Origin of the sequence: Pseudonocardia aurantiaca (genome assembly GCF_039526725.1) — a bacterium.
GTDB lineage: Bacteria > Actinomycetota > Actinomycetes > Mycobacteriales > Pseudonocardiaceae > Pseudonocardia > Pseudonocardia aurantiaca.
Map to the genome: position 1 here is coordinate 283738 of NZ_BAAAJG010000002.1, position 54873 is coordinate 338610.

The 54873-nt window shown below is 72.1% G+C and carries 61 protein-coding genes (2 of these 61 cut by a window edge); 39 read left to right on the top strand and 22 right to left on the bottom strand.

Annotation, left to right across the window (positions count from 1 at the left end):
• On the top strand, positions 1–636 hold the 3' portion of the coding sequence (locus ABD143_RS03280; protein ID WP_343970954.1) for an MFS transporter. The gene continues 543 nt to the left of window position 1, outside the view; only the last 636 of its 1179 coding nucleotides appear in the window; the start codon falls outside the window, past its left edge; its stop codon occupies positions 634–636.
• A gap of 51 nt (positions 637–687) precedes the next feature.
• On the opposite strand, the gene ABD143_RS03285 is transcribed toward ABD143_RS03280, so the two are convergent.
• Genes ABD143_RS03285 through ABD143_RS03295 form a run of 3 tightly spaced genes read right to left on the bottom strand, consistent with a single transcriptional unit; the run spans position 688 to position 2737 of the window.
• Positions 688–999, bottom strand: coding sequence for a type II toxin-antitoxin system prevent-host-death family antitoxin (locus ABD143_RS03285; protein ID WP_343970956.1), 312 nt, complete (start codon positions 997–999; stop codon positions 688–690).
• Positions 1000–1028: 29 nt separating this feature from the next.
• Positions 1029–1655, bottom strand: coding sequence for an MBL fold metallo-hydrolase (locus ABD143_RS03290; protein WP_343970960.1), 627 nt, complete (start codon positions 1653–1655; stop codon positions 1029–1031).
• Entirely contained in the window at positions 1652–2737 is a 1086-nt protein-coding gene (locus tag ABD143_RS03295) for an S-(hydroxymethyl)mycothiol dehydrogenase (RefSeq protein WP_343970963.1), read from the bottom strand. The genes ABD143_RS03290 and ABD143_RS03295 overlap by 4 nt, the downstream gene beginning before the upstream one ends.
• Before the next feature lie 79 nt (positions 2738–2816).
• Here ABD143_RS03295 and ABD143_RS03300 point away from each other — a divergent pair, with 79 nt between their 5' ends.
• Complete coding sequence (locus ABD143_RS03300) at positions 2817–3593, top strand: enoyl-CoA hydratase/isomerase family protein (RefSeq protein ID WP_343970967.1); 777 nt, start codon at positions 2817–2819, stop codon at positions 3591–3593.
• Positions 3594–3600: 7 nt separating this feature from the next.
• On the opposite strand, the gene ABD143_RS03305 is transcribed toward ABD143_RS03300, so the two are convergent.
• On the bottom strand, positions 3601–4173 hold the full coding sequence (locus ABD143_RS03305) for a TetR/AcrR family transcriptional regulator (RefSeq protein ID WP_343970970.1): 573 nt from the start codon (positions 4171–4173) through the stop codon (positions 3601–3603).
• A 53-nt stretch (positions 4174–4226) separates the two neighbouring features.
• Here ABD143_RS03305 and ABD143_RS03310 point away from each other — a divergent pair, with 53 nt between their 5' ends.
• The 4 genes from ABD143_RS03310 to ABD143_RS03325 all read left to right on the top strand — a co-directional run bounded on the left by ABD143_RS03310 (position 4227) and on the right by ABD143_RS03325 (position 7315).
• A complete protein-coding gene (locus tag ABD143_RS03310; protein WP_343970971.1) occupies positions 4227–5195 on the top strand; it encodes a DUF2867 domain-containing protein in 969 nt (322 codons plus the stop codon).
• A 66-nt stretch (positions 5196–5261) separates the two neighbouring features.
• Positions 5262–5867 carry a hypothetical protein gene (locus tag ABD143_RS03315; protein WP_343970973.1) on the top strand — a complete coding sequence of 202 codons (606 nt, stop codon included), beginning with the start codon at positions 5262–5264 and terminating at the stop codon, positions 5865–5867.
• Positions 5868–5940: 73 nt separating this feature from the next.
• Positions 5941–6336 carry a DUF3224 domain-containing protein gene (locus ABD143_RS03320; protein WP_343970976.1) on the top strand — a complete coding sequence of 132 codons (396 nt, stop codon included), beginning with the start codon at positions 5941–5943 and terminating at the stop codon, positions 6334–6336.
• Positions 6337–6379: 43 nt separating this feature from the next.
• Positions 6380–7315 carry a phosphotransferase gene (locus tag ABD143_RS03325; protein ID WP_343970979.1) on the top strand — a complete coding sequence of 312 codons (936 nt, stop codon included), beginning with the start codon at positions 6380–6382 and terminating at the stop codon, positions 7313–7315.
• Between the two features lie 21 nt (positions 7316–7336).
• On the opposite strand, the gene ABD143_RS03330 is transcribed toward ABD143_RS03325, so the two are convergent.
• The 4 genes from ABD143_RS03330 to ABD143_RS03345 form a co-directional block, all read right to left on the bottom strand.
• A complete protein-coding gene (locus tag ABD143_RS03330) occupies positions 7337–7870 on the bottom strand; it encodes a YbhB/YbcL family Raf kinase inhibitor-like protein (RefSeq protein WP_343970982.1) in 534 nt (177 codons plus the stop codon).
• Between the two features lie 184 nt (positions 7871–8054).
• Positions 8055–8474: an acyl-CoA thioesterase gene (locus ABD143_RS03335; RefSeq protein WP_343970985.1), complete on the bottom strand. Its 420-nt coding sequence runs from the start codon at positions 8472–8474 to the stop codon at positions 8055–8057.
• Positions 8471–8809 (bottom strand): cupin domain-containing protein, encoded by a 339-nt coding sequence (locus ABD143_RS03340; protein WP_343970988.1) that lies wholly within the window; start codon positions 8807–8809, stop codon positions 8471–8473. The genes ABD143_RS03335 and ABD143_RS03340 overlap by 4 nt, the downstream gene beginning before the upstream one ends.
• 21 nt (positions 8810–8830) lie before the next feature.
• Positions 8831–9052, bottom strand: a complete 222-nt coding sequence (locus ABD143_RS03345) for a WHG domain-containing protein (protein WP_343971640.1) — start codon at positions 9050–9052, stop codon at positions 8831–8833.
• A 75-nt stretch (positions 9053–9127) separates the two neighbouring features.
• On the opposite strand from ABD143_RS03345, the gene ABD143_RS03350 reads away from it, so the two are divergent.
• Positions 9128–9517 carry a Rossmann-fold NAD(P)-binding domain-containing protein gene (locus ABD143_RS03350; protein WP_343970991.1) on the top strand — a complete coding sequence of 130 codons (390 nt, stop codon included), beginning with the start codon at positions 9128–9130 and terminating at the stop codon, positions 9515–9517.
• On the opposite strand, the gene ABD143_RS03355 is transcribed toward ABD143_RS03350, so the two are convergent.
• Positions 9498–10226, bottom strand: a complete 729-nt coding sequence (locus tag ABD143_RS03355) for a MerR family transcriptional regulator (protein WP_343970994.1) — start codon at positions 10224–10226, stop codon at positions 9498–9500. The two genes, ABD143_RS03350 and ABD143_RS03355, sit on opposite strands and share 20 nt — an antisense overlap.
• 86 nt (positions 10227–10312) lie before the next feature.
• Here ABD143_RS03355 and ABD143_RS03360 point away from each other — a divergent pair, with 86 nt between their 5' ends.
• Positions 10313–11536, top strand: coding sequence for an acetyl-CoA C-acetyltransferase (locus tag ABD143_RS03360; protein ID WP_343970996.1), 1224 nt, complete (start codon positions 10313–10315; stop codon positions 11534–11536).
• A 17-nt stretch (positions 11537–11553) separates the two neighbouring features.
• Entirely contained in the window at positions 11554–13701 is a 2148-nt protein-coding gene (locus tag ABD143_RS03365; protein WP_343970998.1) for a 3-hydroxyacyl-CoA dehydrogenase NAD-binding domain-containing protein, read from the top strand.
• Positions 13702–13770: 69 nt separating this feature from the next.
• On the opposite strand, the gene ABD143_RS03370 is transcribed toward ABD143_RS03365, so the two are convergent.
• Entirely contained in the window at positions 13771–14853 is a 1083-nt protein-coding gene (locus ABD143_RS03370; RefSeq protein WP_343971643.1) for a glutamate--cysteine ligase, read from the bottom strand.
• Between the two features lie 233 nt (positions 14854–15086).
• Here ABD143_RS03370 and ABD143_RS03375 point away from each other — a divergent pair, with 233 nt between their 5' ends.
• The 5 genes from ABD143_RS03375 (at position 15087) to ABD143_RS03395 (ending at position 18499) form a co-directional block, all read left to right on the top strand.
• Positions 15087–15875, top strand: coding sequence for an ANTAR domain-containing protein (locus ABD143_RS03375; RefSeq protein ID WP_343971000.1), 789 nt, complete (start codon positions 15087–15089; stop codon positions 15873–15875).
• Positions 15876–15913: 38 nt separating this feature from the next.
• The gene (locus ABD143_RS03380; RefSeq protein ID WP_343971002.1) at positions 15914–16459 is read left to right on the top strand and encodes a hypothetical protein; all 546 of its coding nucleotides are present in this window, start codon (positions 15914–15916) and stop codon (positions 16457–16459) included.
• 80 nt (positions 16460–16539) lie between these two features.
• Complete coding sequence (locus ABD143_RS03385; protein ID WP_343971005.1) at positions 16540–16920, top strand: GntR family transcriptional regulator; 381 nt, start codon at positions 16540–16542, stop codon at positions 16918–16920.
• On the top strand, positions 16917–17804 hold the full coding sequence (locus ABD143_RS03390; RefSeq protein WP_343971008.1) for an ABC transporter ATP-binding protein: 888 nt from the start codon (positions 16917–16919) through the stop codon (positions 17802–17804). Before ABD143_RS03385 ends, ABD143_RS03390 begins: the two co-directional genes overlap by 4 nt.
• Positions 17801–18499, top strand: coding sequence for a hypothetical protein (locus ABD143_RS03395; RefSeq protein WP_343971011.1), 699 nt, complete (start codon positions 17801–17803; stop codon positions 18497–18499). The genes ABD143_RS03390 and ABD143_RS03395 overlap by 4 nt, the downstream gene beginning before the upstream one ends.
• 64 nt (positions 18500–18563) lie before the next feature.
• On the opposite strand, the gene ABD143_RS03400 is transcribed toward ABD143_RS03395, so the two are convergent.
• Both ABD143_RS03400 and ABD143_RS03405 read right to left on the bottom strand, forming a co-directional pair.
• The gene (locus tag ABD143_RS03400) at positions 18564–19268 is read right to left on the bottom strand and encodes a TIGR03943 family putative permease subunit (protein ID WP_343971014.1); all 705 of its coding nucleotides are present in this window, start codon (positions 19266–19268) and stop codon (positions 18564–18566) included.
• Entirely contained in the window at positions 19265–20242 is a 978-nt protein-coding gene (locus ABD143_RS03405; protein WP_343971016.1) for a permease, read from the bottom strand. Before ABD143_RS03405 ends, ABD143_RS03400 begins: the two co-directional genes overlap by 4 nt.
• Before the next feature lie 123 nt (positions 20243–20365).
• Here ABD143_RS03405 and ABD143_RS03410 point away from each other — a divergent pair, with 123 nt between their 5' ends.
• Positions 20366–21400, top strand: a complete 1035-nt coding sequence (locus tag ABD143_RS03410; protein ID WP_343971018.1) for a maleylacetate reductase — start codon at positions 20366–20368, stop codon at positions 21398–21400.
• 7 nt (positions 21401–21407) lie between these two features.
• Here the strand turns inward: ABD143_RS03410 and ABD143_RS03415 are convergent, their stop codons facing one another.
• On the bottom strand, positions 21408–22199 hold the full coding sequence (locus tag ABD143_RS03415) for an alpha/beta fold hydrolase (protein WP_343971021.1): 792 nt from the start codon (positions 22197–22199) through the stop codon (positions 21408–21410).
• Positions 22200–22290: 91 nt separating this feature from the next.
• Here ABD143_RS03415 and ABD143_RS03420 point away from each other — a divergent pair, with 91 nt between their 5' ends.
• Complete coding sequence (locus ABD143_RS03420) at positions 22291–23619, top strand: aminotransferase-like domain-containing protein (RefSeq protein WP_343971023.1); 1329 nt, start codon at positions 22291–22293, stop codon at positions 23617–23619.
• Between the two features lie 12 nt (positions 23620–23631).
• A complete protein-coding gene (locus ABD143_RS03425; RefSeq protein ID WP_343971025.1) occupies positions 23632–24243 on the top strand; it encodes a GNAT family N-acetyltransferase in 612 nt (203 codons plus the stop codon).
• Positions 24244–24304: 61 nt separating this feature from the next.
• On the opposite strand, the gene ABD143_RS03430 is transcribed toward ABD143_RS03425, so the two are convergent.
• The 3 genes from ABD143_RS03430 to ABD143_RS03440 all read right to left on the bottom strand — a co-directional run bounded on the left by ABD143_RS03430 (position 24305) and on the right by ABD143_RS03440 (position 27550).
• The gene (locus ABD143_RS03430; protein ID WP_343971028.1) at positions 24305–25618 is read right to left on the bottom strand and encodes an MFS transporter; all 1314 of its coding nucleotides are present in this window, start codon (positions 25616–25618) and stop codon (positions 24305–24307) included.
• 88 nt (positions 25619–25706) lie between these two features.
• Complete coding sequence (locus tag ABD143_RS03435; RefSeq protein ID WP_343971031.1) at positions 25707–26384, bottom strand: response regulator transcription factor; 678 nt, start codon at positions 26382–26384, stop codon at positions 25707–25709.
• Positions 26381–27550 (bottom strand): sensor histidine kinase, encoded by a 1170-nt coding sequence (locus ABD143_RS03440; protein ID WP_343971034.1) that lies wholly within the window; start codon positions 27548–27550, stop codon positions 26381–26383. Before ABD143_RS03440 ends, ABD143_RS03435 begins: the two co-directional genes overlap by 4 nt.
• Positions 27551–27676: 126 nt before the next feature.
• Between ABD143_RS03440 and ABD143_RS03445 the strand changes: the two genes are divergently transcribed.
• Positions 27677–28636: an asparaginase gene (locus ABD143_RS03445; RefSeq protein ID WP_343971037.1), complete on the top strand. Its 960-nt coding sequence runs from the start codon at positions 27677–27679 to the stop codon at positions 28634–28636.
• Between the two features lie 28 nt (positions 28637–28664).
• Here the strand turns inward: ABD143_RS03445 and ABD143_RS03450 are convergent, their stop codons facing one another.
• Positions 28665–28874 carry a hypothetical protein gene (locus ABD143_RS03450; RefSeq protein WP_343971040.1) on the bottom strand — a complete coding sequence of 70 codons (210 nt, stop codon included), beginning with the start codon at positions 28872–28874 and terminating at the stop codon, positions 28665–28667.
• A 147-nt stretch (positions 28875–29021) separates the two neighbouring features.
• Between ABD143_RS03450 and ABD143_RS03455 the strand changes: the two genes are divergently transcribed.
• From ABD143_RS03455 to ABD143_RS03515, 13 genes are all read left to right on the top strand, one after another.
• Positions 29022–30371, top strand: coding sequence for an SLC13 family permease (locus ABD143_RS03455; RefSeq protein ID WP_343971043.1), 1350 nt, complete (start codon positions 29022–29024; stop codon positions 30369–30371).
• A 2-nt stretch (positions 30372–30373) separates the two neighbouring features.
• Positions 30374–31570, top strand: a complete 1197-nt coding sequence (locus tag ABD143_RS03460; RefSeq protein WP_343971045.1) for a CaiB/BaiF CoA transferase family protein — start codon at positions 30374–30376, stop codon at positions 31568–31570.
• Positions 31567–32337, top strand: a complete 771-nt coding sequence (locus ABD143_RS03465; RefSeq protein WP_343971048.1) for an enoyl-CoA hydratase — start codon at positions 31567–31569, stop codon at positions 32335–32337. Before ABD143_RS03460 ends, ABD143_RS03465 begins: the two co-directional genes overlap by 4 nt.
• 142 nt (positions 32338–32479) lie before the next feature.
• On the top strand, positions 32480–33262 hold the full coding sequence (locus tag ABD143_RS03470) for an IclR family transcriptional regulator (protein WP_343971051.1): 783 nt from the start codon (positions 32480–32482) through the stop codon (positions 33260–33262).
• A gap of 84 nt (positions 33263–33346) precedes the next feature.
• Entirely contained in the window at positions 33347–33637 is a 291-nt protein-coding gene (locus tag ABD143_RS03475) for a hypothetical protein (protein WP_343971054.1), read from the top strand.
• Between the two features lie 185 nt (positions 33638–33822).
• Positions 33823–34845, top strand: coding sequence for a LacI family DNA-binding transcriptional regulator (locus ABD143_RS03480; protein ID WP_343971057.1), 1023 nt, complete (start codon positions 33823–33825; stop codon positions 34843–34845).
• Positions 34846–34937: 92 nt separating this feature from the next.
• A complete protein-coding gene (locus ABD143_RS03485) occupies positions 34938–36614 on the top strand; it encodes a glycoside hydrolase family 13 protein (RefSeq protein WP_343971060.1) in 1677 nt (558 codons plus the stop codon).
• A gap of 20 nt (positions 36615–36634) precedes the next feature.
• Positions 36635–38008, top strand: coding sequence for an ABC transporter substrate-binding protein (locus tag ABD143_RS03490; protein WP_343971063.1), 1374 nt, complete (start codon positions 36635–36637; stop codon positions 38006–38008).
• Positions 38009–38072: 64 nt separating this feature from the next.
• Positions 38073–38960, top strand: coding sequence for a carbohydrate ABC transporter permease (locus ABD143_RS03495; RefSeq protein WP_343971066.1), 888 nt, complete (start codon positions 38073–38075; stop codon positions 38958–38960).
• On the top strand, positions 38957–39952 hold the full coding sequence (locus tag ABD143_RS03500) for a carbohydrate ABC transporter permease (protein ID WP_343971069.1): 996 nt from the start codon (positions 38957–38959) through the stop codon (positions 39950–39952). Before ABD143_RS03495 ends, ABD143_RS03500 begins: the two co-directional genes overlap by 4 nt.
• A gap of 605 nt (positions 39953–40557) precedes the next feature.
• Complete coding sequence (locus tag ABD143_RS03505) at positions 40558–40797, top strand: DUF397 domain-containing protein (protein WP_343971072.1); 240 nt, start codon at positions 40558–40560, stop codon at positions 40795–40797.
• A gap of 232 nt (positions 40798–41029) precedes the next feature.
• The gene (locus ABD143_RS03510) at positions 41030–41851 is read left to right on the top strand and encodes a helix-turn-helix domain-containing protein (RefSeq protein WP_343971075.1); all 822 of its coding nucleotides are present in this window, start codon (positions 41030–41032) and stop codon (positions 41849–41851) included.
• 110 nt (positions 41852–41961) lie between these two features.
• The gene (locus ABD143_RS03515) at positions 41962–42264 is read left to right on the top strand and encodes a hypothetical protein (RefSeq protein ID WP_343971078.1); all 303 of its coding nucleotides are present in this window, start codon (positions 41962–41964) and stop codon (positions 42262–42264) included.
• A 16-nt stretch (positions 42265–42280) separates the two neighbouring features.
• Here ABD143_RS03515 and ABD143_RS03520 read toward each other — a convergent pair whose 3' ends face one another.
• Positions 42281–42469, bottom strand: a complete 189-nt coding sequence (locus tag ABD143_RS03520; protein ID WP_343971081.1) for a hypothetical protein — start codon at positions 42467–42469, stop codon at positions 42281–42283.
• A gap of 92 nt (positions 42470–42561) precedes the next feature.
• Between ABD143_RS03520 and ABD143_RS03525 the strand changes: the two genes are divergently transcribed.
• Positions 42562–43422, top strand: a complete 861-nt coding sequence (locus tag ABD143_RS03525) for a spermidine synthase (protein WP_343971084.1) — start codon at positions 42562–42564, stop codon at positions 43420–43422.
• Positions 43423–43627: 205 nt separating this feature from the next.
• Positions 43628–46792: an ATP-binding protein gene (locus tag ABD143_RS03530; RefSeq protein ID WP_343971087.1), complete on the top strand. Its 3165-nt coding sequence runs from the start codon at positions 43628–43630 to the stop codon at positions 46790–46792.
• A 10-nt stretch (positions 46793–46802) separates the two neighbouring features.
• Here the strand turns inward: ABD143_RS03530 and ABD143_RS03535 are convergent, their stop codons facing one another.
• Entirely contained in the window at positions 46803–47597 is a 795-nt protein-coding gene (locus ABD143_RS03535) for an ABC transporter permease (RefSeq protein ID WP_343971091.1), read from the bottom strand.
• Positions 47594–48553 carry an ATP-binding cassette domain-containing protein gene (locus tag ABD143_RS03540; RefSeq protein ID WP_343971094.1) on the bottom strand — a complete coding sequence of 320 codons (960 nt, stop codon included), beginning with the start codon at positions 48551–48553 and terminating at the stop codon, positions 47594–47596. Before ABD143_RS03540 ends, ABD143_RS03535 begins: the two co-directional genes overlap by 4 nt.
• 292 nt (positions 48554–48845) lie before the next feature.
• Here ABD143_RS03540 and ABD143_RS03545 point away from each other — a divergent pair, with 292 nt between their 5' ends.
• Complete coding sequence (locus tag ABD143_RS03545; RefSeq protein WP_343971097.1) at positions 48846–49358, top strand: hypothetical protein; 513 nt, start codon at positions 48846–48848, stop codon at positions 49356–49358.
• Here the strand turns inward: ABD143_RS03545 and ABD143_RS03550 are convergent.
• The gene (locus ABD143_RS03550; RefSeq protein WP_343971101.1) at positions 49345–50034 is read right to left on the bottom strand and encodes a MerR family DNA-binding transcriptional regulator; all 690 of its coding nucleotides are present in this window, start codon (positions 50032–50034) and stop codon (positions 49345–49347) included. The genes ABD143_RS03545 and ABD143_RS03550 overlap by 14 nt on opposite strands.
• 195 nt (positions 50035–50229) lie before the next feature.
• On the opposite strand from ABD143_RS03550, the gene ABD143_RS03555 reads away from it, so the two are divergent.
• The 5 genes from ABD143_RS03555 (at position 50230) to ABD143_RS03575 (ending at position 54674) form a co-directional block, all read left to right on the top strand.
• On the top strand, positions 50230–51057 hold the full coding sequence (locus ABD143_RS03555) for a mycofactocin-coupled SDR family oxidoreductase (protein WP_343971104.1): 828 nt from the start codon (positions 50230–50232) through the stop codon (positions 51055–51057).
• Between the two features lie 40 nt (positions 51058–51097).
• A complete protein-coding gene (locus ABD143_RS03560) occupies positions 51098–51934 on the top strand; it encodes a mycofactocin-coupled SDR family oxidoreductase (RefSeq protein ID WP_343971107.1) in 837 nt (278 codons plus the stop codon).
• An 18-nt stretch (positions 51935–51952) separates the two neighbouring features.
• Positions 51953–52762, top strand: a complete 810-nt coding sequence (locus tag ABD143_RS03565; RefSeq protein WP_343971110.1) for a mycofactocin-coupled SDR family oxidoreductase — start codon at positions 51953–51955, stop codon at positions 52760–52762.
• Positions 52759–53691 carry an AAA family ATPase gene (locus ABD143_RS03570; RefSeq protein ID WP_343971113.1) on the top strand — a complete coding sequence of 311 codons (933 nt, stop codon included), beginning with the start codon at positions 52759–52761 and terminating at the stop codon, positions 53689–53691. The genes ABD143_RS03565 and ABD143_RS03570 overlap by 4 nt, the downstream gene beginning before the upstream one ends.
• A 176-nt stretch (positions 53692–53867) precedes the next feature.
• Positions 53868–54674: a vWA domain-containing protein gene (locus ABD143_RS03575; protein WP_343971116.1), complete on the top strand. Its 807-nt coding sequence runs from the start codon at positions 53868–53870 to the stop codon at positions 54672–54674.
• Between the two features lie 60 nt (positions 54675–54734).
• Here ABD143_RS03575 and ABD143_RS03580 read toward each other — a convergent pair whose 3' ends face one another.
• On the bottom strand, positions 54735–54873 hold the 3' portion of the coding sequence (locus tag ABD143_RS03580) for an amidohydrolase family protein (RefSeq protein WP_343971119.1). It continues 125 nt past the right edge of the window; the window shows 139 of its 264 coding nt (coding positions 126–264); the start codon falls outside the window, past its right edge; it ends in the stop codon at positions 54735–54737.

Here is a 54873-nt window from a genome sequence, read left to right on the forward strand (position 1 = left end):
CCGGGCATCCGGGTGCCGGCGGGGCGTGCGCCGGACCCGCCTGCCGCTCGTGTGCCCGGCTCGCTCACCCGCTGGGCAGTGCCCCCGGTGGTCGCGATGCTCACCTGCTCGATCGCCCAGGGTGGACTGATCACCTTTCTGCCGCTGGCGGTCCCGGACGCCGGGCTGCTCGTCGCGCTCGCGCTGCTGGCCACGTCCGCGGGCGGGCTGCTCGGCCGGCTCGTGGCCGGTGAGCTGGTCGACCGGCGCGGCTGGGGCGGGCGGCTCCTCGCGCCCGGCATGCTCCTGGCCGCGATCGGGCTGGTGGTAGAGGTCGCCGCAATCGGCAGCGGCGGTGGTGTGCTGCTCGCCGTGGGTGCCGCCGCCGTCGGCGTCGGGTTCGGGGCCGTGCAGAACGACGCGCTGACCGCCCTGTTCACGGCGTTCGGCCGCGCCCGCTACGGGGCGGCGAGCGCGGCCTGGAACATCGCCTTCGACGCCGGTACCGGCCTCGGAGCGGTGGGGCTCGGCGCCGTCGCGGAGCCGTTCGGGTTCGGCGCCGCGTTCGCGACGGCGGCGGCGCTGCTGTGCGGTGGGGTACTGGCTGTCAGGCTGGGGCCGAGGTCGGGAGTCCATGGGCTCGCGCCGCCTCGCTGAGGCGACCGTCGTACGTGAGCACGGCGTCGACGTCCTCGCCGTCGGCGTAGATCAACACCGCTCCTCGTCGCGAGTCTCCTGGAGCACCTCGGAAGGCGTCCTCTCACCCGGCCGAGCCTCGAGCGGCTCAAGCGTGGCCGGCGTCTCCTTGAGGTTGCCCTTGGCGAGCCGCACCTGGCCTGCTGCCACCATGCGCTGGAAGTTGGTGGTCGGCTCGTGGGCCGGCACCAGGTAGGCCACCACTTCACCCCGGTCAGTGACCGCGATGCGGCGGCCCTTCTTCGCCATGGCGACATAGCGCGAGGCGTGCTGCTGCAGCTCGCTGATGCTGATGCTGATGCTGATGCTCGCCGGTTCGCTCACACGCAAAATGTGCCACAGGTGTGCGACGGCTAATGCCCCCGCGCGATCCACTCCTCCAGGTGCGGGAGCTCCGCGCCGATCGTCGTCGAGTCGCCGTGACCCGTGCGCACCGTGGTGTCGCCGGGCAGGGTCAGCAGCTTCTCGCGGATCGAGTCGATGATCGTGTCGAACGACGAGTAGGACCGCCCCGTGGCGCCGGGCCCGCCCTGGAAAAGGGTGTCGCCGGTGAAAACGGTGCCCAGCTCCGGTGCGTACAGGCAGGACGAGCCGGGGGAGTGGCCCGGCGTCTGCAGCACGCGCACCACCACCCCGCCCGCGGTGAGGGTGTCACCGTCGGCGAGCGGGCGGTCGGGTGTTCTGTCCGGGTGGGTCATCTCCCACAGCGGCGCCTCGGCCGGGTTCAGGAGCACGGGCGCGCTGAACCGGTCGGCCAGGGCCGGCGCCTGGTTGACGTGGTCGTCGTGGGCGTGGGTGCACACCACGGCGACGACCCGCCGGTCGCCGACCGCGTCCGCGATCGCGTCGGCGTCGTGCGCGGCGTCGATCACGAGCACCTCGCGGTCGTCGCCGACGATCCAGACGTTGTTGTCGACGTCCCAGGTGCCGCCGTCGAGGGAGAACGTGCCCGAGGTGACGACGTGGTCGACCGGGCTCACAGGACCACGACCGAGCGCAGGACCTCGCCGCGTTCCATCCGGTGGAAGGCCTCCTCCACCTGGTTCAGGGCGATGGTCTCGCTGACGAACTTCTCCAGCGGGAACCGGCCCTGCAGGTACAGGTCGATCAGCGCCGGGAAGTCGCGGCTGGGCAGGCAGTCGCCGTACCAGGACGACTTGGTCGCCCCGCCGCGGCCGAACACGTCGATCAGCGGCAGTTCGATGGTCATGTCCGGCGTCGGGACGCCTACCAGCACCGCGATGCCGGCCAGGTCGCGGGCGTAGAAGGCCTGCTTGAAGGTCTCCGGGCGGCCGACGGCGTCGACCACCACCCGCGCGCCGTTGCCGTCGGTGAGGGCCTGCACGCCCTCGACAGGGTCCTGCTCCCGGGAGTTGATGGTGTGGGTGGCGCCGAACTCCTTGGCCCACTCCAGCTTCCGGTTGTCGACGTCGATCGCGATGATCGTGGTCGCACCGGCCAGTGCGGCGCCCGCGATCGCCGCGTCGCCCACGCCGCCGCAGCCGATCACCGCCACCGAGTCACCCCGGCGCACCCCGCCGGTGTTGATCGCCGCGCCCGCGCCTGCCATGACGCCGCAGCCCAGCAGACCCGCCGCCTCCGGCTTGGCCGCCGGGTTGACCTTCGTGCACTGCCCGGCGTGCACCAGCGTCTTCTCGATGAACGCCCCGATCCCCAGCGCCGGGGTGAGCTCCTGGCCCGACTGCAGGGTCATCTTCTGCGAGGCGTTGTGAGTGGAGAAGCAGTACCAGGGTTCGCCCCGGCGGCAGGCGCGGCACGTGCCGTCGACCGCCCGCCAGTTCAGGATCACGAAGTCGCCGGGCGCGACGTCGGCGACCCCCTCGCCGACCGACTCGACGATGCCGGCGGCCTCGTGGCCCAGCAGGAACGGGAACTCGTCGTTGATCCCGCCCTCCCGGTAGTGCAGGTCGGTGTGGCAGACCCCGCAGGCCTGGACCTGCACGACTGCCTCGGCAGGCCCGGGATCGGGGACAGTGATCGTCTCCAGGGAGACCGGCTTCCCCTTGCTGTGCGCGACGACCCCGCGGACCTGTTGCGGCATGGCTTCCTCGCCTTCACTGCTGTCCTGAGCTCTCATGCGCAGCGTGCCATGCAATGGCCCGATAGGTACCGTCCGGCTCATGATCGAACGAGAGGACGACGGCGACGCCGTGCTGGGAGAGGCGCGCGTCGCGGTGCTGCGGCTGGCCCATGGCCCGGTCAACGTCTTGGACATCGAGCTCTGCCGGGCCATCACGGAGCGGTTCCGCGCGCTCGCCGACGACCCGGTGCAGGCCGTCGTCGTCACCGGAACGGACCGCGCCTTCTCGGCAGGTGTCGACCTGAAGCGCTACCTCGACGGGGGCGCTGCCTACGTCGAGCGCTTCCTCCCTGCGCTCGCCGACGCTTTCCACGCCGTCTTCGAGCTGGGCAAGCCGGTGGTCGCGGCCGTCACCGGGCACGCCATCGCGGGCGGCGGCGTCCTTGCCGCCTGCGCGGACGTGCGGCTCATGGCAGAGGGCCGGGGCCGGATCGGGGTGCCGGAGCTGCGGGTCGGGGTGCCGTTCCCGCGGATCGCGATCGAGGTGCTGCGGTACACGGTCGGGGACGTCACGGCCCGCAAACTGTTGCTCGGGGCGCAGACCTACTACCCGTCGGAGGCGCTCGCGCTCGGGCTCGTCGACCGGGTGGTCGAACCGGATGACCTGCTGTCCGAGGCTGTCACGACGGCGCGGACGATGGCGGCGGGCATCCCCGGGGACACGTTCGCCGTCACGAAGGCGCAACTGCGGCGCGACGCGCTCGAGCGCACGGCCCGCTACGCCGACGAGGCCGCCGAGCTGACCCGCCTGTGGAACCTCCGGGTGATCGACGGCTGGACCGAGCGCTACCTCGAGTCCGTGCTGCGCAAGAGCTAGAGGAGGGTCAGCGAGACGTCAGCGTGGCGATGGCCGCGTCGACGTAGGACCGAAGGTCGGCGCTCTCCGGTGCGAGGGCGGGCGTGGCGTGCGCGAGCTGCGCGTGGCCGAGATACGCGGTGTAGGCCAGCAGGCTGCGCTGCCTCGCCTCCTCCGGGCCGAACCCGAGCCGGGCGAACATGTCGGTGAGGTAGCCGAGGCGCCGCCGGGTGACCCGTTCGAGCACCGGTGCGACAAGCGGGTGTCCCGCCGTCGGCTGCAGCGCCAGCTCGACGCTATCGCTGGGGCGGGTGCTGTTGCTCCCGAGCGCGATGGTCAGCAACAAGCGCAACCTGCGGTGCGGGTCGGGCTCCTGCTCGACGATCGTGATGACCTCTTCGGTGTGGGTCCGCTCCCATTCCGAGAGCGCCGCCTCCAGCAGCGCGTCCCGGTTGGCGTAATGCCAGTAGAAGCTGCCCTTCGTGGTGCCGAGCCGGGCCGCGATCGGCTCGACGGCCACCGCCGCGACCCCGCCGGTCGCGAGCGCCTCCAGCGCGGCCGCCGTCCAGTCCTGTGCCGTCAACCGCTTCCGCTCCGCCACGGCCATACGCTACCGTATGGTTGTTCCATACGGTGGCGTACGGAGGTCCGGCGATGATTCGCAACGTCCATGAACGGCTCGTCCCTGCGCCGGTGGCGCAGGTCGGCCCGTTGCTCGACCGGCTCGGCGGTCCGGACGACGTGCTGTGGCCCGTCCCGGCGTGGACGCCGCCGATGGTGCTCGACGGGCCGGTGGCCCTCGGGGCTGCGGGCGGGCACGGCCCCATCCGTTACCGGGTCACGGCCCACGAGCCGGGCCGGCGCGTCGAGTTCACCGTCGATCCGGGCCTCGGCCTGCATGGCACGCACACCTTCACCGCGGAGTCGGCAGGGTCGGACGCAACCCTGCTGCGGCACGTCATCGACGGCCGGACCAGCGGCGCGATGCTCGTCGGCTGGCCGCTCGTCGTGCGCTGGCTCCACGACGCCGTGCTGGAGGACCTCCTCGACAACGCCGAGCGGGCGGTGGGCGCCGAGCCTGCGCGGCAGGCCCGCTGGTCGCCATGGGTCCGGCTGCTGCACCGGCTCGAGGCCGACCGGGCCGTGGCGACGTCGGTGCCCGACACTCCGTTGCTTGCGACGGCGCTCCCGCGGGTCGACTGGGCCGACGCCTACGCCGTTCCGGCCCGTCCCGGTGCGCCGACCGATCCGCAGGTCTGGGCCAACGCCGTGTTCGGCGATCCGCCGCCATGGGTGCTCGGGCTTCTCGACCTGCGGCAGCTGCTCGTCGGGTTCGTCGGCATCGACCGCGCGGGCGCGACGCCGTTCGCCACCGTGGCCCGCTCCGGCGACGAGGTGCTGCTCGGCTCGGACGAGCGCCACCTCGACTTCCGTGTCTCCGTCCGCCGTGAGCCCACCCGGGTCGTCGTGACGACGGTGGTGTGCGTGAACAACGCCCGCGGCCGGGTGTACAGCGCGCTCGTGCGGCTGGTGCACCCGGCGATCGTGCGCGCGATGCTGGCGGCCGCGGCATACCGCCTGTCGCGTCCTGGCCGCGCAGTCGCGGATGCGTCCACGTCGTAGCCGGAGCCCGCTGATCAGGCCGAATGGCTCTGCCTGCGCGCCGCATCCGGGGCGACCATGGGTTGCATGCCCGCCCTCGTCCGCCGCGCCATGGAGTTCGAGGTCGCGGGATGGCGGAGTCTCGGGCGGTTGCTGCTGCGCCGGCCCGACGTCGCCCCCGGGGACACGCCCTTCGGCCACGGCGGCCCGCGGCTGGCGATGACGATGATGGCCGCGCTGTCGGCACTGGAGGTCGTCGTGGTCGACACGCTGCTGCCGTGGCCGTCGCTGCGGCCCGCGGTGCTGGTGCTCGGCGTCTGGCGGACCGTGTTGGTGCTCGGGCTCCTCGCCGGGCTGCTGGTCCACCCACACGCCATGGGGCCGAGCGGGCTGCGGGTCCGGCACGGCGCAGGTGTCGACGTGCGGATCCCGTGGGACGCGGTGGCGGGCGTGCGCCGGGTGCGGCGCAGCCGCGACGGGCGCGGCGTGCAGGTGGAGGGCGCCGTCCTGCACGTGGTGGTCGCGGGACAGACGACCGTGGAGGTAGTGCTCCGTCGCCCGTTCGCCGTCACCCTGTCGGGCGCGCGGACTGCCACGATCAAAGAGCTCCGGTTCCATGCCGACGACTCGGCAGGGTTCGTCACGGCGGCACGCGCCCGGGTGGACGCGGCGGCCCGCGTCCGGCGGCGGTGATCTTGTCGCTCGGCCGCAGAGGCTGTCGCGTTCGTCCAATCAGAGCGGACGGGCCCGGTCGGAGGATGACGCCATGACGACGACCGCCGGACGCTTCGACCTGACGAGCTGGGACGAGGAGGTCTTCGACGACGCCGAGGGCGCGAAGCTCGTGCGGGTGCGCAACACGAAGGCCTTCGAGGGCGGCCTCTCCGGCACGAGCGCCGCGGAGATCCTCCAGGCCCTCGCGCAGGACGGCTCCGCCGCGTACGTCGGGATCGAGCGGGTGACCGCAGCCATCGACAGGCGGAAGGGCACGTTCGTGCTGCGGCACTCGGCAGTCGGAGGCGCGGACGGCGGCGGCGACTTCCGCGTCGACGTGGTGCCCGGCTCGGGCACCGGTGAGCTGGCCGGCCTGCGCGGGGAGCTGGCGATCGTACGAGCCGACGACGGCGAGCACACCTACACGTTGGAGTACGAGCTCGGCTGAAATCCGCTCGACGGCAGCGCGGGTAATGCGGTGGTCTCGCCCCGTGGACACGCGGCGGCACGGCTCCCGGCTCACCTTCGACGAGGTGCCGGAGCGGGTGCGCACGGCGATCGAGGACATCCTCGGATCGGCGGTCGTGGCCGCCCGCAGCCAGCCGCTGGGGTTCTCACCAGGGCTGGCGGCGCGCCTGGTGCTGGCCGACGGGCGTCGCGCGTTCGCGAAGGCGGTGGGGCTCGAGCGCAACGTCGACTCACCGGGTGCGCACCGCCGCGAGATCGGCGTGCTGAGTGCGCTGCCGCCCGGGCTCCCGGTGCCGGCGCTGCTCGGCAGCTACGACGACGGCGACTGGGTCGCGATCGTCACCGAGGACGTCGACGGGATGGCACCGGTCGAGCCCTGGCGGCCCGTCGAGCTGCGCCGGGTCGTCGACGCGATGGCCGTGCTCGCCGCCGACCTGACGCCCAGCCCGATCGACGCGCCCCCGATCGCCGACCTCGACACCGAGATGTTCTGCGGCTGGCGAACTCTCGCCGCCGATCCTGCGTCCGCCGCCGCGTTGGGCCCGTGGGTCGTCGAGCGGCTCGACGAGCTGGCCGCGATCGAGTCGACATCGGTCGGGGCGGCTGAAGGCGGCTCGCTCGTCCACTGCGACCTGCGTGCCGACAACGTGTTGCTCACGCCGGACCGCGTGGTGTTCGTCGACTGGCCGCACGCCCGGATCGGCGCCCCGTGGCTCGACCTGCTGTTCCTGCTGCCGAGCGCAGCGGCAACGGGCACCGACCCGCAGCCCGTATGGGCCGGCTTCCCGCCTGCGCGGGAGGCCGACCCGGATGCGGTCACGGCGGTTCTCGTCGGCCTGACGGGATTCTTCCTGTACGGCTCGCTGCAACCGCCGCCGCGCAACCTCCAGCGGCTACGGGCGTTCCAGCGTGCCCAGGGCGAGGCGGCCCTGCGCTGGCTGCGCGCCCGCCTCGGCTGAGCTTGTTCAGCCCTTGCTGGGTCAGCCCTTGTTCTCGTACGTCGGCACGATGACGGCGCGGGCCAGCGTGTGGCTGAACAGGTTGAAACCGAGGAAGGCCGGGGTGGCGTCCGCCGGCAGCCCGAGGCTCTCGACGTCCACCGCGTGCACGGCGATGAAGTACCGGTGGGGGCCGTGGGCGGGCGGGGGCGCGGCGCCGACGAAGCGCTTCGTACCCGCGTCGTTCGCGAACTGGACGGCGCCGGCGGGCAGGCCGGAACCCTCGTCGTCGCCCGCGCCGGTGGGCAGCGAGGTGACCGACGCCGGGATGTCGGCCACGGCCCAGTGCCAGAAGCCGGAGGCGGTGGGGGCGTCGGGGTCGTACACGGTGACGGCGAAGGACTTCGTGCCCTCCGGGAACCCGCTCCACTCCAGCTGCGGCGACGCGTCCTCGCCGCCGGCGCCCATCACCCCGCTGCGGTGCGGGGTCGAGAGCTCCTGCCCGTCGGCGACGTCGGTGCTCGTCACCGTGAAGGACGGGACGTCGGGGAGCTCGTCGTAGGGTTTGCGACTCATCAGATTGTCCTTCCACGAGGGATTCCTGCGGTCGCGGTGATCGTCCTCCCGCCCGGACGGCGCCGCATGGCCACGGTACGGCGGCCGTTGCGACCGTTGCGTCCGAGCGGCGGCGACCGTCACACGTACGAGCGACGTCGGCTAGTCAGTCCCGCAGCTCAGTCCCGCAGCTCAGTCCCGCAGCTCAGTCCCGCAGCGGCGCCGGCTCGCCGAGCGCGTCCGCGATCACGGGCGGGATCTCGCGCTTGCCGGAGCCGTCGGTCGCGATCACCACGTACATGCTGCGCCCGGCGCACGTGACCTCGTGCCCGTCGCGGCGCACCTCGAAGTCGAGCGCGAAGCTGGTGCGGCCGATCCGCGCGGTGGACACGGCCACCTCGATGGCGTCCTGCCAGCGCACACCCGACTTCCAGTCGATCTCCGACCGCACGACCTGCACGTCGTAGCCCGCCTCCAGCATCGCCGGGTAGGGGAGGCCGCGGGCGGCGAGAAACGCGGTCATCGCGTCGTCGAAGTACGCGAGGTACCAGGAGTTGAAGACCACGCCCTGCGCGTCGACCTCGAGGTACCGGACCGGGACGGGATGGGTGAAGACATCGCTCACGTCGGCGCTCCTGCCCGCGAGTACTCCGCAGGCCCGAACACCACGAGCACGGCGAGGTCCTTGGTGACGTCGGTGAATCGGTGCGGCTCGCCTGCCGGCACGAACACGACGCTCCCCGGTCCGACGTCGGTGCTGCCCGACTCCGCCTCCAGCCAACCCCGGCCGCTGACCACGACGTAGATCTCGTCCTCGGTGTGCGGCTGCTGCCCGTCCTTGCCGCCGACGGGGATGCAGTACGTGCCGACGGAGAGATCTGGAACCCGGAGGTGTTCCTCGTAGTGACTGGGCTTCCCGTCGGGGACCGAGAAGGCGGCTGCGCCCTGCAACACCTGCATGTCGCGACCGTACCGGGACGATCAGGGGATTCCGGCTGCGTCCGCCATCGCGTGCATCTGGTGGTCGAAGTGCTCGGCGCGGTGGGCGAACATCTCGTCGAGCCTGCCGAACACCTCGAAGCTGATCAGGCCGAACAGCTGTGTCCAGGCGGCGAGACCGGCCAGCATCACGCGGTCGGACGCGCGCGAGTCGGGGACGCCACCGGGTGCCTGCCCGACGAGCCGCGCGAGGTCGGCGCGCAGTCAGGCGGGCGGGTCACGCGGCGTGGCGGCGAGTGAGCCGGTGGCGGCTGCGTCGTTCAGGATGCACTGCACAGTTTGACCTACGTGGACGACGTCGCGAGCACCCTCGTCGCCGCCGCCGAGGACGAGCGGGCCTGGGGCCGGGCCTGGCACGTGCCGGCGGCGCCCGCGCTGTCCGTCCGTGAGGTGGCCGGCCGCGCGTGCGCGGCAGCAGGAGTGCCGCGCCCTCGTCTCTCGACGATGCCGGCCCCCGTTCTCTGGCTGGGTGGGGTGTTCGATCCGCTGGCCCGCGAGCTGCGTGAGACGCAGTACCAGTTCCGGCGCCCGTTCGTCCTGGACTCCTCGGCGGCCACCACCATGTTCGGTATCGAGCCGACGCCGGTGGGGGAGGCGATCGTGGAGACGGTCGGCGGCCTCGCTCGGCGCTCCGGAACGCGTGCCGCGGCTACCCCATCCGCTCCCTGATCGCCCGGTTCACCGCCCGGCCGAACGCCGTGGCCACGCCGTGCACGGTGACGGGCTTGAGCTGCGACATCGCACGGGCGAGCCGCATGCGCTCGTCGGCGCGCCGGCCGCGGTCGCGGTAGGGCTGCAGGACCTCGTCCTGGAACATCGCCATGAGGTCGTCGGCGAGCGCGGCGGTGTGCAGCTGGATCAGCTCGTGGGCGCGGCGCCACACGTCGCTCGGCAGGCCCGAGTCGATGACCGCGAGCGCACTGCTCAGCGCACCCGAGCCGTGCAGCTGCACCCGCCCTTCGGACATCGGGCTGATGGCGCCGAGGCGCTCGAGGGCGTCGACGTCGTCGGTCGTCAGCGAGCGGCCGGCGCGGCGGTCCAGCTCGGCCCGGTCGAGCTCCTCGATCTCCTCCGGCACCCACGGCGTGAGCAGCACCCGCTGCAGCGTCAGCTCGGCCGCGCCGACCGACGGGGGCAGCCGCTCCAGATGGCTCTCGATCGCCGAGAGGGTGAAGCCGAGCGCGGACAGCTCGCTCACCAGCTCCAGCCGGGCGAGGTGGTCGGGGCCGTACAGACCGGTGCGGCCGCGCAGCTGCGGGGGCGGGAGCAGGCCGCGCCCGGCGTAGTAGCGGATGTTGCGGACGGTGATCCCTGTGCGCTCCGAGAGCTGGTCGATCGTCAGGAGATCGCCCTGGTCGGGTAGGGCTGGTGCCGCCATGGGTGGCAGGTTACGGCACGCCTTGACCAATGTGACAGTTCTGCTGTAACAAAAGGGGTGAAGCTCGCCGTCGATGAGAGGTTGGCATGAGCGAGATACCTGAGGCATTCGTCTACGACGCCATCCGTACCCCTCGCGGCCGGGGCAAAGCCTCTGGCTCGCTGTACGAGACCAAACCCGTCTCGCTCGTCGTCGGGCTGATCCACGAACTGCGGGCCCGCTTCCCCGAGCTCGACCCCACCGCGATCGACGACGTCGTGCTCGGCGTCGTCTCGCCGATCGGCGACCAGGGCGGCGACATCGCGAAGACCGCCGCGATCCTCGGCGGCCTGCCGGAGACGACGGCCGGTGTGCAGCTCAACCGGTTCTGCGCCTCCGGTCTCGACGCCGTCAACAACGCCACTCACCAGGTGCGGGCCGGCATGGCCGACTTCGTGCTCGCGGGTGGCGTCGAGGCCATGTCCCGCGTGCCGATGGGCTCCGACGGCGGCGCGTGGGCCATGGACCCGGAGACTTCCTACGAGACGGGCTTCGTGCCGCAGGGCATCGGGGCCGACCTCATCGCCACGCTGGAGGGCTGGGACCGCGACGACGTCGACGCCTACGCGCTCGAGTCCCAGACCCGGGCGGCCAAGGCGTGGGCCAACGGCTACTTCGCCCGGTCCGTCGTGCCCGTGAAGGACCGCAACGGGCTCACCGTGCTCGACCGCGACGAGCACGTGCGCGCGGGCACCACCCTCGACGCCCTCGGCGGGTTGCAGCCCTCGTTCGAGATGATCGGCGACCAGGGCGGGTTCGACGCCGTCGCGCTCCAGCGCTACCACTGGGTCGAGAAGATCAACCACGTGCACACGGCCGGCAACTCCTCCGGCATCGTCGACGGCGCCGCGCTCGTGCTCATCGGCACCGAGGCCGCGGGCAAGGCCGCCGGACTCACCCCACGCGCCCGGATCGTCTCCACCGCGCTGTCCGGTTCGGACCCGACGATCATGCTGACGGGCCCGGCCCCGGCCACCCGCAAGGCGCTCGCCCGCGCCGGGATGACCGCCGACCAGATCGACCTCTTCGAGATGAACGAGGCCTTCGCCGCCGTCGTCCTGCGGTTCATGAAGGACATGGGCGTGCCGCACGACAAGGTCAACGTCAACGGCGGCGCGATCGCCATGGGCCACCCGCTGGGCGCCACCGGCGCGATGATCCTCGGCACGCTGATCGACGAGCTCGAGCGTCGCGGCCAGCGTTTCGGCGTCGCCACGCTCTGCGTCGGCGGCGGCATGGGCATCGCCACCGTCGTCGAGCGCCTCTCCTGAGAAGGGACTGCAGAACCGTGAGTGAGAAGGCCGTTCGCTGGGAGAAGGGCGAGGACGGGATCGTCGTCGTCACGCTCGACGACCCGGGCCGCAGCGCCAACACGATGAACGACCGTTACGTCGCCGCGATGGGCGAATGCGTCGACGCGCTCGTGGCCGACAAGGACGCCATCAGCGGCGTGATCGTCACGTCCGCGAAGAAGACGTTCTTCGCGGGCGGTGACCTCGACTCCATGATCAAGGCGACCCCGGCCGACGCGCCCGACGTCATGGAGAACTCCATGACGGTCAAGAACCAGCTCCGCAGGCTGGAGAAGCTCGGGAAGCCGGTCGTCGCAGCGATGAACGGCACCGCGCTCGGCGGCGGCCTGGAGATCGGCCTCGCGTGCCACCACCGCATCGGTCTCGACGCGAAGGGTGTGGTCTACGGGCTGCCCGAGGTGACGCTCGGCCTGCTGCCCGGCGGCGGTGGGGTCGTGCGCACCGTCCGCATGCTCGGCATCGCGAACGCCGTGATGAACGTGCTGGTGCAGGGCCAGCGGCACAAGCCGGCGAAGGCACTGGAGATCGGGATCATCGACGAGCTGGCGTCGAGCCACGAGGAGATGCTCGACAAGGCACGCGCGTGGATCGCCGCCAACCCCGAGGCGAAGCAGCCGTGGGAGCAGCCCGGGTACCGGATCCCCGGCGGCACCCCGTCGAGCCCGAAGCTGGCCTCGATCCTGCCCGCGTTCCCCGCCAACCTGCGCAAGCAGCTCAAGGGCGCGCCGATGCCCGCGCCGCGCAACATCCTCGCGGCGGCCGTCGAGAGCACGCAGGTGGACGTCGACACGGCGTTCCGGATCGAGGCGCGGTACTTCACCGAGCTGATCACCGGCCAGGTCGCGAAGAACATGACGAAGGCGTTCTTCTTCGACCTGCAGGCCATCAACGGCGGGAAGTCCCGTCCCGACGGCTACGAGAAGTGGCAGCCACGCAAGGTCGCCGTGCTCGGCGCCGGGATGATGGGCGCGGGCATCGCCTACGTCTGCGCGCTGGCCGGCTGGGAGGTCGTGCTCAAGGATGTCTCGCTGGAGGCGGCCGAGAAGGGCAAGACCTACTCGGAGAGCCTCGTCGCGAAGGGCGTCAAACGCGGGAAGACCACCCTGGAGAAGGGTGAGGCACTGCTGGAGCGGATCACCCCGACCGCCGACTACAACGACCTCGCGGGCTGCGACATCGTCATCGAGGCCGTGTTCGAGTCGGTGCAGCTCAAGCAGGAGGTGTTCCGCGAGGCGATGAAGGTGATCGAGCCGGACGCACTGCTCTGCTCGAACACCTCCACGCTCCCGATCACCGAGCTCGCGGCGGGCCTCGACCGCCAGGGCGACTTCATCGGGCTGCACTTCTTCTCGCCCGTCGACAAGATGCCGCTGGTTGAGATCATCCGCGGCGATCGCACCTCGGACGCCGCGCTGGCCAAGGCCTTCGACGTCACGCTGGGGATCAAGAAGACCCCGATCGTCGTCAACGACAGCCGCGGCTTCTTCACCAGCCGCGTGATCGGCACGTTCATCAACGAGGGCGTCGCGATGCTCGCCGAGGGCATCGACCCGCAGACGATCGAGCAGGCGTCGTCGCAGGCGGGCTACCCGGCCCCGGTGCTGCAGCTGATGGACGAGCTCACGCTCACGCTGCCCCAGAAGATCCGCAACGAGTCGAAGGCGGCCGTGGAGGCCGCGGGCGGCACGTGGGACCCGCACCCGGCCGAGGCGGTCATCGACCGGCTCGTGGCCGAGTTCAACCGCAAGGGCAAGAGCGCGGGCGCCGGGTTCTACGAGTACGCCGACGGCAAGCGGACGCAGCTGTGGCCGGGTCTGCGCGAGCAGTTCGGCGCCACGAACCACGACGTCGACCTGCACGAGCTGTCGGAGCGCATGCTCTTCGTCGAGGCCATCGAGACGCAGAAGTGCTTCGACGAGGGCGTGCTCACCTCGGTGCCGGACGCCAACATCGGCTCGATCTTCGGCATCGGCTTCCCGCCTTGGACCGGGGGCGTGGTGCAGTACGTCGAGGGCTACCCGGGCGGCGTCGCGGGGTTCGTGGCGCGGGCGGACGAGTTCGCGAAGAAGTACGGCAAGCGCTTCGCGGTGCCGGAGAGCCTCCGCAAGCGGGCGGCGGCATAGGCGCCCCTCCCGAGTTGCAGCAAAGCCACTTTCACGCCAGCACGTTGCGTGAAAGTGGCGTTGCTGCAATCAGGGGTGGGTGGTTGCGTCGCGGACCACCGCGGCGAGGTCGCCCGTTCGGTTCAGCACGCTCCGCTGGCGTTGCGCGCCTGTGCCGCGCGCCAGCACCGCCTTCAGCAGGCCGCGGACCGTGAGCAGGTCCCCGGCCTCCTCCAGCGCCTGTGCCACGTGCCCGACCAGCGCGTCCAGCACCTCCGCGGCGGGGGCGGGGCGCCAGCTCAGCGGGTGCAGGAGCTCGCCCGTCACACCGGAGCGGCCGGCCCGCCACGCCGCGAGCCGAAGCACCTCCGTACGCACCGGGTCGGGTTCCCGGCCCGCCTTCCACGCGTCGACGGCTGTCTGCACCAGCGCGCGGACGAGCGCGGCCACGAGCACGGCGTCGTCCGCGTCGAGGCAGACATCCGCCACCCGCACCTCGACGGTCGGGTGCCAGCGTGACAGCCGCGCGTCCAGATAGACCATGCCCTCGTCGAGGAGAGTGTCGGTGGCGAGCAGCGAGTCGACGAACGCCTGGTAGCCGGCCGCCGAGCCGAACGGCGCGTACGGCCCGGCAGACGGCCAGCGCTGCCAGACCTGCGCGCGGTAGCCGGCGTAACCCGAGTCCTCGCCCGCCCAGAACGGGGAGTTCGTGCTCAGGGCCTGGAGGGGCGCGAGCCACGGCCGGATCCGGTCCAGCGCGGCGACGCCCTCCTCGGCGGAGTCGATCGCCACGTGCACGTGGCACCCGCACGTCAGCTGCTCGTACGTGGTGAGCCCGAACCGGCGGGCCATCTCGGCGTAGCGGCGCGACGGTGAGACCGTCGGCTCGACGGGCAGCGGCGAGGTGGCGAGCGGGGCGAGCGCCACCCCGACGTCGAGAGCGGCCCCCGCGGCCGTGGCCCGTGCGGAGCGCAGCTGGGCTCCCAGCTCGTTGAGTCCGTGGCAGGGCTTCGTGCCGGTCTCGATCTGCTCGAGGTGCAGCTCCTCGGTGACCTCCTCGCCCGCCTCCTTCGCGCCGTTCGAGGCGAGTACCGCCTGCCCGACCGCCCGCGGCAGTCCCGACACCGGGTCCACCAGCAGAAACTCTTCTTCGACGCCCACCGTGCGCAGCATCACGCGAGCAGTATGGGGGGCGGCGGGCGCGGTGTCGCGCGCAGCTCTTGGTTCGTCACGCGACGTGTCGGGCACCCTCGCGTGTGGCCGACTGGGTGTTCACGATCCTCGACCGTCTCGGGGGCGGCAGGTCCGGACGTCGCGCATCCCCTCGCAGGCTTGCCCCCGGGCCGGGTCTGAGCGAAGCTTCCGCACCGGTCGGGATGCGGCGAAGGATCGAGGTGGGCGTGGGAATGGAACAGCAGTGGCCCGAGGAGGCGTCGACGATCGCCGTCGACGTCGGACCGGACCCGATCGCCGAGATCGCCGAGGCGGCCGGACCGCTCGCCCTCGAGTTCGTGGAGGTCGCCCGGCTCCTCGCCGGCGAGACGAATGTGACGGGCGTGCTCCGGCGGATCGTGGAAGCGGCGAACCGGGTCGTGCCGGGGGCCGACCTCGTCAGCGTGACGCTGCGCTCGCCGAGCGGGTACACGACACCTGCCGAGACCCACGCGCTTGCGACCCGCCTCGACGAGATCCAGTACGAGCTCGACGAGGGACCGTGCGTCGAGGCCACCCGCACCGCGGGACTCGGCGTCACGTTCTGCGCCGACCTCGGCGGGGAGTGCGCCTTCCCACGCTTCGGACGGGCCGCCGCGGCGGTGGGCGTGCACAGCGTGCTCGCGGTCGGCCTGTTCCCGCACGGCGGCGACACCCCGCGGATGGGCGCTCTGAACCTCTACTCGCGCGAGGTGAACGGACTCGACGAGCGGGACCGAGACATCGCGCTCGTGCTCGCGGCGCACGCCGCGACGGCTCTCGCGTCCACCCTGGCGTGCACGGCGGCCGAGCTCGAGGCCGCGCAGCTGCGGCAGGCACTGAACACCAGGGACGTCATCGGCCAGGCAAAGGGCATCCTCATGGAGCGCCGGAAGATCTCCGCCGACGAGGCGTTCAACGTGCTGCGCGAGGCGTCGCAGTCGCTGAACATCAAGCTCACACAGGTGGCCAAGACGCTGGTGGACCGGCGCGCTGAGATCTGACCGCAGGGCCATGACCCCGGTGCGGCAGCATCCTCGGTGTGCTCTACGGCGGTGACCCCGGGGCGGCGCCCGGGCCGTGGGCCGTGACGGCGCTCGTGCTCTACCCGGCGGCGGCCTGGTTCGCCGTGGTCGTTGCGAACGCCGAGGCGCCCGAGCAGCGCCCGGTCACGGTGGCGGCGGCAGGTGGCTTCGCGCCGGTCGCCGCCGGGACGCTGCTCGTGGCGCTGGCGGGCGGGCTGGTGATGGCCGCGCTCCCGGTGCTCGCGCCGCTGGTCGTCGCGCGCCACCCCTGCCCGCCGTCGGTGCTGCTCGTCGGCGCGCTCGCCCACGTCGCCTGCGCCACGACCGGCACCGCCGTCGGGCTGCTCTGCGCCCGCCCGCTCGTCCGGCGGATCGGCTGGTCGTTCTGCCTCGGGCTCGCGATCGTCACGATCACGGCGGTGCAGTCGTGGCTGCCGCCGGTCGGCTCCGCCGTGCAGGCGATCGTGGCGGGCGGGCCGCCTCCGGTCGGCGAGGCCCTGCTCGGCCCGGTGCTCGCCGTGGCGGCTGCCGGCGTCGCCTGGGCTGTCGAACGCCGCCGCTGACCAGCGGTTCTTCCGTCGCGCTTGACAACGAGCTTGCGCAGCTACATGGTTAGCTACATGAGTAATGAACCGACGGACCGATGGACTCGGGGGTCGGGGTGAAGGACGACGGACGGCCGCTGTTCCTGCAGATCGCCGAACAGCTCGAGGGCTCCATCGTCGACGGCACGCTCCCCGAGGAGGCGCAGGTGCCGTCGACGAACGAGCTCGCGGCCTTCCACCGCATCAACCCGGCCACGGCGGCGAAGGGCGTCAACCAGCTCGTGGCCGACGGCGTGCTCTACAAGAGACGAGGGATCGGCATGTTCGTCGCCACAGGCGCGCGGACGCAGCTGTTGGAACGCCGGCGCGAGGACTTCGCGCGCCAGTACGTGGCCCCGCTGATCGCGGAGGCCCGCAAGCTCGGCATGGACGCCGAGGAGATCAAGAAGCTGATCGACACCTGGGGGGACGAGTCGTGACGGTCGTACGTATGAGCGGGGTGAGCAAGCGCTACGGCGACCTCACCGCACTCGACGGCGTCAGCATGGAGCTGCAGGAGAACCGGATCCACGGGCTCCTCGGGCGCAACGGAGCCGGCAAGACCACGGTGATGCAGATCCTCACCGGTCAGGGCTTCGAGACGGCCGGCACAGTGGAGGTCTTCGGGCAGCACCCGTACGAGAACGCGAACGTGCTCAACCGCGTGTGCTTCATCAAGGAGAGCCAGCGCTACCCGGACAACTTCAAGGTCAAGCACGCGATGCGGGCCGCGCAGCTGCTCCACGCGAGCTGGGACGACGGGTTCGCCCGCGAGCTGATCGCCGACTTCGGGTTGCCCGCGGACCGGTCGATCAAGAAGCTCTCGCGCGGCATGCTGTCGATCGTCGGCGTGATCATCGGGCTCGCGTCACGGGCCCCGCTGACTTTCTTCGACGAGCCCTACCTCGGCCTCGACGCCGTGGCGCGGCAGATGTTCTACGACCGGCTGCTCGCCGACTACTCCGAACACCCGCGGACCGTGGTGCTCTCGACGCACCTGATCGACGAGGTCAGCGACCTGATCGAGCACGTCGTGCTCATCGACAAGGGCCGTGTGCTCATCGACGAGGACGCCGACGCGCTGCGCAGCCGTGCGGTGACGGTCACGGGTCCCGTCGCGGCGGTCGAGTCGTTCGTGGCGGGGCGCACGCAGTTGCACCGCGAGCAGCTCGGCGGCTTCCTGCGCGTCACGGTGTCCGGCGTGCCGGAGCGCCCGATGGTCGGCGGTCTGGAGTTCGAGCCGGTGTCGCTCCAGCAACTGGTCGTCCGCACCACGCAGACGAATGGAGCGCCGGTCGGCGCCGGGAACGGGGGAGTCCGATGAGGAGGGTGCTCGACGTCGCCCGCATCCAGACGGTCAACTGGCCGTGGGTTCTCGCGTGGCCGGTCGGTTTGCTGGCCCTCATTCTGGTGTTCAACATCGTGCTCTTCGGTGCGATCGGCGACGCCGCCCCGCCGGACGGCCGGACCACCGGCGCACTGATGTCGATCTACTTCGTGATGCTCGTGGTGCACCTGCAGACGATCACGCAGATGTTCCCGTTCGCGCTCGGGATGGGCGTCACCCGCCGGACGTTCTACGCAGGCACCGCGTTGCTGGTGACGGCGCAGGCAGCGGTGTACGGGGTGGTCCTGGCGGCGCTCCGGCTGGTGGAGAGCGGCACTGGCGGATGGGGAGTCGGGGTCCGGTTCTTCGGGCTGCCGTTCCTCGTGCAGAGCAACGTGTTCGCGCAATGGCTCGCCTACACGGTGCCGTTCCTGGCGGTCTCGGCGATCGGGGTCTTCATGGGCGTGGTCTTCAAACGGTGGGGGCAGCCGGGCGTCTACATGGTGAGCCTCGGCTCGGCCGTCGTGCTCGGCGGCCTCGCGGTACTGATCACCTGGCAGCGGTGGTGGCCTGCCGTCGGGTCGTTCTTCACCAGCCAGTCCACGCTCGTGCTGCTCACGGTCTACCCGCTGCTGATCGCCCTGGTGCTGGGCGGGGCAGGGTGGTTGGCCATCCGCCGCGCGACGCCATGAGGGGCCGGAAGGCCACGTCCGCTGGGGGAGGCGGGCGTGGCCTTCCGGCATGTCCGGCCGGCGCTCAGTACTCGTACGGGTCGGTGGGAGCAGGTACCGGCGTCACCGCCGTGACGGTCATTGCCGGGACGTAGCCCGTGGCAAGGGTCGCGCTGCCCGCCTGCACGACGCCGACCACCCGCAGCCACGTGTCCGGGGCGATCTCCCCGATGTCGCCCACCAGCCGTACGCGGTTGGGGCGGGCGTCGGCGGCGCAGCAGGCGATCGTCATACGCGCGAGGTCGGTGGCCGCACCCCGGCGCACCGCGAAGCCGGTGAGCACGACCGGCCGGCCGGCGAGGGTGCCTGCGGTGTCCCAGGCCGCCCGCTCCACGAAGTCGGCCACGGTCAGCTCGGCCGGGTCGCCTTGTGGGAGCGGTGGGAACGCATCGGAGTTCTGCACCACGGCGTTGCGCGCCCCGGCCCTGGCCACGGCGTCCGCACCGAGTGCGGGCGGGGCTACCAGCGCGATCACCAGCACCGGCGCGAGCAGCAGCCACGGGACGTGCCGTTCGGCTCCGGCGTGGTCGTGGACGTCGGAGTGTGCGGGGGCGCCGGTCCGGTCGCGCACCAGCGCCACCACGGCGAGCACCACGATCACCGCGCCGGCCGCGAGCAGCAGCCAGCGGTGCGACGGGCGGACGTAGCGCAGGTAGGTTTCGTCGGCGGCGATGCGCAGCAGGGCCCCGCCGAGCAGTACGAGCAGCACGTGCTGCGTGTCGCGACTCATGGCAGTACCGCAAGCCCGGACCCGACCGCGCACAGCACGGCGACCACGAACGTCGCGGGTGCGAACCGGACGGCGAACGCCCGGCCGAACGTGCCGGCCTGCAACGCGATCAGCTTGACGTCCACGGCTGGCCCGACGACGAGGAACACCAGCCGAGGCAGAAGCGGGAGCATCGACAGCGACGCCGCAACGAAGGCGTCGGCCTCGCTGCACAGCGCGAGCACCACCGCGAGCACGGCCATCACGACCACGGCGAGCAGCACCTGCCCCGCGAGCGCGTCCATCCACTCCGGCGGGACGAGCACGGAGAGCACCGCCGCGGCGCAGGCGCCGAGCACGAGGAACCCGCCCGCGGAGACGAGGTCGTGCCGTGCGGTCTCGGCGAGCACCGCCCATCGACCGCCCCCGGACGTGGTGGGCACCGCCCGCCGGGCCCGGTCGGCGATCCACTCGGCCTTCCCGAACCGCTGCCACAGCCAGCCCAGCGCGCATGCCGTGGCCAGCGAGCCGAGGAACCGCGCGAGCACCATGCGCGGCTCACCGGGGAACGCGACCGCGGTGGCGACCAGCACCACCGGGTTGATCGCCGGGGCGGCGAGCAGGAACGTGAGCGCGGCGGCGTCGGGCACACCCTGGCCGATCAGCCTCCGGGCCACCGGCACGGACGCGCACTCGCACCCCGGGAGCACCAGGGCGGCGGCTCCGGCCACCGGCACCGCGGCCGCCGGCCGCGCGGGCAGGGCCCGGCGCAGCACGGCAGGCGACACGAACGCGGCGATGACCCCCGAGAGCAGCACCCCGAACACGAGGAACGGCAGCGCCTGCACGCAGACCGCCACGAACACGGTGGCCGCCGTCTGCAGGACGGGCGCGGACAGCGCGTCGGTGATCAGCGGCCGTGCGAGCACCGCGGCCAGCAGCACCGCGCAGAACACGTGCAGCGACGTGACCCGGGGAACCGTGGCGGTGGTCACGGCAGGTGATGTTGCCAGCCGGGACCGGGCCCGCGGGGCGGAACGCGCGAACTCCCGCTCCGCACCGGAGCAGGTCGTCGAGTAGCCCGGGCGATAATGGACGCAGCGGCGACAGGAGGCACGGTGCGGGAGTTCACCTACGACGCCCTCCCTGCACGGATCGTGTTCGGTGCCGGTGCGGCGCGCACCCGGCTGGCCTCCGAGATCGAGCGGCTCGGTGCGCGGCGGCTGCTGCTCGTCGCCTCCGAGCGGGACGCCGAGCGGGTGCGGGAGATCGTGGCGCCGCTCGGTTCCACAGTGGCCGCGACGTTCACAGCCGTGCGCGAGCACGTGCCGGTCGCGACGGCGGAGGCCGCCCGGGCCGCGGCCGCGGAAGCCCGCGCCGACGCCGTGCTCAGCATCGGCGGCGGCTCCACCACGGGCGCGGCGAAGGCGGTGGCCCTCACCGCGCGGATCCCGATCGTCGCCGTCCCGACGACGTACGCCGGCTCGGAGGTCACCGCGGTCTGGGGCCTCACCGAGGACGACCGCAAGACCACCGGCACCGATCCGGCGGTGCTGCCCCGGGTCGTCGTCTACGACCCGGAGCTGACGGCCTCGCTCCCGCGCGACCTCGCCGTCGCAAGCGGCTTCAACGCGCTCGCGCACGGCGTCGAGGCATTCTGGGCGCCGCGGCGGAACCCGGTGAGCACCGCGATCGCCGAGGACGGGATCGCTGCCGTCGCCGCCGGGCTGAGCAAGGACGACCCGGAGGCGCTGCTGCGCGGCGCGTGGCTCACCGCGACCGCATTCGCCGCGGCCGGTTCCGGCCTGCACCACAAGCTCTGCCACGTGCTCGGTGGCATGGGGCTCCCACATGCCCGGACCCACGCCGTCGTGCTCCCGCACGTGCTGGCGTTCAACGCCCCCGGGGCGCCGGACGCGGTGGCGCGCGTCGCGCGGGCCCTCGGCGTCGAGGACCCGGTGCGGGGGCTGCAAGCGCTGGCCGAGGAGATGGGCGTGCCCCGGGGGCTGCGCGACCTGGGGCTACGCGCGGAGCAGGTGGACGACGTCGCAGCGCTCACCGCACCCGCGGTGCCCGCGGACAACCCCGTGCCGGTCGGAGGCGGGGCCCTGCGGCGGCTGGTGCGCGCGGCCTGGGCCGGAGAGCGACCGTGAGTCGGGCTCACGGCTCCCCGACCCGTTCGAGCAGCCGCTCCACTGCGGCGTCGAACGCAGCCGGGTTCTCCAGGTTCGGCAGGTGCGCCGCGCCGTCCACGATGATCAGGTCGGCGCCCGGCACGCGTCCGGCCATCACGGCGGCCTCGGCGACGGGGGTGAGGTCGTCGTCGCGGCCCACGACCACCACGGTCGGCACGCCGATGCTCGCGAGATCGGCTGTGCGGTCGGGCCGGTCCGCGCGGGCGCGCTGCGCGGCCGCCGCCCTGCGCGGGTCGGTGGCCCGCATCATCGCGAGCACGTGCTCGGCCACGGCAGCGGGCGCGGCCGGCGAGACCATCCGGTAGAGCATCTCGACGGCGTAGGGGTCCATGCCCTCGTCCACCAGCCGCGCCGCCTGGGCCAGCCGGGCCGCGCGCGACTCCGGTGTCTCGCCCGCGGCGGTGGTGTCGGCGAGGAGCAGTCCCGCCACCCGCTGCGGGTACCTGGCGTGCAGGTCGAGCGCGATCTGGCCGCCCATCGAGAGCCCGGCGACGACCGCCCTGGGCAGGCGCAGCGCGTCCAGCAGGTCGATGAGGTCGTCGGCGAGCGCCGGCCAGGCCGGCGCGGCGCCGGGGCTCGCGCCGTAACCGCGCAGGTCGGGCACGATGACGCGGCGCCGCGCCGAGAACCGCGCGAGCTGCGGTCGCCACATGGACCGGTCGAACGGGTGTCCGTGCACGAGCAGCAGCGGGACGCCTGCGTCGGGGCCTGCGTCGTCGAAGGTGAGGGTGGTGCGGTCCGTCGTGATCGTGTTCATCGGCGCTCCTCTCGTTTTGCCGATCTGAGTCTGCGCGGTGCAAGATGTCGGTTCAATACCGGATAGATCTGACAATGATCTCGGAGCAATCGTGGACGACTACCGCTCGCTCGCCGACGCCGTCGCCGCCGACATCGCGGCCGACCGGCTCCGTGCGGGCGACCGGCTGCCCACCCAGCGCCGGTTCGCGCGCGACCACGGCGTCGCGGTCTCGACGGCAGCGCGGGTGTACGCGGAGCTGGTCCGGCGCGGGCTCGTGACGGGCGAGGTCGGGCGGGGCACGTTCGTGCGCGCCGCTCCGCCACCGCCGGCCATGGCCCTCACCGAGCCCGCCGCGCCGGGACGCGTCGACCTCGAGCTGAACTTCCCGGTGCTGCCCGAGCAGGCGGAGCTGGTCGCGCCCGCTCTGGAAGCGCTCCTGCGGCCCGACGCGCTCGGCGCTGCACTCGGGCCCGCAACCGCGACAGGCACCCCGCAGGCCCGCGCGGCCGCCGCAACCGTCCTGAGCAGGGGCGGCTGGACTCCGGAGCCCGATTCGGTGCTGTTCGCCGGCAACGGGCGGCAGGGCCTCGCCGCCGCGATCGGCTCGCTCGTCCCGGTGGGCGGGCGGCTCGGCGTGGAGACGCTGACGTACCCGGTGGTGCGGGCCATCGCGGTGCGGCTGGGCATCGACCTGGTGCCGCTCGCGATGGACGGCGACGGGCTGCTCCCCGACGCAGTGCGGTCGGCGGGCGTGCTCGACGCGGTCTACTTCCAGCCCACGCTGCACAACCCGCTCGGCACGACGATGCCCGAGCGGCGACGCGCGGAGCTGGCTGCCGTGCTCGCCGAGCTCGACCTGCCCGCCGTGGAGGACACGATCTACGCGTTCCTGCGCGACGGGCCTGCGCCGTTCGCGGTGCACGCACCGGAACGCACCACCCTGGTCGACAGCCTCTCCAAACGCGTCGCGCCGGGGCTCACCCTCGGGTTCGTCGTGCCCCCGGCGGGTCGGCGCGGCGATGTGGCCACCGCCTTGCGGTCCGGCGGGTGGACCCCGCAGGCGTTCGCCCTGGAGACGGCGACCCGGCTGATGGCTGGCGGGGTGGTCGCGCGGCTCGAGGCCGGCAAGCGCGCGGCCGCGGCCGAGCGCCAGGCGCTGGTGGCCGAGCGGCTCGCCGGGTTCACCGTCCGCGCCGACCCGGCCGCGTACCACTGCTGGTGGGAGCTGCCCGCGCCGTGGCGCGCCGAGACGTTCGTCGCCGCCGCGGCCCGGCACGGCATCGCGGTCACCCCGGCCGCCGCGTTCGCGGTGGGCCCGGCGCACGCGCCGAACGCCGTGCGGCTCGCGCTGGCCCCGCCGATGCCGGTGCTGGCCGCGGCACTCGACGTGCTGGCCGGGCTGGCGAGAGGCGGAGCGGGCCACGAAGGCACCGAGTGAATGATGGCGGGTGTGCCCGTGATCCGTCCCTACCGGCCCACCGACCGCGCCGCCGTGGCCGAGATCTGCATCCGCACGGGGGACGCGGGCGCGGACGCCCGGGGGAAGTATCCCGACCCCGACCTGCTGCCTGCCGTCTTCGCCCTGCCCTACGTGGAGCTCGAGCCGGAGCTCGCGTTCGTCCTCGACGACGGCGGCACCGCGGTCGGGTACGTGCTGGGCACGGCCGACACCCCGCGCTTCGCCGAGCGCTTCCGCCAGGAGTGGCTGCCGGTGGTGGCGCAGCGGTATCCGCCGCCTGTCGGCCCGGCCCGCACCCCGGCCGACCGGATCGCGGACGCGCTGCACCACCCGGAGCGGATGGTCGTGCCCGAGGTCGCCGACCACCCGGCCCACCTGCACATCGACCTGCTCCCCAGCCACCAGGGCGGGGGGTTCGGCAGGCGGCTCATGACGGAGTTCCTCACGGCGCTGGGCCGCGCCGGGGTGGCGCGGGTGCACCTCGGGATGGCCACGTCCAACACCCGCGCCAGGGCTTTCTACGACCGGCTCGGCTTCCGGGAGATCGCGGTGCGGGGCCACGCGGGCGCGACGTACATGGGCCGCGAGACGATCTCGCCCTGAACGACCCCGAAACGTCAGCGAGGCCACCCCGCAGAGGCCCGGCCGTCAGCTTCGGCGGCGGCTAACGCGGGGCGTGCCAGGTCTCCCGGATCGCCAGCACCGCCGCCAGGCTGATGAGCGCCGTGACGACCATGTACGCCGCGACGGAGAGCGACGTGCCGGTGGAGGTCTGCAGCGCCGTGGCCACGAGCGGTGCGAAACCGCCGCCGAGCACCGCGCCCACGGCGTAGGAGAACGAGGCGCCGCTGTAGCGGTAGCGCGGCTCGAACATCTCAGCGAACAGCGCGGACTGCGGCCCGTACGACGCGCCTAGCGCGATCGTCAGCACGATCACCGCGACGATCATGAGCGCCGTGGACCGGGTGTCGATCAGCAGGAAGAACGGCACCGGCCAGACGACCAGCAGCACCGAACCGAAGAGGTAGACAGGCTTGCGGCCGACCCGGTCCGACCACCGTGCCGAGACGACGATGCTGATCAGCCACGACACGCTGCCGACGATCACCACCACGAGCATCGTCGTGCGGCTCACCCGCAGCACCGAGGTGCCGTAGGAGAGCAGGTAGGCGAGGAAGACGTAGCCGATCGCCGTGTTGGCGATGAAGCTGACCGACGCCGTCACCAGCTCGCGCGGCCGCTCGCGCAGCACGTCGATCATCGGCAGCCTGGCGCGCACGTGCTCGGCCTTGACGGCCTTGAAGACGGGGCTCTCCTCGATCCGCAGCCGGATGAAGAGCCCGACGGCGACGAGCACGATGCTGAACAGGAACGGCAGCCGCCAGCCCCACGCGGTGAACTGCTCGTCGCTCATCGACGCGCCCACCACAACGAACACCAGCTGCGCGAGGATCAGGCCGGCCGGCACACCGATCTGCGAGTAGGCGCCGTACCGACCGCGCGCCCCGGCGGGTGCGTGCTCGACGGCCATGAGCGCCGCGCCGCCCCATTCACCGCCCGCGCTGAGCCCCTGCAGCAGCCGCAGCACCAGCAGGAGGATGGGGGCCAGCACTCCGATCTGGTCGAACGTGGGCAGGAGCCCGACGCCGACCGTCGCGACGCCCATCAGCACCAGCGACGCCACCAGCATCGCCTTGCGCCCGACGCGGTCACCGAAGTGGCCCCAGAGAATGCCGCCGACGGGCCGGGCCAGGAACCCGGCGCCGAGCGTCGCGAACGCCGCGAGGGTGCCGGACGCGGGGTTGAGCGGTGAGAAGAACTGCGAGCCGAAGACGAGCGCGGCCGCCGTCGAGTAGATGAAGTAGTCGTACCACTCGATCGTCGTGCCGACTGCGCTCGCGAGCGCCACACGCCGCAGCTGGTCGGGGCGGGACTCAACCTCGGCCGCGGTCACCGCTGATCTCCGGTCGGACTCCATCCAGCCACCTCCTTGTGCGCTGTTTGGCCCACGATGGGGGGTATGGCCCCGGGCGTCAACAGGCCCCGAATCGCGATTGAGCGAAGATTCACTCCGCCCAGCCGGGCCGAACCAGACCGCTCTCGTAGGCGAGCACGACGACCTGCGCGCGGTCCCGCGCCCCGAGTTTGATCATCGCCCGGCTGACGTGCGTCTTCGCCGTCGCCGGGCTGACGACCAGCCGCTCGGCGATCTCGTCGTTGGACAGCCCGGCCGCCACGAGCGCCACGACCTCCCGCTCGCGCTCGGTGAGCGCCTGGAGCAGCGCAGTGACCTGCTTGGCCGGGTGCGGTGCCTTGGCCTTCGCGGCGAACTCCTCGATCAGCCGGCGGGTGACGACGGGGGAGAGCAGCGCGTCGCCGCGGTGCACCACCCGGATCGCGTGCACGAGCTCGACCGGCTCGATGTCCTTGACGAGGAACCCGCTCGCCCCGTAGCGGATGGCGTCGAAGACGTAGGCGTCCTCCGCGAACGTCGTCAGCACGATCACCTTCACACCCGCGAGGCGCGGGTCGGCCACGATGTCGCGGGTGGCGTCGAGGCCGTTGCGTCCCGGCATGCGGATGTCCATGAGCACGACGTCGGGGTGTGCGTCGCGGGCCAGCGTGACCGCCGCCGCGCCGTCCTCGGCCTCGCCCACCACGTCGATGTCGGACTGCGCGCGCAACAGCGCCCGGAACCCGGCCCGCACGAGCGCCTGGTCGTCGACCAGCATCACGCCGATCATCGCCCGACCCCCGCGGTGAGCAGGTGCGCGTCCACCCGGAAGCCGCCACCGGGGCGCGGGCCTGCGGTGAGGGAGCCGCCCAGTGCCGCGGCGCGCTCCCGCATCCCGGGCAGGCCGTTGCCGCCACCCGTCGCCAGGACGCCGGGGCCGGCGCCGTCGTCGTCGATCCGCATCAGGATTCCGTCCTCGGTGTAGGTGAGGCGCACGGACGCGCGGGCGGGCCCCGCGTGCTTGCGGGTGTTCGTCAGCGCTTCTTGCATGATCCGGTACGCGGCCGCGTCGACGCTCGGCGGCAGCTCGCGCGGGTCGCCTGCCACCTCCACCGTGACCGGCAGCCCGGCCGTCCGCGTGGCCGCGACGAGCTCGTCCAGGCGGGCGAGGCCGGCCACCGGGTGCTGCGGCGGCTCCTCGTCCACACCCCGGAGCACACCGAGGGTGGCACGCATCTCGTGCAGCAGGTCGCGGCTCGACTGCTTGATCGCCGCGAGTGCCGTACGGGCCTGCTCGGGGTCGTCGTCCATCAGGTAGAGCGCCACGCCGGCCTGCACGTTGATCAGGGAGATGTGGTGGCCGAGCGAGTCGTGCAGGTCGCGGGCCATACGCAGCCGCTCCTCGCTGCCCCGCCTGCGTTCCGCCTCGGCGGCCGCGGCGCCGGCCTGCTCGCGCCGCTCCCGCCGGGCCCGCCACAGCTCCGTGGCCGCGATGAACGCCGCCACCCAGGCGAGCCACCCGGACGCGCCGGTGAGGGGGAAACCCAGCTCGGGGCGCAGGAGCACGCGCACGAGCACAACCGCAGGGAACGCCGCGGCCGTGATGGCGTAGGCCGCCGCGCGGTGCCCGGTGAGCAGGGTCGTCGCGAGCGCGGTCACGGCAGCGAGGGGCACCGGCCCGAACGGGTAGCCGAAGCCGAGGTAGGCGACGAGTAGCGCGGCGATCCCCGCGTAGACGGCGGGCGGATTCCACCTGCGGACGACGAGAGCAGCCGGCCCGGCCAGCAGCAGAACGACCCCGAAGGCATCGAGCAGCCGCATCGGCGTCACGTGGGGCTGCGTGAGCAGCGTGCCGACCAGGGTGATCACGCCGACCGCGACCGGCAGTACGACGGTCGGCAGGACCCCGGCCCACCAGGGCGGGGCCCACCGGCTCGGACGCGGCGGCGGACACACCCGGCAACGGTAGAAGGCCGGGTGCGCCGCGCACGTCCGTCGGCGGGAGTGCCTCGGCCTACCGCGCCCGGCGTAGGGCACGGGCCGTCGCCCGGGGCGGGACGCCCGGCGGCGTAGCGTCTGGCCGTGATCGCCAACCTGATCGGAGTGGACGCGGAGCCCGTCGCGGACGTTGTGCGCGGCGGGGTGGTGGAGTCGGCCCATCGGGGGCACGTCGTGGCCCTCGACGCCTGCGGAGCCGTGCAGGTGCGCCGCGGAGACCCGGACACCACGGTGTTCCCGCGCTCGTCGCTCAAGCCCGTGCAGGCCGTCGCGATGCTGCGGGCCGGGCTCGACATCGAAGGCGAACTGCTCGCGCTGGCCTGCGCCAGCCACTCCGGTGAGCCCGCGCACCTCGACGGTGTGCGGCGCATCCTCGCAGTTGCCGGGCTGACCACGGCCGACCTGCAGAACACCCCGACGCTCCCGCTCGACGCCGAGGCCGCGTTCGGGTGGCGCGCCGCCGGGAACGGGCCCGCGTCGCTCGCGCAGAACTGCTCCGGCAAGCACGCGGCCATGCTCGCCACCTGCGTTGCCGCCGGGTGGGACACCGCCGGTTACCGCGATCCGGCGCACCCGCTCCAGAAGGCGATCCGGGCCACGGTCGCCGAGCTGACCGGGGACGGCGACCCCGCCTATGTCACCGTCGACGGCTGCGGGGCGCCCCTCTTCTCCTGCACCGTGGCCGGGCTCGCGCGCGCGTTCGCCGCGATCGCCACCGCGGCGCCCGGCACACCCGAGCATCGGGTCGCCACCGCCGTGCGCGCGCACCCGTTCTTCGTGGGCGGCACGGGGCGGTTCGTCACCCGCCTGCTCGACGCCGTGCCCGGCCTCGTCGCGAAGGACGGCGCCGAGGGTGTGTTCGCGGCCGCCGTCCCGGACGGGCGGGCGGTGGCCATCAAGATCGCCGACGGCGCCCAGCGCCCGGTGCCGACGGTCGTGGCCGCGGCGCTGGCTGCGCTGGGCGTCGACGTGCCGGACGAGGTCGGGCGCGTCGACGTGCTCGGCCACGGCGAGCCCGTGGGCGCTGTGCACGCGGCTTTCTGATCGGTCGGCCCGGCCGCGGCACCAGCACTCAGTCCAGCGCGAAGGATCCGGTCACGAGCTCGCCCGCCGGCTCGTAGGTCCCCATCACGACACCGCTCCGCGAGACCGTGTTGTCGAGCAGCTTTCCGGCGCCTGCATGACCCCGTCGAGGGTCGAGGTTCAGCAACGCGACCGTCGCCGCCGTGCCGACCTCGTCGGCGCCGAGGGGCGTCCACCTTCGTGTGGCCCGAACGAACATCCGGCCGAGGATAGGTCCGCGTAGCGGAACGGCCGTTCGTCCACTTGCGACAGACTGTGAGCCCCGCCATACTCTCACTCGGAATTTACCTTCCGCGATGCGGAAGGATCTGTCGTCCCTCCGACAGCGCTGCCGTGAGGAGAACGTATGTCCCTTCAAGTGATCTCGATACTCGCGCTGGTGGCGGCCTTCGTGGTCGCCACCCTGCTACCCATCAACCTCGGTGCGCTCTCGCTCGTCGCCGCGTTCATCATCGGATCCCTGGCGATCGCGGGCAGCCCGGACGACGTCGCGGACGGGATCTTTGCCCAGTTCCCGGGCAACCTGTTCGTCATCCTCGTCGGCGTCACGTTCCTGTTCGCGATCGCGCGGGCGAACGGCACCGTCGACTGGCTGGTCCACATGGCGATGCGGGCCGTCGGCGGCCGCGTCGCTCTGATCCCGTGGATCATGTTCCTGGTCACGGCCCTGCTCACGGCGTTCGGTTCCGTGGTGCCTGCAGCGGTCGCGATCATCGCGCCGGTCGGGCTCAGCTTCGCGCTCCGCCACCGGATCAACCCCGCGCTCATGGGCCTGTCGATCATCAACGGGGCCAGCGCCGGCGGGTTCTCGCCGATCAGCATCTTCGGGGTCATCACCAACACGGTGGTCGCCGACAACAACCTGCCCGGCAACCCGCTGTTCCTCTTCCTCGGCAGCCTCGTCTTCAACGTGCTGCTGAACATCGTGGTGTTCGTCCTGTTCGGCGGCCGCGAGCTGCTCGGCCGGGTCGCGGAGCCGGAGTCCGAGACCGTCACCGCCGAGGTCTCGCAGGAGGGCGGGCCGGGCGCGGCGCAGGCCCGCACGGCAGGGGCCACCGGAGCGGGCTTCGGCGAGGGTGAGCACCCGCCGGTGACCACACTCGACCTGAACCGGAGCCTCACGCTCGTCGCCCTGGTCGGCCTCGCTGTCGGCGCGCTGGCCTTCCAGCTCGACGTGGGCCTGCTCGCGGTCACCGCGGCCGTGGCGCTCTCGCTGATCGCCCCCAGCTCGTACAAGGGCGCGGTCGCGCAGGTCGCGTGGCCGACGGTCCTGCTGATCTGCGGGATCGTCACCTACGTCAACCTCATGCAGGAGATCGGCACGGTCGACTTCATGGGCAACCAAGTGGCCCAGATCGGCGTCCCGCTGCTCGCCGCGCTCGTGATCTGCTACATCGGGGCGGCGGTCTCGGCGTTCGCGTCCACCACCGGCATCCTCGGCGCGCTCATCCCGCTCGCCGTGCCGTTCCTGCTCGCGGGCCACGTCGGCCCGGTCGGGCTCATCACAGCGCTCGCGATCTCGTCGTCCGTTGTCGACTCGAGCCCGTTCTCGACGTCCGGTGCTCTCGTCGTGGCCAACACGCCCGAAGAGCGGCGCGAGTACGTCTACAAGCGGCTCATGCGCTGGGGCTTCTCGATGGTGGCGACCGCACCGTTCGTCACGTGGCTTTTGCTGGTGGTTCCCGGTTGGCTGTAGGCATGCCCCTCGACAGGACCGACGCACCACTGCACGGCCTCACGGTGCTCGAGATCGGCGTGTTCATGGCGGCCCCGTTCGCCACCATGCAGCTCGCCGATCTCGGTGCCCGGGTGATCAAGGTCGAGAACCCGGCCGGACCCGATCCCACCCGGGCCACCGGCCCGTTCGTCGACGGGCACAGCTCGCCGTTCGCCCGGCTCAACCGCAACAAGGAGTCGGTGGCGCTCGACCTCAAGACCGGCGCCGGGCGGGAGGCCTTCCTGCGGCTGGTGGCCGGGGCGGACGCGCTGGTCGAGAACCTGCGACCGGGAGCGCTGCGGCGCCTCGGCCTCGGCCCGGACGAGCTGCGCGAGCTCAACCCGCGCCTGGTCTACGCGTCGGCGTCCGGGTTCGGGCAGGACGGGCCGCTCGCCGCACTGCCGGGCCTGGACATCATGGCGCAGGCCCGGTCCGGGCTGATGAGCATCACCGGGAGCCCGGAGGGCGACCCCGCCAAGGTCGGGGTGCCGATCTGCGACCTGGTCTGCGGTCTCTACACCGCCCTGGCGGTGACGGCGGCACTGCGGGCGCGGGACCGGGACGGCCACGGCCAGGAGGTGGACGTCTCGCTGCTGGAGTCGGGTGTCTCGCTCGCGGTATGGGAGGCGGGCAAGTACTTCGCCACCGGCGATGTCGGGTGCCCGCTCGGATCCGCGCACCAGACGCAGGCGCCGTACCAGGCGGTGCGCTGCGCCGACGGCTGGGTGACCGTCGGCGCGATCACGGACAAGACGTGGCAGGGGCTGTGCGCGGCGCTCGATCTCTGGCACCTGCGCGACGACCCGCGCTACTCCGACTCCGGTGCCCGGCACGCCCGGCGTGAGGAGCTGATCGGGGAGATCGAGGCCGTCACGACGAAACGCGCCGGGGCCGACGTCGTCGCGGCGCTGGACGCCGAGGGTGTGCCGTGCGCGCCGATCAACGACTACGGCCAGGTGTTCACCGACCCGCATCTCACCGAGCGCGGCTACTTCTGGGATGCCGAGCATCCCGCAGGCCCGCTGCGCCAGCTCGGCTCACCCATGCGGCTGTCCGGCACTCCCGTCCGCCGCGACGGGGCCGGGCCGGTGCTCGGCGCCGACACCCACACCGTCCTGGGTGAGGTCGGGTACACAACGGCCGAGATAGACGCTCTGATCGGGACCATGAGCAGATGAGTGAGCTGCTCGTGGAACGCGATGGGCCCGTCCTGCGGGTCACGTTCAACCGGCCGCAGGCGTACAACGCGCTGACCTTCGCGATGTACGAGGGCCTGCACGACGCGTGCGGCACCGCCGACGACGACCCGGACATCCGCGTGCTCGTGTTGCGCGGCGCGGGCGGCAACGCGTTCGTCTCCGGCACCGACATCGCGCAGTTCGCCGGTTTCGACGGGGCCGACGGTGTGGCGTACGAGGAGCGGATCACCCGGATCGTCCGTAGGCTCGAGGACACCGCCGTGCCGACCGTCGCGGCCGTCGACGGCTACTGCATCGGGGGCGGGCTCGCCCTCGCGGCCGCGTGCGACTTGCGGATCGCCACCAGCCCGTCCCGCTTCGGCGTACCGATCGCCCGGACGCTGGGCAACTGCCTGTCGATGGACACGATCGCGCTGGTGGAGTCGCATCTGGGCCGGTCGCGCACGCTCGACATGCTGCTGCGGGCCCGCCTCCTGACCGCTGCGGAGGCGCACGCCGCGGGGTTCGTCACGCAGCTGGCCGAGGACGCCGCCGGCCTCGACAAGGCGCTCGCCGGCACCGTGGAGGCGCTCGCCTCGCACGCCCCGCTCACCATGTGGGCCACCAAGCAGATGCTGACAAGGCTGCGCCGCGCCGGCCTTCCCGGCGGCGACGACGTCGTGGAGCGGGTGTACGGCAGCGGCGACTTCCAGGCCGCCGTCGCTGCGTTCGCCGCGAAGGAACGTCCCACATGGAAGGGGGAGTGATCGGGCGCCGCCTGTTCTCGGGCCTGCAGGCGACCCCGCCACTGACCACCTGAGCGCGACTAGGGCGCTCCTAGCGCGATGGGCGACCCCGTCGGACGAGGCCCTGAGTACTCTCGATGGTCACCGGGAGGCAGGGAGAAGCATGGGCGGTGCACCGGCGCAGCCGGATCGCGGCGGTGGCGTGCAGTCGCTCGACCGCGCGTTCGCGCTGCTGGAGCACATGGCCGACGCGGGTGGCGGGGTGGCGCTCTCCGAGCTCGCCGTCCGGTCCGGGCTGCCGCTGCCGACGATCCACCGCATCGTCCGCACGATGGTGGCGTCCGGGTACGTGCGCCAGCTCCCGTCCCGCCGCTACGCGCTCGGCCCGCGGCTCATCGGGCTCGGGGACGCGGCGTCCCGGATGCTCGGCGAGTGGGCCAGGCCCCAGCTGACGCAGCTCGTGGACCTGGCGGGTGAGACGGCCAACCTCGCGATCCTCGACGGCGACGCGGTCGTCTACGTGGCACAGGTGCCCTCCCGGCACTCGATGCGCATGTTCACCGAGGTGGGGCGCAGGGTGCCCGTGCACTGCACCGGGGTGGGCAAGGTACTGCTGGCCCAGCGACCGCCCGCCGAGGTGCGCGCCCTGCTCGACCGCATCGGCATGCCGGCTCAGACCCCGCACACGATCACCGACCCGGACCGGCTGGCCCGCGAGCTGGAGCGCGTGCGCCACCAGGGTTACGCCGTCGACGACGCCGAGCAGGAGCTGGGCGTGCGCTGCGTGGCGGTCGCGGTGCCGGGCGGGCCGGCGTCCACCGCGCTCTCCGTGTCCGGCCCTGAGACACGCGTGACGTGGGCCTCAGTCGAGCGTATGGTGCCCCTACTCCAGCAAGCTGCCGCCGCGCTGGCTGGGCACCTCGACGCCAGGGGTGTGATGGCGTAATCGCGCCACATCCCTCCCGCCGAACGTGGTCGGCCATGTGGCGGGGCAGACGCTGGGGTACTCCGGGTCATGGAGGTGACCGGCATGGAGTGGAGCGCGGAGGACGACCACCAGCTCGCCGAGGTGATGCGGCGACACGACGCGGGCGAGGACGTCTGCGTCCGGCCGGGGGAGACGACCGTGCCCCACTGGGCCATGGCCGCCATCGTGCTCGGGCTCGTCGCGCTCACCGGCTCGATCTTCGCCGTGGTCGTGGTGGTCGCGTTCGGCGCCGTCTGGTGGCTGCTCTGCACAGCTGACGCCACGACCACCCACGAACGCCAGGACGACCCCTCCGACCAAGGCCCGTTCGGCGGACCCGGCATCTGGCTCTGACGGGCCGCTGCTCGCCGAGACCCGCATCCTGATGCTCGGCGTGGAGGGCTCGGCCGATCCCCGCCGCGCTCCACCGCGCGGTCGAAGTGCAGGCGCTCGAGCACGGTGTCGGTCAGTGGCCCGGCTCGTTGCAAGTGGATGCAAGTCACGCAAGAGCTTGCATCATCTCGTTGTAGAGTTGCGGCATGACTCGACGGTTGGCGGTTGTGGCGCAGAAGGTGGGAGTGAGCGAGGCCACTGTCAGCCGGGTGCTGAACGGCAAGCCCGGGGTTTCGGACGCCACCCGCGAGGCCGTGCTCACCGCACTCGACGTGCTCGGCTACGAGCGGCCCACCCGGCTGCGCGGGGAGCGCGCCCGGCTTGTCGGGCTGGTGCTCCCCGAGCTGCAGAACCCGATCTTCCCTGCGTTCGCCGAGGTGGTCGGCGGCGCGCTCGCCCAGCACGGGCTGACTGCGCTGCTGTGCACCAGCTCGGCGGGTGGCGTGAGCGAGGCGTCCTACGTCGACCTGCTTCTGCAGCAGCAGGCTTCGGGCGCGATCTTCGCCGGTGGGCTCTACACCGAGGCCGACGCCCCGCACGACCACTACCGGCTGCTGCTGCAACGCAAACTGCCCACGGTGCTGACCAACGCCGCCATCGACGGGCTCGGGTTCCCGCAGGTCTCCTGCGACGACGCGGTGGCCGTCGAGCAGGCGTTCGGCCACCTCGTCGCGCTGGGCCACCAGCGGATCGGGCTGCTGCTCGGGCCGGGCGACCACGTGCCGTCGCAGCGCAAGCTGGCCGCTTTCCGCGCGGCGAGCGCGCAGGCGGGCCGGCCGGCCGAGCAGACCGAGGGTCTGGTCGAGCACGCGATGTTCAGCCTGGAAAGCGGCCAGGCCTCCACGCTGCGGCTGCTCGATCACGGCGCCACGGGCATCATCTGTGCGAGTGACCCGCTGGCGCTCGGGGCGATCCGGGCGTCGCGCAGACGCGGCCTGCGGGTGCCGCAGGACGTGTCCGTCATCGGCTACGACGACTCCTCCCTGATGACGTGCACGGACCCCGCGCTGACCACCATCCGGCAGCCGATCGAGGCCATGGCCCGTGCTGCCGTCGATCTCCTCGTGCACCAGCTCGAGGGCGAGCGGGTGCGCACGGCGGAGCTGATGTTCGAGCCGGAGCTCGTCGTCCGATCATCGACTGCGCCGTTCAGGGAGAATCCCGTCTAGTTCTTGCTCAACTGCTGTCGAAGTCTTGCGCTGATCCTCTCGACGCCGCTACCTTTTCGCGCACACGATCAGGTGACAGCGAGTGAGGTGGCATGGGCAGTCAGGCGTCGGAGCGGCTGTGGTGGCGCGATGCGGTGATCTACCAGATCTATCCGCGCAGCTTCGCCGACGGTGACGGCGACGGGACGGGTGATCTGGCAGGCGTCCGCTCCCGGCTGGACTACCTCGCCGACCTCGGCGTCGATGCCATCTGGTTCACGCCGTGGTACCTGTCCCCGATGGCCGACGGTGGCTACGACGTCGCCGACTACCGGGTGATCGACCCGGCGTTCGGCACTCTCGCGGAGGCGGAGGAGCTGATCGCGGCGGCCCTCGCCGTCGGCATCCGCACGATCGTCGACATCGTCCCGAACCACGTGTCCGACCAGCACCAGTGGTTCCAGGCCGCGCTGGCCGCCAGGCCCGGTTCGCCCGAGCGCGCCCGGTTCTGGTTCCACCCCGGCCGTGGCCCCGGCGGCGCGGAGATGCCGACGCGCTGGGCCTCGCCGTTCAACGGGGAGACCTGGACCCGCACGAAGAACCCCGACGGCACACCCGGCGAGTGGTACCTGCACCTCTTCAGCTCTGCGCAGCCCGACCTCAACTGGGACCACCCCGACGTCCGCCGCGAGCACGAGGACGTGCTGCGGTTCTGGTTCGACCGGGGGGTGGCCGGGGTGCGCATCGACTCCGCCGCTCTGCTCGTGAAGGACCCGGCGCTGCCCGAGGAGCCCGCGAACCCGGGGCCGGGCGAGCACCCCGCGAGCGACCGCGACGAGTTGCACGACATCTACCGCAGCTGGCGCACCGTCGCCGATTCCTACCCGAGCGACGTCACCAGCGGCGAGCGCATCCTCGTCGGCGAGGTCTGGCTGCCCGACGTCGACCGGTTCGTCCGCTACCTGCGTCCCGACGAGCTGCACACGGCGTTCAACTTCGACTTCCTGGCCCGGCCGTGGGACGCAGCCGAGCTGCGCGAGTCCATCGACGCGACGCTGGCCTCGCACGCCCCGGTCGGCGCGCCCGCCACATGGGTGCTGTCCAACCACGATGTCACGCGGCCGGTCACCCGTTACGGGCGCGCGGACTCCGGGTTCTCGTTCGAGGCCAAGCGGATGGGCACTCCGACCGACCTCGAACTGGGTAGGCGCCGCGCGCGCGCCGCCGCGCTCCTGTCCGCTGCATTGCCCGGGTCGCTCTACATCTACCAGGGCGACGAGCTCGGCCTCCCTGAGTTCGAGGAGCTCGACAACACCCTGCGGCAGGACCCGATGTTCCTGCGCTCCGGCGGCGTCGACCCCGGCCGCGAGGGCTGCCGCGTGCCGCTTCCGTGGTCGGGCGATGCCCCGCCGTTCGGGTTCAGCCCGGCTGGTGCCGCGCCGACCTGGCTGCCGCAGCCGCCGGAGTGGGCGGAGCTGACCGTCGAGAAGCAGCTCGCGGACCCCGGCTCGATGCTCGCGCTCTACCGCGCGCTGCTGCGGATCCGGCGCGCGGAGCCCGGCCTCGGCGACGGCCCGATGATCTGGTTCCCGGCCGGCGACGACGTGCTGGCCTTCCGCCGCGGACCCCGCTTCGCCTGCGTGGTGAACCTGTCGGACCGTCCCGTGCCGCTACCCGGCCACGAGCGGGTGCTGCTGACCAGCGGACCGCTGGCCGGCGCCGACCTGCCCAGCGATACGGCGGCCTGGCTCCACGCCGCGCCGCAGAGATCGACGCAGCACGACCAGTGATCACGGGAGAGGGAAAGACGATGAAGTCGTACCGGAGAACGACAGTCGCGCTCGCCGCGGCAGCGGCTGTCGCCGGCCTGCTGGCCGGGTGCAGCGGGTCGTCCGACCAGCCGGGTACCGGCGGGCCGATCGCCATCTCGGTGGTCAGCCTCAAGCCGGGCAGCGAACAATCGGCGTTCGACGCGTTCGAGGAGCAGGTGCGGCAGTTCGAGGCCGCGAACCCCGGCATCGACGTGACGACCCAGGAGTACGAGTGGACGGGGCCGACGTTCACCGCACAGCTCGCGGGCGGCACCCTGCCCACCGTCTTCACGGTGCCCTTCACCGACGGACAGGGGCTGATCGCGCGCGGCCAGCTCGCGGACATCTCGCAGTACATCGAGGGCTTCGGCTACACCGACCAGTTCAACCCGGCGATCCTGGCGGCCGGGCAGGGAACGGACGGCCACATCTACGGCGTCCCGACCGCCGCGTACGGCGTGGGCCTGCACTACAACCGCACCCTCTTCACCCAGGCCGGGCTCGACCCGAACAAGCCGCCCACCTCGTGGGACGAGGTGCGGAGCTACGCGAAGCAGATCGCGGATCGCACCGGCCAGGCGGGTTACGCGGAGATGACGCAGGAGAACACCGGCGGCTGGATGCTGACCAGCCTCACCTATGCCCTCGGCGGGCGCATGCAGCAGGTGCAGGGTGAGAACGCCCAGGCGACCATCGACAACCCGCAGGCCGTGCAAGCACTGAACCTTCTGCGCGACATGCGCTGGACCGACAACTCGATGGGCAGCAACTTCCTCTACGACTGGGCGGGCATCAACCAGGACTTCGCCGCCGGCAAGATCGGCATGTACATGGGCGGGTCGGACGTATACGAGTCCCTCGCGCAGCAGAACAACATCAACCCCGACGACTACGGACTCTCCGTGCTCCCGCTCCAGCCGGGCGGGAAGGCCGGGCTGCTCGGTGGCGGCACGCTGGCCGCGGTGAACGTGCGGGCCACGCCCGAGCAGGCCGAGGCCGGTGCGAAGTGGATCGACTTCTACTACATGTCCAAGTTCGTCCGTGAGAACGCGGCGGTGCTGGACGCGCAGACGAAGGCCAACGCAGACCAGCCGGTCGGGATGCCTCAGCTGCCGATCTTCAACCGCGCCACCCTCGACCAGTACAACCAGTGGATCTCGCCGTTCGTGAACGTGCCGCTCGACCAGATGAGCTCCTTCACCAACGGCATCTTCCAGCAGGATCTCGCCGGTGAGCCGCCCGCGCACGCCCAGGAGATGTACGCGGTGCTCGACTCGGTCGTCCAGGCGGTGCTGACCGACCCGAACGCCAACATCAACCAGCTCCTGACCACGGCGGACGCCGAGGTCCAGACCATCCTCGACCGGGGCTGACCCCCAGGTGGCCGGCCGGGCGCGCCCCGGCCGGCCACCTGCACGGCTGTTGAGAGGTACCGGCATGACGACCTGGTTCCGGCGCGGGGGGTTCTCGACCCTCCTCTTCCTGCTGCCGCTGATCGTGATCTTCGGGGTCTTCTCGTGGTTCCCGATCGTGCGTGCCGCGGTGATGAGCGTGCAGCAGACCAACCTGGTCACCGCCCCGCGGTTCGTGGGGCTAGACAACTTCCAGACGGTCTTCGAGGACCCGCTGCTGTGGACGGCGGTCCAGAACACCGCGCTGTTCGCGCTCATCGCGCTCGTCCTCGGCTATCCCGTCCCGCTCGTGCTCGCCGTGATCATGAGCGAGGTGCGCCGCTTCCGCGGCGTCTTCACCGCGATCGCCTACCTACCGGTGGTGGTGCCGCCGGTGGTGGCGGTGTTGATGTGGAAGGTCTTCTATGACGCCCGTCCCGAGGGCGTGTTCAATACGATGCTCGGCTGGGTGGGGCTCGGCCCGTACCAGTGGCTGCAGTCGGCGGGGACCGCGATGCCGTCCCTCGTGATCGAGGCCACCTGGGCCGCCGCGGGCGGCACGGTGATCATCTACCTCGCTGCCCTGATCGCAGTGCCGCACGAGCTCTACGAGGCGGCCGAGGTGGACGGCGCGGGGCTGTGGCGCAAGGTCTGGAACGTCACGATGCCACAGCTGCGCGGCGTGCTGCTGGTGACGCTGATCCTGCAGATCATCAGCACCTCGCAGGTGTTCCTGGAGCCGTTCCTCTTCACCGGCGGCGGCCCGGCCAACTCCACGCTCACGGTGCTGCTGCTGATCTACGACTACGCGTTCGCCTCAAGCCTCGGCGGAGACTACGGCGCCGCCACCGCGCTCAGCCTGATGCTGGCGGCCTTCCTCGCGGTGATGTCCGCCGTCTACTTCTGGCTCACCCGAACCTGGAGCACGTCATGAGCACGCCCACCAGGACCCGTCCGCAGCCCGCCCCGGACGGGACGGCCGCGGCTGGGTCTGCCCCCGCGCCGACCCGGAGCCGTACCGGCCGGCGCCGGGACCGTCCCGCCGAACCCGTATTCAGGGGGATCGTCTCCTCGTCCGAGTGGCGCTCGCCGTCCGTGCGGATCGGGCTCGGACTCACTCAGGCCCTGCTGCTCGTGGGGCTTGTGGTGGTGGCGCTCGGGCCGCTCCTGTGGCTGGTCAAGGCCTCGATCACCCCGACGCAGGACACTTTGCGCGACCCGATGGCGTTGTTCCCCAGCGGCGTGGACTGGGCGAACCTGAGCACCGCGTGGTCGTCGGTACACATCGACCTGCACTTCGCGAACAGCATGATCGTCGCGAGCGGCGCGTGGCTCGTGCAGATCGTGGTCGCGACCACCGGCGGCTACGCGCTGTCGATCCTGAAGCCCCGCTACGGGCCCGTGCTGTACTGGCTGGTGCTCAGCACGCTGTTCGTGCCTGCGGTCGTCCTGCTGGTGCCGCTGTACCTCACGGTGCTGAGCCCGCCGCTGATCGGCCAGTCGCTCATCAACACGTTCTGGGCGGTGTGGCTGCCGGCCGGGGCCAACGCCTTCAACGTGCTGCTGGCCAAGCGGTTCTTCGACAACCTGCCAGGGGAGATCTTCGAGGCCGCGCGGATCGACGGCGCCGGGCCGTTTCGGGTCTTCTGGTCGGTGCTGCTGCCGATGTCGCGGCCGATCCTCGGCGTGATCTCGGTCTTCGCGTTCGTCGCGGCCTGGAAGGACTTCCTCTGGCCGCTGCTCGTGCTGCCCGACCCGGACATGCAGCCGCTCTCGGTGCGGCTACCCACGCTGGCGAACTCGATCGAGCTGGACATCCTGCTGGCGGCGCTGATGATCTCGGCGCTGATCCCGGTGGTGCTCTTCCTGATCTTCCAGCGGACGTTCCTGCGGACCGCGGGGCTCGGGGGAGCGATCAAGGGCTAGCACCGGGGGAGCGAGGACGCGGGGCCAGGGCCGTCAGCTCTGGCCCCGCGGCGTTGCGGTGACCGGCTGCGTGCAACTCCGCTGCGTGAAACTCCGTGGCACGAGTGGGTACTACCCGAAGGATGGGGTCAATCTAGAAGCGGGTGCGATCGTGGCGGCGGCGATCGTGGCTGGCGTCGCGTTCGGCGCACACACGGCACGGCTCGCCGTCGGGCGCCACCATGGATGCCGGCGTGACCACGTGTCCGCACACCGCGGAGTAGTAGCCGCTCTGATAGCTCGTGCTCGAGGCGATCTCCGAGTCGCGCACAGCGTGCGCACGCCCGTCGGAAATGCACGTCACGGACACCGTGGCGCTCGCAGTGCGTACAGGTTCAGCCGTCGCGGTTCGCCACCCAGGTCTGCTCACGGTCCCCACTCCGCACACAGTCGTCGAACAGTCGTCGGACAGCCCGGCGTGCATCGAGCACCGCCGTCGTCGATCACAGTCTGTCTGTTACCGCTTGCATCCGCAAGGCTGTTTGCAACAACATCTGCAAGTACATCTGCAAGATGTGCCGACCGGGGTTGACGCCTCGGCGGCCTGAACGGGTCGGGAGACTGACATGCAGCACATCGACGACAACGGGATCGCCGCTGACCGCCTCGGGGCGGTGGCGTGGCGCAAGAGCCAGGCCAGCAACCCCAACGGCGACTGTGTGGAGGTCGCTCCCCTGAGCAGCGGCGAGATCGCCGTTCGCAACTCGCGCGACCCGCACGGCCCGGCGCTGATCTACACGCGCGCGGAGATCGCGGCCTTCATCGCGGGGGCGAAGGACGGCGAGTTCGACGACCTGGTCGTCTGAGCTCGGTATCTACACGCTTGGCGCAAGATCGGCCGCGGCGAGCCGCGGCCGGTCTATGCTCTCGGTGCCGACGGCGGCAGTGCCATCGGCAAGGCCCGCCGCTGGAACCCGGGCGCCGGGGTGGCAGACGATCGTCGAGGGTTCGCGTGGGGGTTGATCAGTGAGTCGAGAACTGTCCGGGCATCGGCCTCAGGACCCGACCCAGGCGGGCGGCCCCACGGTCTTGCGCATCGTGTTGGGCACCCAACTGCGGCGATGGCGCGAGGAGAACGGCATCACGCGCGAGGCGGCCGGCGAGGCCATCCGCGCCTCTCATGCCAAGATCAGCCGCCTCGAGCTGGGGCGCGTCGGGTTCAAGCAGCGCGACCTCGTCGACCTGCTCAACCTCTACGGAGTCACCGACGAGGCCGAGCGCAAGGAGTTCTTCAATCTCGCCGAGCAGGCCAACGCTCGCGGTTGGTGGCACCAGCACGGGCCGGTGCTGCCCAGCTGGTTCGAGATGTACCTCGGCTTGGAGCACTCGGCGAGTGTCATCCGCACGTACCAGGTGCAGTTCGTCCCCGGCCTCCTGCAGACCGAGGACTACGCCCGCAACGTCATCCGAGTCGGCCACCAGGCCGACTCGGCCAACGAGATCGACCGGCGTGTGCAGCTGCGGATGACCCGCCAGAAGATGCTCACCGAACCGGGCGCCCCGCAGTTCTGGGCGGTCATCGACGAGGCGGCGCTCAGCCGGCCGTTCGGCTCCCCGCATGTCATGACCGCGCAGCTGGAGCACTTGCTCGAGATGAGCGAGCTGCCCAACGTCACGGTGCAGGTGTTGCCGTTCCGCCTCGGCAGCCACGCCGCGGCGGGTGGGGCGTTCACGATCCTGCGGTTCGCCGAGTCGGACCTGCCCGACATCGTCTACCTCGAACAGCTCAACAGCGCCGTGTACCTGGACAAGCGCTCCGAGGTGGAGGACTACCTCGCCGTCATGGAGCGGGTGAGCGTGCAGGCGGATACGCCCAGCACCTCCACAGCAATGCTGCGCAATCTGCTCTCCGGAAACTGACGGTCGCTGAACGACCCGACGGAGCCGGAGTTCCGGCTCCGTCACGTGAGCGGCCACCGTTGCCTGCCGGGAGCACCGGTAGGCTCCCTTTCATGATCCGTCGTGCTGGTATGTCCCTTTTGTCCGTTGTTGCCGCTGTGATGCTCGTCGCGGGATGCGGGGGGCAGGGTTCGCAGACCGACTGCGGTCTCGACGGGTGCACGATCACGTTCCCGCGTAGCGGCCAGGCCGCGGTGTCTGTACTCGGCATCGAGGCGCGGCTTGTGGGCGTGCAGGAAGGCTCGGCGCGGCTGGAGGTCGCCGGGCAGACGGTCACGGTGCCCGTGGGTGGCGAGGCACAGGCCGAGGGCTTCACGGTGGGCGTGGAGCGTGTCACCGAGTCCGATGTCGTGGTGCGGGTCCGGCCCTTCTGACCGGCCGGGTGGCGCGTCAGCGGGCTGCGGCCGTGGCGTCATGGACTCCAGGCTCGTGGGGCCAGAGGACGCGCGGATCGGGGCGGAAGACGGCTTCGGTGACCGCCTTGAACGCCGCCGGGACCTCGCGCGCGTAGCCGTGGACGGTGGCCGGCCACCGCACGTCAGAGCTCGCGTCCCCGACACCCGCGGTGTCGATCGCCACGATCCACACCAGACGCCGCCGCCCCCGCGCTTCCATGTCAGCTTGGACGATCAGAACCCCACCCCCGGTTCCATCGGCCCGATACTGGATCTGTGAGTGGACGTCGAGCCCGGAGCACTCCCGCGCTGCGGGCACGCGTCGACTCGGGCCTTGCCGAGCTCGTAGGGGATCGGGACCGGGCACGCGGGTGGACGCTGCTGCTCGACGGTACCCCGCAGTCGCATGTGGACCTCGACGATCCCACCCACCTCGAGTTCGAGTACGTCCGCCGGCTCGCCCACGTCGTCGACACCACGCTGGCGCCGCGCCGACCGATGCGGGTGCTCCACCTGGGCGGCGGTGCGCTGACACTCGCCCGCTACGTCGCCGCGACGCGGCCGCGGTCGGACCAGCACGTCGCCGAGGTCGACGGCGCGCTCGTCGAACTGGTGCGCCGGGAACTGCCGCTCGACCGGACCTGGCGGGTGAAGATCCGCGTCGCCGACGCGAGGGCGTCGCTCGCGCGGGCGCCCGCCGGTCGCTTCGACCTGGTGATCGCCGACGTGTTCGCCGAAGGCCGGACGCCCGCGCACCTGACGTCCGTCGAGTTCGTGCAGGCCGTTGCCGACACGCTCGCGCCGGGCGGCCGGTACGCCGCCAACATCGCCGACGGTGACGGCCTCGCGTTCGCCCGCTCCCAGGTCGCCACCGCGCAGGCCGTGTTCCCGCATCTGTGCCTCATCGGTGATCCGCCGGTGCTGCGTGGGCGCCGCTTCGGCAACCTGGTGCTGGTCGGCGGCCGCGCCCCGCTGCCGGTGGCGGAGTTGGCCACGCTCGCAGCGCGCGGCCCGGGGGCGGGACGGGTGGAGCACGGCCGCGATCTGGAGCGGTTCACCGGCGGTGCCAGGCCGGTCACCGACGCGACCGCTGTGGGTTCACCTGCTCCGCCGCCGGATCTCTTCGGACCCGGGTAGCGCGTCGATCGCCCGCGCGGCAGTCCGTACGTTCCACGGGGCCGCAGGCCCCCGGGTGGGTACAGCGCGGGACGGCGCGGGTGGTCTTCGAATTCACGATCGTGGACGGGACGGTCGTCGGGATCGAGATGATCTCGGATCCCGAGCGAATCGAGCGGATGGACGTGACGCTGATCGGCGACTGATGAGCACATAATCTGCACGCGTGGCCGCCGAGCTGATCCTTCTGTCGCGGGTTGCCTACCGCGGTCAGGAGATCACCGGGCCCCGGCTGCGGAGCCTGCTCGCCCTCCTCGCCGACGACCTGCGCACCGGGTGCAGCGCATCCCGCCTGGTGGCCGGGCTGTGGCCCGAAGACCAGCCCGAGAACCCGACGAAGGCCCTGCAGGTGCTCGTGTCCCGGGTGCGCGCGCAGCTGGGTCCCGAGGTCATCGCCAGCACACCGACCGGATACCGGCTCGCGCTTGCCGCCGAACAGGTCGACGCCGCCGCCGTACAGCTGGAGGCCGCGGCGAGCGCGGCAGGCTCCCGCGCGGGCGACTACTCGGCCGCGCTTGCGCACGCCGAGTCGGGACTCGCCCTGTGGGACGGCGGCGGGAGAGCCGAAGCGGCGTCCGACGATCCGCTGGCGACGCTGCGGGCCGAGCGCGCACCGGTGCACCGGGCGCTGGTGCGGGCGAGGGCGCTCGCGCTGTCGCGGCTGGGACGGCGGGCCGAGGCGGTCGAGCCGCTCGCCGAGCTGGCCCGCGAGCGCCCTCGTGACGAGGAGGTGCTGCTCGAGCTGCTGCGCTGCGAGGCGGCCACCGCTGGCCCGGCTGCTGCGCTGGCCCGGTACGACGCCTACCGCCGGGCCTTGCGCGACCGGCTCGGCACCGACCCCGGCGCTGACCTGCGGGCACTGCACCAGCAGCTGCTGCAGGCCGAGACGCCTGCCGTCCGGCGCGGGGTCGCGCACGAGCCCAACCCGCTCCTCGGCCGGACCGACGACCTCGCCGCGGTGACCGCCCTGCTGCGTACCTCCCGCGTCACGTCGATCGTCGGGCCCGGTGGCCTCGGCAAGACCCGGCTCGCCCACGTCGTGAGCCGGCAGGCGGAGCAGCGGGTGGTGCACTTCGTACCGCTCGCGGGCGTCACCGCCGACGACGACGTCGCCGGAGAGGTGGCATCGGCGCTCGGCGGCGGCTCCGGCGGCCCGCCGTTCGCGAGCGCAGGCACTGCGCCCGACGCGGCCGCGCGCATCGTGGCGGCTCTCGGGTCCGGCCCCGTCCTGCTGGTCCTCGACAACTGCGAGCAGGTCGTCCGGGGCGTCGCCGACCTGGTGCAGACGCTCGTGTCAACCGTGCGGGACCTGCGCGTGCTCACCACCAGCCGCGCCCCGCTGGGCCTCTCGTCCGAGTCGGTGTACGTGCTCCCGGAGCTGAGCCCGGCGACGAGCGCCGAGCTGTTCGAGCAGCGGGCAAGGGCGGCCCGGCCCGGCGTCGAGCTGCCCCCCGACGTGGTCGGGGAGCTGTGCCGGCACCTGGACGGGCTGCCGCTGGCGGTGGAGCTCGCCGCGGCGCGGGTGCGGGTCATGTCGGTCGCCGAGATCGCGCGTCGCCTGGACGACCGGTTCGCGCTGCTACGCGGGGGCGCCCGCGACGCCCCGCAACGGCACCGCACGCTGCAGGCCGTCGTCGACTGGAGCTGGAACCTCCTCGACCCGCCAGCGCAGGAGGCGCTGCGGGCGCTGTCGGTGTTCCCGGCCGGGTTCGGTGCGGCCGCCGCGGAGCACATGCTCGGCGATGGCGGGGCTCTCGACGTGCTGGAGCACCTGGTCGACCAGTCGCTGCTCAAGGTGACCGACGGCCCGGCGGGCGTGCGGTTCCGGATGCTCGAGACCGTGCGCGAGTTCGGTGCGGCCCGCTGCGAGGTGGCGGGTGTGAGCGACCGTGTGGCTGTCGCCTTCCTTACCTGGGCCCGGGACTTCGCCATGGCCCGCTTCGACGGCCCCCTCGGCGCTGACCCGTACCCCGTGGCCGACGCGATCCAGGCCGAGCAGGACAACCTCCTGCACGCGATGCGACTCTCGCTCGCGAGGCACGACGGGGCCACCGTGGTCGCGACGGGTGCCGCGCTCGCGAGCATGTGGATGGTCGAGTCCCAGTACGGCCGCCTGCTGACGTTGGGTGCGGAGACGGACTGGTTCCTGTCGCACTACCGGCCTGAACCGGAGATGGTCGAGGCCACCCGGACGGTCGCGGCGCTCGCCGCCGCCGGCGTCTTCGTGCTGGAAGGTCCGCGCGCGGCGCGGTCGCTGGCCGTGCTGCGCCGGCTGCCGCCCGCGCCGCCGGACACGCTGGTGCGGGCGATCGCACTCGTGCTGCTGGCCGCGCCCGACATCAAGCGCTCGGGCGTCGCCGCGCTGCGGGAGATGTGCGACAGCCCCGAGCCGCTGCTGGCGGGGGTCGCCAACGGCACGGCCGCCTACCTGTGGGAACAGTTGGGCGATGCGGAGGCCGCGCTGGCGGCCGCGCGGCGGATGTGCTCGGTTTTCGACAGCCCTGAGACGCGCTGGCTGCGTTTCATCAGCCACTCACGGGTGAGTGAGCTGTGCGTGCAGCTCGAGCGGGGCGCGGAGGCCCGGGAGCACCTGCTCGCGGTGCTGGGCGAGGTGGAGGCTGCGGGGGATCGGCCGGACCTGCTCGACCTGCAATGGGGGATGGTCCTCATCAACCTGCAGATCGGCGACGTCGCGGAGGCGGAGCGCTGGGTGGAGCGGGCCGGCGCCGACCCGGACACGGGGACGGGCTACGGCGGGATGCGCGCGGAGATCCTGCTCGTGAAGGGTGAGGTGGACGCCGGGCTGCGGCTGTGGCGCCAGACCGTCGAGCGGCTGCGCAACCCCGACGGCGAGGTCCTCGGCATCGACGCGCTCGGCCTGGAGCCGTGGACCTGTGAGAACGAGGCCGCCGCAGTGGTCGCCCATGCGCAGGACGGCCGCCTCGATCTTGTCGAGGACATGGTGCGCGAGCTGCCGCGGCAGGTCCACGCGCTGCTCGCCGACACCAGCGCGAGGCCCCTGTCCCTGGCCGATCACCTGCCGATGTGCGGGGCGCTCCTGCTGGCGCTCGCGATGGCCGACCTGGATCGCGGCGGCCGCACCGGCGACGCGTCCATCACCAGGACGGGGGCGCGGATGATCGCCATGGCCGAGTGCCTCCGGTACCTCCGGAGGTTCCAGCCGACGATGTCCTCGACGCGGGCGCGGCGTGCTGCCGAGCACGCCGACAGGCCGGCGTACGCCGACGCTGTGTCGGCCTACGCCGGCCTGGGCCGGGACGAGCTGCGGGCTGCTGCCCTGGCGCTGCTGGAGGAGCGGGGCCAGGGATGACGTCCCTCGATCAGCTCGAAGGGTCGCGGTTGTAGAGCTTCTTCGCCCAGAGGTAACCCCCCAGGGCGATGACCGCGCACCAGGCCACGGCGAGCGCCGCGCTGTTGCCGATCGGCGTGCCGACGAGCAGCCCGCGGACCGTCTCGTTGATCGGTGTGAACGGCTGGTACTCGGCGAACCAGCGCAGCGCCGTCGGCAGCGAGTCGGTCGGGACGAAACCGCTGCCCAGGAAGGGCAGGAGCATGAGGGGCATGGGCAGGTTGCTCGCCGTCTCGACGCTGTTGGTCACCATGCCGAGCGCGACCGAGAGCCAGATGACCGCGAACGAGGCCATCGCGAGCACACCGAACACCGCCAGCCACTCGAGCAGGCCCGCGGTCGGCCGGAACCCGAGCAGCACCGCGACACCGAGGACGAGCGCGATGCCGAGCATCGTCTGGATCAGGCTGCCGACAACGTGCCCGGTGAGCACCGAGACGCGGGCGATGGCCATGGTGCGGAACCGGGCGATGATGCCCTCCGTCATGTCCATCGCGACCGACACTGCCGTGTTCGTCGCGGCGCCGATCACCGTGACCAGCAGGATTCCGGGGGTCACGTACTCGAGGTACTCGGCCCGCCCGCCGGAGACGGCCCCTGGCAGGCCGGCGCCGAGCGTGCCGCCGAACACGAAGACGAACAGCAGCAGGAAGACGATCGGGAGCCCGACGAGCATCAGCGTCATCGACGGGTAGCGCTGCATGTGCCGGAGGTTGCGCCGCAGCATCGTGGCGGAGTCGCGCAGCGCGTAGGTGTTCGTGCTCATGAGGTGAAGACCTTCCCGTTCTTGTCGGTGCCGGTGAGGGCGAGGAACACGTCGTCGAGGTCGGGCGTGTGCACCGACAGCGACGAGACCTCGATTGCCCGCTCGTCGAGCCGGGCGAGCAGGCCGCGCAGCGACCTGACGCTGCCGTCGCTCGGGACCTGCAGGGTCAGCGCGTCCTCGTCCGCGGCGGACCCGCCGAGCGTCCCGGCTGCCGCCGAGAAGGCGTGGACGTCGGCGAACTGGAGGCGGATGTGACCGCCGGGGACGCGGCGCTTGAGCTCCTCGGCCGTGCCCTCGGCGACGAGCTTCCCGCCGTCGAGCACCGCGATGCGGTCGGCGAGTTGGTCGGCCTCCTCCAGGTACTGCGTGGTGAGGAAGATCGTGACGCCCTGATCGGCCACCAGGCCTCGGATGATCTCCCACATCGAGCGGCGGCTGCGCGGGTCGAGCCCGGTGGTCGGCTCGTCGAGGAAGATCAGCCGCGGGCTGCCGACGAGTGTCATCGCGAGGTCGAGCCGCCGTCGCATGCCGCCCGAGTAGGTCCCGGCCGGCTTGCGCGCCGCCTCGACCAGGTCGAACCGTTCGAGCAGTTCGGCGGCCCGGCGCATGCGGGCGGGCCGGTCGAGATGGTGCAGGTCGCCCATCAGGAGCAGGTTCTCCTCGCCGGTGAGGAAGTTGTCGACGGCGGAGAACTGGCCGGTGACACCGATCTCGGCGCGCACGGCGTCGGGTTCGCGGGTCAGATCGTGCCCCGCGACGTGGACGTCGCCGCTCGCGCCGATCAGAGTGGTCAGGATCTGGACGGTGGTCGTCTTGCCGGCCCCGTTGGGCCCGAGCAGCGCGAAGATCGTCCCGGCGGGGACGTGGAGGTCGATCCCGTCGAGCACGACATGGTCGCCGTAGGACTTGCGAAGCCCGGAGACCGCGATCGCGGGCCGGGTGGTCGTCGTAGTCATGTTCCCCTCGTTCGTTCTGCAGTGGCGCTGGTCGCCGTGACACGAATGAGGTTGCGCGGAGGCGCATTCAGGGCGGTTTCACCGCAGTTTCAGCCGGCCCGGCCCGGTTTCACGAGCCCCACCTGAGGGGGCGGCGTGCGCTGCGCGAGACTGCTTGGGCCGCTCGGGGGAAGGACCGGGACATCGCGCCCTTCGATCCCCACAGCGGAGGGGACGTCGCGAGCGCCACCCCGCGTTCACCCTCGACGAGGTCCGCGAGCTGCGGTCGAGCGACCCCAGCTACTCCGAGGACATGGCCGACGCCCGCGTCGCGGTCGTATCCGTCGCGTACACGGACATCCCGGCGGAGCTGCGCGCCGAGGTCCACGACCTGCGGGGCGTGCTGACCTTCGTCAACGAGAACAACGCTTGGGTGGTCTGCGAGATGGGGTTCCTGCCCGCGGGCGAGGTGCCGGGGGAGGTGGCGCCTGACCCCGACCCGACGAGCCCGACGGGCCGCGCGCAGGCGTTCATCGCGGCCGTCAATGCCGCGGACGTCGACACTGCGCGGATCTACATGAGCGTGAACGCGTTCGGCGTGGACGAGTTCGTCGCCTCGGCGATCGCGGAGGGCGCGCAGCTTCGCCTGAACAAGCGTGTCGAGCCGGCGGGGGAGAACGCCCAGATGCAGGTCTGGTACTCGGTCGGAGGCCAGGAGCAGCGGGCGAGCGGGATCATGCAGCAGGAGCCCGACGGCTGGTGCGTGCTGTCGCTGGGGTTGCTCGGCCGAATAGTCGAGTGCACGCCGGGCGTCAGGTCGCGCTGAGGGCGGCGATCCGGGCCAGCCGTTCTTCGAGATCGCGGATTCGGCGCTGGTCCTCGAGGAGCATGACGAGCACGGCCCGCAGCGCCTCGACGAAGCGGAGCTCGCCGTTCAGCAGCTCGTGTCGGGTGACGACGAACAGCACGCCGAGCGGACGGCCGCCGTCGCGGTGGAGTGCGACGGCGAACCCGCTTCCGGTCGCGCGGGGTTCGGGGAACCGGAGCGCCGCGGGGTCGAATAGGGCGGGGCGCAGCGAGTCGAGCGCACGGGCGATGGGCGGGGGCGGCGGTCCGGCCGTGAGCCGCTCGGCGAGCCAGCGCGGCACGCCGAATCCGCCCGCGAACCGGAGATCGACGTCGTGGAGGTACACGCCCGCCGTATCGGCGTCGAGGGCCTGTACGAACGGGCGGACGGCCAGCCTGATGCCCGCGGCGACCTCCTCGGACGCGGCGCCACCTGCCACGGCCGGCTCGTGGGGCGCGTCCTGGGCGGGTTCGAGCGCGCTCGTTCCTGCCCGGCCGGCGAAGCGCCGCAGCTCGGCAGGGTCATAGCGGCGATGGCCGCCCGGCGTCCTCAGTGGCGTGAGCAGGCCCGCCTCCTCGGCTGCGAGAAGAGTGGTACGGCTCATGCCCAGCACCCGGCTCGCCTCGCTCACGCTGAGGTGACGTTCGGCGCCCATCGCACCTCCGTTCCATCCGTTCCGTCTGGAACTGATCGAAGATGGTTTGATCAGCTCCACGATCGAGTGCTACACCTCACCTACCGGGTGGTCAACGGTGACCCCCGGCCCGTGCACGGAACGGATTCCGGACGGTTCCGGACGGTTCTGGACGGTTCTGGACGGTTCTGGACGGTTTGGATGGGGGGAGGGCCCGTGCTGGACGTGCGCCGCGCCGCGTTCGCCGACCTCACCGGCCAGGTCGCTCTCGTGACCGGAGCGGCGCGCGGCCAGGGCCGCTTGCACTGCCTGGCGCTCGCTGACGCGGGTGCAGACATCGCGGCGCTCGACGTCTGCCGCGACCTGGACGTGCCGAGTTACCCATTGGCGACCCGCGCCGAGCTCGACGAGGTGGTAGCCGCCGTCGAGAGCATGGGGCGGCGGGCCCTTCCGCTGGTGGCGGACGTGCGGGACCCGGCGGAGGTCGACGGGGCGGTCGCGGCGGTCGCGATGGAGTTCGGGCGTCTGGACGTCCTCGTCAACAACGCCGCGGTGGTGACGAGTGCCCCCTTCTGGGAGCTTTCCGAGGATCAGTGGTCGGCCGTCATCGACACCAACCTGACCGGGATCTGGCGCACCACCAAGGCGGCCGCCGACCTGGTGCGCCGCTCCCCGCGAGGCCGCATCGTGAACATCGGCTCGACGGGCGGGGTGCGCGCGGTTCCCGAGTTCGCGCACTACGTCGCCGCCAAGCACGGCGTCGTCGGGCTGACCCAGGCGATGGCGATCGAGCTCGCGAACGACGGGGTCACCGTCAACGCGATCCTGCCGGGCGCGGTCGACTCGCCGATGCTCGCCGGTCTCGCCGGCGAGCTCGGCCTCACCCCCGAGGACGTGCACAAGCGCTGGCTGCACGACCAGTTGCTGGTGGAGGTCATCTCGCCGGCCGAGGTCACGGGCGCGCTGTTGTGGCTGCTGAGCGACGCCGCCCGGCACGTGACGGGCCACTGCCTCGCGGTCGACGGAGGTGCACTCGCCCGCTGACCGCGCTGGACCCAGATAGCCGATAGCTCAAGGAGGAGCGATGGGCAGATTCGATGGCAAGGTCGTGCTGATCACCGGTGGCGCCCGTGGGCAGGGCCGCTCCCATGCGGTGAAGTTCGCGCAAGAAGGCGCGGACGTGGCGTTCTGCGACATCGCGTCGCAGCTCGACACCGTGCCCTATCCGATGTCCAAGCCCGACGACCTGGCGGAGACCGTGCGCCTCGTCGAAGATCTCGACCGGCGCTGCGTTGCCGTCACCGCCGACGTGCGCGACCGCGGGCAGCTCGACGCGTTCGCCGAGCAGACGCGGACCGAGCTCGGCCGCATCGACTTCCTGCTCGCCAACGCGGGGATCTTCTCCTTCTCCACCGTGGCGGACATGGCTGACCGCACCTGGCAGGAGATGATCGACACCAACCTGACCGGCGTCTTCCACGCCATGCGCGCGGTGCTGCCCGCGATGATCGAGCAGGGCTACGGCCGGATCGTCGCGACGTCGTCGATGGCCGGGAAGATGGGCTTCGCCAACATCGCCCACTACTGCGCGGCGAAGTGGGGAGTGATCGGGCTGGTCAAGTCCGTGGCGCAGGAGGTGGCCGGGAACGGCGTCACCGTCAACGCCGTCTGCCCCACCAGCGTCGACACGACCATGATCCAGAACGAGGCCGCGTACAAGCTGTTCCTTCCCGACGTCGCTCAGCCGACGCGCGAGGACGCCGCCCCGGCCTTCCAGAGTCTGAACGCGATCCCGATCCCGTGGGTCGAGACCACCGACATCTCGAACGCGATGGCGTTCCTGTGTTCCGACGACGCCCGCTACATCACCGGCGAGACCATCGCGGTCGCCGCCGGGCAGAACGCCACCAACGCTGGTTGAGCTGCAAAGGAGCAGATCATGGCAGGACGACTCGAAGGCAAGGTCGCGCTGGTCACCGGGGCGGCGCGGGGGCAGGGACGGTCGCACGCCCTGCGGCTGGCGCAGGAGGGTGCCGACGTCATCGCGTTCGACGTCTGCAGGCAGCTCGGCACGGTCGAGTATCCGATGTCGAGCTCCGAGGACCTGAAGGAGACCGTACGGCTGGTCGAGGACCTGGACCGGCGGATCGTGGCGCGGGAGGCCGACGTCCGTGACCTGGCGGGCGTGCAGCAGGTCGTCGACGAGGGCGTGCGCGAGTTCGGCCGGCTCGACGTGGTGTGCGCGAACGCCGGGATCGCCGGGTTCGCAGACAACACGTGGTCGCTGACCGAGGAGCAGTGGGAGGAGATGATCGCGGTCAACCTCACCGGGGTGTGGAAGACCGTGCGGGCAGCGGCCCCGGCGATGATCGACGCGGGGAACGGCGGGTCGATCGTGATCACCAGCTCCACAGCCGGAGTGAAGGGCATGGCCAAGACCGGTCACTACGTCGCCGCGAAGCACGGCGTGGTCGGGCTGATGCGCACGCTCGCCAACGAGCTCGCCCCACACTCGATCCGGGTCAACACCGTGCACCCGACCGGGGTGAACACGCCGATGGTGGTCAACGACTACATGGCGAAGGCGCTCTCCGACCCCGAGTTCGGCAGCAACATCCAGAACGCGCTTCCGGTCGAGATGGTCGAGCCGGTCGACATCTCGAACGCGATCGTGTGGCTCGCCTCCGACGAAGCCCGCTACGTCACCGGTGTCTCGCTCCCCGTCGACGCGGGGTTCCTGCAGAAGTGACCAGCCGACCGGAGCCGGCCATCCCGAGCACGAACGGTTCGCGACGCGACGACATCGCGCGCGGGGTGGTCGGCAGGCGGCGCGAGCTCGACCTCGTGCTGGCGGCGGTGACCGCCGGGCGGGACATCCTGCTGGAGGGCCCGCCCGGCACGTCGAAGTCGACGCTCCTGCGGGCGATCACCGGCCAATGGGGAGTGCCGTTCCTGCTGGTCGAGGGCAACGCCGAGCTGACGCCCGCCCGGCTCGTGGGCCACCACAACCCGGCCCGGGTGCTGCGGGAGGACTACTCGGCGGAGAACTTCGTGCCGGGCCCGCTCGTGGAGGCGATGCAGCGCGGCGGCTTCCTCTACATCGAGGAGCTCAACCGCGCCCCCGAGGACACGCTCAACGTGCTGCTCGCCGCGATGGCCGAGCGGGAGGTCGCCGTCCCGCGCGTCGGCACGATCACCGGCCTGCCCACGTTCCGGGTGCTGGCGTCGATGAACCCCTTCGACGACACCGGCACCGCCCGCATCTCCGACTCCGTTTACGACCGCTGGTGCCGCCTCGCGGTCGGCTACCAGGACGAGATCGAGGAACGGGCCATCGTCGCGGTCCGGACCGGCTGCACCGACGACGGGCTCATTGACGACGGCGTCGCGATCACGCGGGCCACCCGCGGCCACCCCGAGCTGCGCCGCGGCTCGAGCGTGCGCGGGGCGATCGACCTCGTCGCGATCGCGAGCGAGCTCGCCGTACTCGGCAGCTACGGGACCGGCGACTCCGTCGACCGCCCCCGGGTCGTGCTCGACGCCGCACTCCTCGCGCTCTCGGCGCGCATCGGCGTCGACGAGGCCAGTGACGTGACCCCGGAGCAGGTGATCACCCAGATCTGGGAGGACCATTTTTTCTCGCGCCCCGGCGTGCGGCGCCGGGACCCCATCGGCTAGACGTCGACAACGCCGTCCGGCTCCCGGGCACGGATGAGCGGCCGCCCGGGCTCGCGCCGCTGCGGCGCAGGCCCAAGAAGGTCACCGAGGCGCCGGCGCTCTTCCAGGCGGAGACGGGCACCGCGCTCGTCGTCGACACCGGCTCCACCCGCGGCGATGGCCCGGCCACCGGTCCCGTGGGCGGGCAGGGGGTGCTGGTCACGGGGCAGCAGGCGCGGCTGCACGACGTCGCCGAGCTGCTCGAGGACGGGGCGGCGGACCGCGAGGTCGCTGCGATGGCGCAGCGGATCGCCCGCCGGCTCGCGATCCGCCGGCGGCCGCGCTCCGAGCTCACGGAACGCGGCGCCGGCCGTCTCGCGTCGGTGCCTTACCGGTACCGCTCCGACGACATCGACCTGGACCGGACGATCGAGGTCCTCGCCGAGCGACCGGTGCCCGAGGACACCGACATCGTTGTCCGCGAGCGGATGCGGTCGCGGCGGGCGGTGGTGCTCGTCGTGGACGTCTCCGGCTCCATGCGCGGGGAGAAGGCGCGCATCGCCGCAGCCACGGTGGCGGCGCTCTCGGCCGACCTGTCGAGCAGCGGCGACCAGCTCGCCGTCGTGGCGTTCTGGTCGGACGCGGCGCTGCTCACCCCGCTCGGTGCGGACGTATCCGCCCCACGCCTGGTCGACCAGCTGCTGCGCATCCCCGCCCGCGGCCTCACGAACGTCCACTTCGCGCTGGCCGTGGCCCGGGCCGAGCTCGCGCGCTCCGCGGTACGCCGTCGGACGGCCGTGTTGCTGACCGACGCCGTGCACAACGCGGGCCCCGACCCGCGGTTGCTCGCGGCCCGCTTCAGTGAGCTGCACGTCCTGGTCGAGACCGACGGCGAGCACGACCTCCCGCTCGCCGCCGACCTCGCCCGGCTCGGGCGCGGCCGGCTCGCCCGGATCACGAACCACCGGGACGTCGCGCCCGCGCTCAACCGCGTCCTGCGCTGACGCAAGTGCGCACTCCGCGCTGGACTACCACTCGTCCGACGACTACGAACAAGGGAGCGATCAGGTTGTGAGCGCGCTGAGCCTGTAGACCTCGATGGCGGTGGTCCGGTACAGCCGGTCCCGCTCGGCATCGGTCCATGCCGCCGTAGCGGCGGAGATCTCCGCCCACACCCTCGGGTAGCCACCGGCGAGCTCACTG

Bases quoted from the DNA above. Each gene is read 5' to 3' on its own strand.
- ABD143_RS03295 (WP_343970963.1), bottom strand. From the start codon at position 2,737: ATGCCGCAACAGGTCCGCGGGGTCGTCGCGCACAGCAAGGGGAAGCCG.
- ABD143_RS03300 (WP_343970967.1), top strand. From the start codon at position 2,817: ATGATCGAACGAGAGGACGACGGCGACGCCGTGCTGGGAGAGGCGCGC.
- ABD143_RS03310 (WP_343970971.1), top strand. From the start codon at position 4,227: ATGATTCGCAACGTCCATGAACGGCTCGTCCCTGCGCCGGTGGCGCAG.
- ABD143_RS03315 (WP_343970973.1), top strand. From the start codon at position 5,262: ATGCCCGCCCTCGTCCGCCGCGCCATGGAGTTCGAGGTCGCGGGATGG.
- ABD143_RS03320 (WP_343970976.1), top strand. From the start codon at position 5,941: ATGACGACGACCGCCGGACGCTTCGACCTGACGAGCTGGGACGAGGAG.
- ABD143_RS03330 (WP_343970982.1), bottom strand. From the start codon at position 7,870: ATGAGTCGCAAACCCTACGACGAGCTCCCCGACGTCCCGTCCTTCACG.
- ABD143_RS03340 (WP_343970988.1), bottom strand. From the start codon at position 8,809: ATGCAGGTGTTGCAGGGCGCAGCCGCCTTCTCGGTCCCCGACGGGAAG.
- ABD143_RS03355 (WP_343970994.1), bottom strand. From the start codon at position 10,226: ATGGCGGCACCAGCCCTACCCGACCAGGGCGATCTCCTGACGATCGAC.
- ABD143_RS03360 (WP_343970996.1), top strand. From the start codon at position 10,313: ATGAGCGAGATACCTGAGGCATTCGTCTACGACGCCATCCGTACCCCT.
- ABD143_RS03370 (WP_343971643.1), bottom strand. From the start codon at position 14,853: ATGCTGCGCACGGTGGGCGTCGAAGAAGAGTTTCTGCTGGTGGACCCG.
- ABD143_RS03375 (WP_343971000.1), top strand. From the start codon at position 15,087: ATGGAACAGCAGTGGCCCGAGGAGGCGTCGACGATCGCCGTCGACGTC.
- ABD143_RS03385 (WP_343971005.1), top strand. From the start codon at position 16,540: ATGGACTCGGGGGTCGGGGTGAAGGACGACGGACGGCCGCTGTTCCTG.
- ABD143_RS03395 (WP_343971011.1), top strand. From the start codon at position 17,801: ATGAGGAGGGTGCTCGACGTCGCCCGCATCCAGACGGTCAACTGGCCG.
- ABD143_RS03400 (WP_343971014.1), bottom strand. From the start codon at position 19,268: ATGAGTCGCGACACGCAGCACGTGCTGCTCGTACTGCTCGGCGGGGCC.
- ABD143_RS03415 (WP_343971021.1), bottom strand. From the start codon at position 22,199: ATGAACACGATCACGACGGACCGCACCACCCTCACCTTCGACGACGCA.
- ABD143_RS03430 (WP_343971028.1), bottom strand. From the start codon at position 25,618: ATGGAGTCCGACCGGAGATCAGCGGTGACCGCGGCCGAGGTTGAGTCC.
- ABD143_RS03435 (WP_343971031.1), bottom strand. From the start codon at position 26,384: ATGATCGGCGTGATGCTGGTCGACGACCAGGCGCTCGTGCGGGCCGGG.
- ABD143_RS03450 (WP_343971040.1), bottom strand. From the start codon at position 28,874: ATGTTCGTTCGGGCCACACGAAGGTGGACGCCCCTCGGCGCCGACGAG.
- ABD143_RS03455 (WP_343971043.1), top strand. From the start codon at position 29,022: ATGTCCCTTCAAGTGATCTCGATACTCGCGCTGGTGGCGGCCTTCGTG.
- ABD143_RS03460 (WP_343971045.1), top strand. From the start codon at position 30,374: ATGCCCCTCGACAGGACCGACGCACCACTGCACGGCCTCACGGTGCTC.
- ABD143_RS03465 (WP_343971048.1), top strand. From the start codon at position 31,567: ATGAGTGAGCTGCTCGTGGAACGCGATGGGCCCGTCCTGCGGGTCACG.
- ABD143_RS03470 (WP_343971051.1), top strand. From the start codon at position 32,480: ATGGGCGGTGCACCGGCGCAGCCGGATCGCGGCGGTGGCGTGCAGTCG.
- ABD143_RS03475 (WP_343971054.1), top strand. From the start codon at position 33,347: ATGGAGTGGAGCGCGGAGGACGACCACCAGCTCGCCGAGGTGATGCGG.
- ABD143_RS03480 (WP_343971057.1), top strand. From the start codon at position 33,823: ATGACTCGACGGTTGGCGGTTGTGGCGCAGAAGGTGGGAGTGAGCGAG.
- ABD143_RS03485 (WP_343971060.1), top strand. From the start codon at position 34,938: ATGGGCAGTCAGGCGTCGGAGCGGCTGTGGTGGCGCGATGCGGTGATC.
- ABD143_RS03490 (WP_343971063.1), top strand. From the start codon at position 36,635: ATGAAGTCGTACCGGAGAACGACAGTCGCGCTCGCCGCGGCAGCGGCT.
- ABD143_RS03495 (WP_343971066.1), top strand. From the start codon at position 38,073: ATGACGACCTGGTTCCGGCGCGGGGGGTTCTCGACCCTCCTCTTCCTG.
- ABD143_RS03500 (WP_343971069.1), top strand. From the start codon at position 38,957: ATGAGCACGCCCACCAGGACCCGTCCGCAGCCCGCCCCGGACGGGACG.
- ABD143_RS03505 (WP_343971072.1), top strand. From the start codon at position 40,558: ATGCAGCACATCGACGACAACGGGATCGCCGCTGACCGCCTCGGGGCG.
- ABD143_RS03515 (WP_343971078.1), top strand. From the start codon at position 41,962: ATGTCCCTTTTGTCCGTTGTTGCCGCTGTGATGCTCGTCGCGGGATGC.
- ABD143_RS03535 (WP_343971091.1), bottom strand. From the start codon at position 47,597: ATGAGCACGAACACCTACGCGCTGCGCGACTCCGCCACGATGCTGCGG.
- ABD143_RS03540 (WP_343971094.1), bottom strand. From the start codon at position 48,553: ATGACTACGACGACCACCCGGCCCGCGATCGCGGTCTCCGGGCTTCGC.
- ABD143_RS03545 (WP_343971097.1), top strand. From the start codon at position 48,846: ATGGCCGACGCCCGCGTCGCGGTCGTATCCGTCGCGTACACGGACATC.
- ABD143_RS03550 (WP_343971101.1), bottom strand. From the start codon at position 50,034: ATGGGCGCCGAACGTCACCTCAGCGTGAGCGAGGCGAGCCGGGTGCTG.
- ABD143_RS03560 (WP_343971107.1), top strand. From the start codon at position 51,098: ATGGGCAGATTCGATGGCAAGGTCGTGCTGATCACCGGTGGCGCCCGT.
- ABD143_RS03565 (WP_343971110.1), top strand. From the start codon at position 51,953: ATGGCAGGACGACTCGAAGGCAAGGTCGCGCTGGTCACCGGGGCGGCG.